The organism is Postechiella marina, from assembly GCF_039538365.1.
GTDB classification, from domain to species: domain Bacteria; phylum Bacteroidota; class Bacteroidia; order Flavobacteriales; family Flavobacteriaceae; genus Postechiella; species Postechiella marina.
Genome location: NZ_BAABCA010000001.1, coordinates 57,672 through 115,342 on the forward strand (window position 1 = coordinate 57,672; position 57,671 = coordinate 115,342).

The 57,671-nt window shown below is 31.4% G+C and carries 55 protein-coding genes and 1 tRNA gene (2 of these 56 cut by a window edge); 28 read left to right on the forward strand and 28 right to left on the reverse strand.

The features are described 5' to 3' along the window. From ABD715_RS00150 to ABD715_RS00165, 4 genes are all read left to right on the forward strand, one after another. A protein-coding gene (locus ABD715_RS00150) for a hypothetical protein (RefSeq protein ID WP_344785733.1) crosses the window boundary here: on the forward strand, window positions 1-643 show its 3' portion. The gene continues 68 nt to the left of window position 1, outside the view; the window shows 643 of its 711 coding nt (coding positions 69-711); its start codon lies off the left edge, out of view; it ends in the stop codon at window positions 641-643. A gap of 141 nt (window positions 644-784) precedes the next feature. After that, window positions 785-1,861: a peptide chain release factor 1 gene (gene prfA, locus ABD715_RS00155; protein WP_344785735.1), complete on the forward strand. Its 1,077-nt coding sequence runs from the start codon at window positions 785-787 to the stop codon at window positions 1,859-1,861. Window positions 1,862-1,898: 37 nt separating this feature from the next. After that, window positions 1,899-2,717, forward strand: a complete 819-nt coding sequence (gene pyrF, locus ABD715_RS00160) for an orotidine-5'-phosphate decarboxylase (protein ID WP_344785737.1) — start codon at window positions 1,899-1,901, stop codon at window positions 2,715-2,717. Between the two features lie 42 nt (window positions 2,718-2,759). Continuing rightward, on the forward strand, window positions 2,760-3,569 hold the full coding sequence (locus tag ABD715_RS00165; protein ID WP_344785739.1) for an ABC transporter substrate-binding protein: 810 nt from the start codon (window positions 2,760-2,762) through the stop codon (window positions 3,567-3,569). Window positions 3,570-3,751: 182 nt separating this feature from the next. Here ABD715_RS00165 and ABD715_RS00170 read toward each other — a convergent pair whose 3' ends face one another. Together ABD715_RS00170 and ABD715_RS00175 are read right to left on the reverse strand one after the other, a co-directional pair. Continuing rightward, window positions 3,752-3,949, reverse strand: a complete 198-nt coding sequence (locus ABD715_RS00170) for a Lacal_2735 family protein (RefSeq protein WP_344785741.1) — start codon at window positions 3,947-3,949, stop codon at window positions 3,752-3,754. A 139-nt stretch (window positions 3,950-4,088) separates the two neighbouring features. Continuing rightward, window positions 4,089-4,796 carry a DUF4197 domain-containing protein gene (locus tag ABD715_RS00175; RefSeq protein WP_344785743.1) on the reverse strand — a complete coding sequence of 236 codons (708 nt, stop codon included), beginning with the start codon at window positions 4,794-4,796 and terminating at the stop codon, window positions 4,089-4,091. Window positions 4,797-5,112: 316 nt separating this feature from the next. Between ABD715_RS00175 and ABD715_RS00180 the strand changes: the two genes are divergently transcribed. Continuing rightward, window positions 5,113-6,240 (forward strand): TlpA family protein disulfide reductase, encoded by a 1,128-nt coding sequence (locus tag ABD715_RS00180; RefSeq protein WP_344785745.1) that lies wholly within the window; start codon window positions 5,113-5,115, stop codon window positions 6,238-6,240. A gap of 483 nt (window positions 6,241-6,723) precedes the next feature. Here ABD715_RS00180 and ABD715_RS00185 read toward each other — a convergent pair whose 3' ends face one another. Further along, window positions 6,724-7,821: an OmpA family protein gene (locus ABD715_RS00185; protein ID WP_344785747.1), complete on the reverse strand. Its 1,098-nt coding sequence runs from the start codon at window positions 7,819-7,821 to the stop codon at window positions 6,724-6,726. 154 nt (window positions 7,822-7,975) lie between these two features. Next, window positions 7,976-8,830, reverse strand: a complete 855-nt coding sequence (gene purU, locus ABD715_RS00190; protein ID WP_344785749.1) for a formyltetrahydrofolate deformylase — start codon at window positions 8,828-8,830, stop codon at window positions 7,976-7,978. Window positions 8,831-8,977: 147 nt separating this feature from the next. Between purU and ABD715_RS00195 the strand changes: the two genes are divergently transcribed. Together ABD715_RS00195 and ABD715_RS00200 are read left to right on the forward strand one after the other, a co-directional pair. Further along, complete coding sequence (locus tag ABD715_RS00195; RefSeq protein WP_344785751.1) at window positions 8,978-12,418, forward strand: methylmalonyl-CoA mutase family protein; 3,441 nt, start codon at window positions 8,978-8,980, stop codon at window positions 12,416-12,418. 60 nt (window positions 12,419-12,478) lie between these two features. Next, entirely contained in the window at window positions 12,479-13,069 is a 591-nt protein-coding gene (locus ABD715_RS00200) for a Crp/Fnr family transcriptional regulator (RefSeq protein WP_344785753.1), read from the forward strand. A gap of 204 nt (window positions 13,070-13,273) precedes the next feature. On the opposite strand, the gene ABD715_RS00205 is transcribed toward ABD715_RS00200, so the two are convergent. Continuing rightward, window positions 13,274-13,669: a hypothetical protein gene (locus ABD715_RS00205; RefSeq protein WP_344785755.1), complete on the reverse strand. Its 396-nt coding sequence runs from the start codon at window positions 13,667-13,669 to the stop codon at window positions 13,274-13,276. Between the two features lie 123 nt (window positions 13,670-13,792). Between ABD715_RS00205 and ABD715_RS00210 the strand changes: the two genes are divergently transcribed. Further along, window positions 13,793-14,236 (forward strand): Lrp/AsnC family transcriptional regulator, encoded by a 444-nt coding sequence (locus ABD715_RS00210; protein ID WP_344785756.1) that lies wholly within the window; start codon window positions 13,793-13,795, stop codon window positions 14,234-14,236. A gap of 2 nt (window positions 14,237-14,238) precedes the next feature. On the opposite strand, the gene ABD715_RS00215 is transcribed toward ABD715_RS00210, so the two are convergent. Both ABD715_RS00215 and ABD715_RS00220 read right to left on the reverse strand, forming a co-directional pair. Continuing rightward, window positions 14,239-14,616: a VOC family protein gene (locus tag ABD715_RS00215; protein WP_344785758.1), complete on the reverse strand. Its 378-nt coding sequence runs from the start codon at window positions 14,614-14,616 to the stop codon at window positions 14,239-14,241. Beyond that, window positions 14,607-15,848 carry an MDR family MFS transporter gene (locus ABD715_RS00220; RefSeq protein WP_344785760.1) on the reverse strand — a complete coding sequence of 414 codons (1,242 nt, stop codon included), beginning with the start codon at window positions 15,846-15,848 and terminating at the stop codon, window positions 14,607-14,609. Before ABD715_RS00220 ends, ABD715_RS00215 begins: the two co-directional genes overlap by 10 nt. 290 nt (window positions 15,849-16,138) lie before the next feature. Here ABD715_RS00220 and ABD715_RS00225 point away from each other — a divergent pair, with 290 nt between their 5' ends. Both ABD715_RS00225 and ABD715_RS00230 read left to right on the forward strand, forming a co-directional pair. Beyond that, window positions 16,139-16,666 (forward strand): DUF4252 domain-containing protein, encoded by a 528-nt coding sequence (locus tag ABD715_RS00225; RefSeq protein ID WP_344785762.1) that lies wholly within the window; start codon window positions 16,139-16,141, stop codon window positions 16,664-16,666. Beyond that, window positions 16,666-17,271 carry a DUF1684 domain-containing protein gene (locus ABD715_RS00230; RefSeq protein ID WP_344785764.1) on the forward strand — a complete coding sequence of 202 codons (606 nt, stop codon included), beginning with the start codon at window positions 16,666-16,668 and terminating at the stop codon, window positions 17,269-17,271. Before ABD715_RS00225 ends, ABD715_RS00230 begins: the two co-directional genes overlap by 1 nt. Window positions 17,272-17,521: 250 nt before the next feature. Here the strand turns inward: ABD715_RS00230 and rho are convergent, their stop codons facing one another. Further along, window positions 17,522-19,180: a transcription termination factor Rho gene (gene rho / locus ABD715_RS00235; protein ID WP_344785766.1), complete on the reverse strand. Its 1,659-nt coding sequence runs from the start codon at window positions 19,178-19,180 to the stop codon at window positions 17,522-17,524. 188 nt (window positions 19,181-19,368) lie between these two features. Between rho and ABD715_RS00240 the strand changes: the two genes are divergently transcribed. After that, window positions 19,369-19,779, forward strand: a complete 411-nt coding sequence (locus ABD715_RS00240) for a DUF4293 domain-containing protein (protein ID WP_344785768.1) — start codon at window positions 19,369-19,371, stop codon at window positions 19,777-19,779. Between the two features lie 267 nt (window positions 19,780-20,046). On the opposite strand, the gene ABD715_RS00245 is transcribed toward ABD715_RS00240, so the two are convergent. Both ABD715_RS00245 and ABD715_RS00250 read right to left on the reverse strand, forming a co-directional pair. Then, complete coding sequence (locus tag ABD715_RS00245; RefSeq protein WP_344785770.1) at window positions 20,047-20,475, reverse strand: FKBP-type peptidyl-prolyl cis-trans isomerase; 429 nt, start codon at window positions 20,473-20,475, stop codon at window positions 20,047-20,049. A 94-nt stretch (window positions 20,476-20,569) separates the two neighbouring features. Next, window positions 20,570-21,076, reverse strand: coding sequence for a metallophosphoesterase family protein (locus ABD715_RS00250; protein ID WP_344785772.1), 507 nt, complete (start codon window positions 21,074-21,076; stop codon window positions 20,570-20,572). A 148-nt stretch (window positions 21,077-21,224) separates the two neighbouring features. Between ABD715_RS00250 and truA the strand changes: the two genes are divergently transcribed. Next, window positions 21,225-21,977: a tRNA pseudouridine(38-40) synthase TruA gene (gene truA / locus ABD715_RS00255; protein ID WP_344785774.1), complete on the forward strand. Its 753-nt coding sequence runs from the start codon at window positions 21,225-21,227 to the stop codon at window positions 21,975-21,977. Beyond that, window positions 21,970-23,736 carry an ABC transporter ATP-binding protein gene (locus ABD715_RS00260; protein WP_344785776.1) on the forward strand — a complete coding sequence of 589 codons (1,767 nt, stop codon included), beginning with the start codon at window positions 21,970-21,972 and terminating at the stop codon, window positions 23,734-23,736. Before truA ends, ABD715_RS00260 begins: the two co-directional genes overlap by 8 nt. On the opposite strand, the gene ABD715_RS00265 is transcribed toward ABD715_RS00260, so the two are convergent. Genes ABD715_RS00265 through folP form a run of 3 tightly spaced genes read right to left on the reverse strand, consistent with a single transcriptional unit; the run spans window position 23,733 to window position 26,083 of the window. Next, complete coding sequence (locus ABD715_RS00265; protein ID WP_344785778.1) at window positions 23,733-24,521, reverse strand: diadenylate cyclase; 789 nt, start codon at window positions 24,519-24,521, stop codon at window positions 23,733-23,735. The genes ABD715_RS00260 and ABD715_RS00265 overlap by 4 nt on opposite strands. A 35-nt stretch (window positions 24,522-24,556) precedes the next feature. After that, on the reverse strand, window positions 24,557-25,240 hold the full coding sequence (locus ABD715_RS00270) for a hypothetical protein (RefSeq protein ID WP_344785780.1): 684 nt from the start codon (window positions 25,238-25,240) through the stop codon (window positions 24,557-24,559). Between the two features lie 21 nt (window positions 25,241-25,261). Continuing rightward, on the reverse strand, window positions 25,262-26,083 hold the full coding sequence (gene folP, locus ABD715_RS00275) for a dihydropteroate synthase (RefSeq protein ID WP_344785782.1): 822 nt from the start codon (window positions 26,081-26,083) through the stop codon (window positions 25,262-25,264). Window positions 26,084-26,258: 175 nt separating this feature from the next. Here folP and ABD715_RS00280 point away from each other — a divergent pair, with 175 nt between their 5' ends. The 7 genes from ABD715_RS00280 (at window position 26,259) to ABD715_RS00310 (ending at window position 32,056) form a co-directional block, all read left to right on the forward strand. Further along, window positions 26,259-26,795: a DUF1599 domain-containing protein gene (locus tag ABD715_RS00280; RefSeq protein ID WP_344785784.1), complete on the forward strand. Its 537-nt coding sequence runs from the start codon at window positions 26,259-26,261 to the stop codon at window positions 26,793-26,795. Between the two features lie 34 nt (window positions 26,796-26,829). Continuing rightward, window positions 26,830-27,948 carry a BT_3928 family protein gene (locus tag ABD715_RS00285; RefSeq protein ID WP_344785786.1) on the forward strand — a complete coding sequence of 373 codons (1,119 nt, stop codon included), beginning with the start codon at window positions 26,830-26,832 and terminating at the stop codon, window positions 27,946-27,948. 250 nt (window positions 27,949-28,198) lie between these two features. Beyond that, window positions 28,199-29,275: an ABC transporter permease gene (locus ABD715_RS00290; protein WP_344786739.1), complete on the forward strand. Its 1,077-nt coding sequence runs from the start codon at window positions 28,199-28,201 to the stop codon at window positions 29,273-29,275. 48 nt (window positions 29,276-29,323) lie between these two features. Further along, on the forward strand, window positions 29,324-29,812 hold the full coding sequence (locus tag ABD715_RS00295) for a TlpA family protein disulfide reductase (protein ID WP_344785788.1): 489 nt from the start codon (window positions 29,324-29,326) through the stop codon (window positions 29,810-29,812). Window positions 29,813-29,892: 80 nt separating this feature from the next. Beyond that, entirely contained in the window at window positions 29,893-30,642 is a 750-nt protein-coding gene (gene tpiA, locus ABD715_RS00300; RefSeq protein ID WP_344785790.1) for a triose-phosphate isomerase, read from the forward strand. A 256-nt stretch (window positions 30,643-30,898) separates the two neighbouring features. Beyond that, on the forward strand, window positions 30,899-31,735 hold the full coding sequence (gene prmA, locus ABD715_RS00305) for a 50S ribosomal protein L11 methyltransferase (protein ID WP_344785792.1): 837 nt from the start codon (window positions 30,899-30,901) through the stop codon (window positions 31,733-31,735). A 45-nt stretch (window positions 31,736-31,780) separates the two neighbouring features. Next, complete coding sequence (locus ABD715_RS00310) at window positions 31,781-32,056, forward strand: ATP-dependent Clp protease adaptor ClpS (RefSeq protein ID WP_344785794.1); 276 nt, start codon at window positions 31,781-31,783, stop codon at window positions 32,054-32,056. A 105-nt stretch (window positions 32,057-32,161) separates the two neighbouring features. Here the strand turns inward: ABD715_RS00310 and ABD715_RS00315 are convergent, their stop codons facing one another. From ABD715_RS00315 to ABD715_RS00335, 5 genes are all read right to left on the reverse strand, one after another. After that, window positions 32,162-33,574, reverse strand: coding sequence for an MBL fold metallo-hydrolase (locus ABD715_RS00315; RefSeq protein ID WP_344785796.1), 1,413 nt, complete (start codon window positions 33,572-33,574; stop codon window positions 32,162-32,164). A 107-nt stretch (window positions 33,575-33,681) separates the two neighbouring features. Next, the gene (locus ABD715_RS00320) at window positions 33,682-34,473 is read right to left on the reverse strand and encodes a sulfite exporter TauE/SafE family protein (protein WP_344785798.1); all 792 of its coding nucleotides are present in this window, start codon (window positions 34,471-34,473) and stop codon (window positions 33,682-33,684) included. Further along, entirely contained in the window at window positions 34,474-34,887 is a 414-nt protein-coding gene (locus ABD715_RS00325) for a DUF6691 family protein (protein ID WP_344785800.1), read from the reverse strand. Window positions 34,888-34,891: 4 nt separating this feature from the next. Continuing rightward, window positions 34,892-35,449 carry a YeeE/YedE family protein gene (locus ABD715_RS00330; RefSeq protein ID WP_344785802.1) on the reverse strand — a complete coding sequence of 186 codons (558 nt, stop codon included), beginning with the start codon at window positions 35,447-35,449 and terminating at the stop codon, window positions 34,892-34,894. A gap of 203 nt (window positions 35,450-35,652) precedes the next feature. Beyond that, window positions 35,653-36,282 carry a Crp/Fnr family transcriptional regulator gene (locus ABD715_RS00335; RefSeq protein WP_344785804.1) on the reverse strand — a complete coding sequence of 210 codons (630 nt, stop codon included), beginning with the start codon at window positions 36,280-36,282 and terminating at the stop codon, window positions 35,653-35,655. A 48-nt stretch (window positions 36,283-36,330) separates the two neighbouring features. On the opposite strand from ABD715_RS00335, the gene ABD715_RS00340 reads away from it, so the two are divergent. Beyond that, window positions 36,331-37,329, forward strand: a complete 999-nt coding sequence (locus tag ABD715_RS00340) for a metal-dependent hydrolase (RefSeq protein WP_344785807.1) — start codon at window positions 36,331-36,333, stop codon at window positions 37,327-37,329. Here the strand turns inward: ABD715_RS00340 and ABD715_RS00345 are convergent. The 3 genes from ABD715_RS00345 to ABD715_RS00355 are packed head-to-tail and all read right to left on the reverse strand — an operon-like array spanning window position 37,326 to window position 40,055. Continuing rightward, window positions 37,326-37,625: a hypothetical protein gene (locus tag ABD715_RS00345; protein WP_344785809.1), complete on the reverse strand. Its 300-nt coding sequence runs from the start codon at window positions 37,623-37,625 to the stop codon at window positions 37,326-37,328. The two genes, ABD715_RS00340 and ABD715_RS00345, sit on opposite strands and share 4 nt — an antisense overlap. 16 nt (window positions 37,626-37,641) lie before the next feature. Then, on the reverse strand, window positions 37,642-38,718 hold the full coding sequence (gene cydB, locus ABD715_RS00350; RefSeq protein WP_344785811.1) for a cytochrome d ubiquinol oxidase subunit II: 1,077 nt from the start codon (window positions 38,716-38,718) through the stop codon (window positions 37,642-37,644). A gap of 2 nt (window positions 38,719-38,720) precedes the next feature. Beyond that, window positions 38,721-40,055 (reverse strand): cytochrome ubiquinol oxidase subunit I, encoded by a 1,335-nt coding sequence (locus ABD715_RS00355; RefSeq protein WP_344785813.1) that lies wholly within the window; start codon window positions 40,053-40,055, stop codon window positions 38,721-38,723. A 282-nt stretch (window positions 40,056-40,337) separates the two neighbouring features. Between ABD715_RS00355 and ABD715_RS00360 the strand changes: the two genes are divergently transcribed. The 7 genes from ABD715_RS00360 to ABD715_RS00390 all read left to right on the forward strand — a co-directional run bounded on the left by ABD715_RS00360 (window position 40,338) and on the right by ABD715_RS00390 (window position 44,440). Further along, window positions 40,338-40,411: transfer RNA gene (locus tag ABD715_RS00360), tRNA-Arg, on the forward strand. Between the two features lie 600 nt (window positions 40,412-41,011). After that, window positions 41,012-42,163, forward strand: a complete 1,152-nt coding sequence (locus ABD715_RS00365; protein ID WP_344785815.1) for a helix-turn-helix domain-containing protein — start codon at window positions 41,012-41,014, stop codon at window positions 42,161-42,163. A gap of 135 nt (window positions 42,164-42,298) precedes the next feature. Beyond that, the gene (locus ABD715_RS00370; protein ID WP_344785816.1) at window positions 42,299-43,381 is read left to right on the forward strand and encodes a serine hydrolase domain-containing protein; all 1,083 of its coding nucleotides are present in this window, start codon (window positions 42,299-42,301) and stop codon (window positions 43,379-43,381) included. 197 nt (window positions 43,382-43,578) lie between these two features. Beyond that, the gene (locus ABD715_RS00375; RefSeq protein ID WP_344785818.1) at window positions 43,579-43,782 is read left to right on the forward strand and encodes a hypothetical protein; all 204 of its coding nucleotides are present in this window, start codon (window positions 43,579-43,581) and stop codon (window positions 43,780-43,782) included. Next, window positions 43,737-43,877: a hypothetical protein gene (locus ABD715_RS00380; RefSeq protein ID WP_344786757.1), complete on the forward strand. Its 141-nt coding sequence runs from the start codon at window positions 43,737-43,739 to the stop codon at window positions 43,875-43,877. Before ABD715_RS00375 ends, ABD715_RS00380 begins: the two co-directional genes overlap by 46 nt. A 234-nt stretch (window positions 43,878-44,111) precedes the next feature. After that, on the forward strand, window positions 44,112-44,321 hold the full coding sequence (locus tag ABD715_RS00385; protein ID WP_344785820.1) for a TlpA family protein disulfide reductase: 210 nt from the start codon (window positions 44,112-44,114) through the stop codon (window positions 44,319-44,321). Further along, window positions 44,294-44,440, forward strand: coding sequence for a hypothetical protein (locus ABD715_RS00390; protein WP_344785822.1), 147 nt, complete (start codon window positions 44,294-44,296; stop codon window positions 44,438-44,440). Before ABD715_RS00385 ends, ABD715_RS00390 begins: the two co-directional genes overlap by 28 nt. A 329-nt stretch (window positions 44,441-44,769) precedes the next feature. Here the strand turns inward: ABD715_RS00390 and ABD715_RS00395 are convergent, their stop codons facing one another. From ABD715_RS00395 to ABD715_RS00425, 7 genes are all read right to left on the reverse strand, one after another. Continuing rightward, window positions 44,770-45,222 (reverse strand): hypothetical protein, encoded by a 453-nt coding sequence (locus tag ABD715_RS00395; RefSeq protein ID WP_344785824.1) that lies wholly within the window; start codon window positions 45,220-45,222, stop codon window positions 44,770-44,772. Window positions 45,223-45,226: 4 nt separating this feature from the next. After that, window positions 45,227-46,702, reverse strand: coding sequence for a PAS domain S-box protein (locus ABD715_RS00400; protein ID WP_344785826.1), 1,476 nt, complete (start codon window positions 46,700-46,702; stop codon window positions 45,227-45,229). Continuing rightward, complete coding sequence (locus ABD715_RS00405) at window positions 46,689-47,108, reverse strand: DUF7793 family protein (RefSeq protein ID WP_344785828.1); 420 nt, start codon at window positions 47,106-47,108, stop codon at window positions 46,689-46,691. The genes ABD715_RS00400 and ABD715_RS00405 overlap by 14 nt, the downstream gene beginning before the upstream one ends. Window positions 47,109-47,112: 4 nt before the next feature. Beyond that, window positions 47,113-47,526: a hypothetical protein gene (locus ABD715_RS00410; protein WP_344785830.1), complete on the reverse strand. Its 414-nt coding sequence runs from the start codon at window positions 47,524-47,526 to the stop codon at window positions 47,113-47,115. A gap of 173 nt (window positions 47,527-47,699) precedes the next feature. Then, the gene (locus tag ABD715_RS00415) at window positions 47,700-52,739 is read right to left on the reverse strand and encodes a PAS domain S-box protein (protein WP_344785832.1); all 5,040 of its coding nucleotides are present in this window, start codon (window positions 52,737-52,739) and stop codon (window positions 47,700-47,702) included. 1 nt (window position 52,740) lies between these two features. Beyond that, window positions 52,741-53,112, reverse strand: coding sequence for a response regulator (locus tag ABD715_RS00420; RefSeq protein ID WP_344785834.1), 372 nt, complete (start codon window positions 53,110-53,112; stop codon window positions 52,741-52,743). Between the two features lie 46 nt (window positions 53,113-53,158). Next, window positions 53,159-57,671, reverse strand: the 3' portion of a protein-coding gene (locus ABD715_RS00425; protein ID WP_344785836.1) for a PAS domain S-box protein. It continues 824 nt past the right edge of the window; the window shows 4,513 of its 5,337 coding nt (coding positions 825-5,337); its start codon lies off the right edge, out of view; it ends in the stop codon at window positions 53,159-53,161.

Below are 57,671 nucleotides of genomic sequence, written 5' to 3' on the forward strand. Positions count from 1 at the left end.
ATATTTTAATATTCAAGACGGTATTTTTAGCGTAAACCTTTTTGCAGAAATTTCGTTTTTTATAATTTTTATTAAATACAAAAAAATAAAAGCTTGGAGTATTTTTCTTTTTTGGCTGTTCTTTACGCTTTCGGGCTTGGCTATATTTATATATAGAGATATTGCCTATAGCGAGATTACAACAAGCCTTAAATTACTAGGGTATTTTATGCTTTTAATTTATGTGTTTCCAAAGCAGAAGAAAAATAAAATTAGCAAAAGCGACTTTTTAATTTACACACTTATTTTTATTATAAACTTATATGTTATTTACGAGGTTATTAATATGATATCTGATTTTGTTTCTGCCAAGCACATGATTACGTTGTTTACTATTTACGGATTTGTGCTTATATTTTTATATATGAGCGCTTTTAGATATAGATTATTACACAATTCTAGATCTAAATATTTCTTATTATTAGCTTCATTTTTAACTGTAGCAGAAATATTAGGGATTTTGGGCTATTTTTTAGAGTATACCTTTATGTTTTATTTAGAATTCTTTTTCTATTTATTTGGTTTATGTTGTGGTGTTATTAGTTTTATAGATGAAGACAAAGGCGATAGTTTACACAAATTAATAAAAACGGGTAACATTTAAAAACTTAACTATTTTATTGTTTTTGGTGTAAATATGTTAGCCTAACTACGGTTATTTTTAAAAGTTATACGAGTTCAATGCAATGTAGTTATTGTAAATACATAAATTATCGTATTTTTGGTTTCCAATTAAAAAAGGCAGATGTTAGAGAAATTACAGATAGTAAAACAACGTTTTGATGAGGTTAGTGATTTAATTATTCAACCAGATATTATTACAGATCAAAAAAGATACGTACAGCTTAATAGAGAATATAAAGATTTACGCATTTTAATGGACAAAAGAGAGGCGTATATAGAGTTTACGAATAATTTAGCTGAAGCAGAAGAGATTATAGCAGATGGAAGCGATGCCGAAATGGTAGATATGGCCAAAATGCAGTATGAAGAAGCTAAAGAAGGCATACCAAAGCTAGAAGAAGAAATAAAAGTTCTTTTAATACCAAAAGATCCAGAAGATTCTAAAAATGCAGTAGTAGAATTACGTGCTGGTACAGGTGGAGATGAAGCAAGTATTTTTGCTGGAGATTTATTTAGAATGTATACTAAATATTGCGAAGGTAAAGGTTGGAGCGTAAGTACTGTAGATTTTAGTGAAGGTACCAATGGTGGTTTTAAAGAAATTCAGTTTGAAGTAAATGGCGAAGATGTTTACGGTACATTAAAATTTGAAGCAGGAGTACATCGTGTACAACGTGTACCACAAACAGAAACTCAAGGGCGTGTACATACCAGTGCTGCTACAGTAATGGTTTTTCCAGAAGCCGAAGAGTTTGATGTAGAAATAAACCCAAAAGATGTAAGAATAGATTTTTTCTGTTCTTCTGGTCCTGGAGGGCAGTCTGTAAATACAACATACTCTGCAGTTCGATTAACACATATACCAACAGGATTGGTGGCGCAATGTCAAGATCAAAAATCTCAACATAAAAATAAAGAAAAGGCATTTAAAGTATTGCGTTCTCGTTTATACGAGCTTGAGTTAGCCAAAAAGAATGCAGAAGATGCAGAGAAACGTGGTAGTATGGTAAGCAGTGGAGATAGAAGTGCGAAAATTAGAACGTATAACTATCCGCAAGGTCGCGTTACAGACCATAGAATTGGCTTAACGCTTTACGATTTATCGAATATTGTAAACGGAGATATCCAGAAAATAATAGACGAATTAATGCTAGCTGAAAACACAGAAAAGTTAAAGGCAAACGATAATGTAATTTAAATTAACAAGCCTCTTTATAGAGGCTTTTTTTTATATCATGACAACACAAGAATTAATAGAGCAAATTAAAATAAAAAAATCCTTTTTATGTATAGGGTTGGATGTCGATTTAAATAAAATACCAAAACATCTTTTAAAAGAAGACGATCCTATTTTTGTATTTAATAAAGCAATTATAGATGCAACACATCATTTATGCGTAGCCTATAAACCCAATACAGCTTTTTATGAAGCTTACGGAATTAAAGGGTGGAAATCTTTAGAGAAAACTATTAATTATTTAAACGAAAATTATCCTGAAATCTTTACAGTTGCCGATGCTAAGCGTGGCGATATTGGTAATACAAGTACGATGTATGCCAAAGCATTTTTTGATGATTTAGCTTTCGATAGTGTTACTGTAGCACCATATATGGGAAAAGATTCTGTAGAACCTTTTTTAACTTTTAAAAATAAACACACTATTATGTTGGCATTAACATCAAATCAAGGTGCTTTCGATTTTCAAACAAAAACTGTTGATGGTAAAGAGCTGTATAAACAAGTTTTAGAAACATCAAAATCATGGAACAATTCAGAGAATTTAATGTACGTAGTAGGGGCAACTAAGGCAGAGTATTTTGCAGATATAAGAAAAATTATTCCAAATAGTTTCCTTTTAGTGCCAGGCGTAGGTGCGCAAGGCGGAAATTTGCAAGAGGTTTGTAAATATGGTATGAGTGATAATGTAGGGCTTTTAATAAATTCTTCTAGAGGAATTATTTATGCATCTTCCAATGCAGATTACGCACAAGCAGCAGCAGAAAAAGCACAAGAGCTTCAAAACGAAATGGAAATTATTATTAAAAATAAGTAATAACTCTTTTTAGTTTAATTTTTGTAAACCTAAAGGTTTGTTATGCAAGTAGTAGATCAAATAAACAGAAAGCTTTATTTCGAAAACACACCAAAACGCATAATTTCTTTAGTGCCAAGTCAAACCGAGTTATTATGCGATTTGGGATTAGAAAATAGTATTGTTGGTATTACTAAGTTTTGTGTACACCCTATAGATATAAAAGGAAAGACTACTATAGTTGGTGGTACAAAACAAATTCATATAAACAGAATAAAAGCGCTTAATCCAGATATTATTCTTTGCAATAAAGAAGAAAACACTAAAGATATTGTTGAGGCTTGTGAGTTAATTTGTTCTACTCATGTTTCAGATATTTTTAATATTGAAGACAGTTTAGAATTAATAAAACAATACGGTACCATTTTTAACGTAGAAAATAAAACAGCGTTATTAGTACATGATATTCTTAAAGAAGTCATTTCTTTTAAAGCTTTTATTACAAGTAAACCTACAATAAAAGTGGTTTATTTTATTTGGAAAAACCCTTGGATGGTGGCAGCTAATAATACTTTTATAAACTACTTATTAGATTTTAATAAGTTTATAAATATTTATAGCATAAAAAACCGTTACCCCGAAATAGAGCTTTCAGAATTTAACTCAAATAAAGAAGTAGAACTCGTTTTATTGTCATCAGAACCTTTTCCTTTCAATACTTCTCATATAAAAGAAATGCAATTGTATTACCCTAATGCAAAAGTAATTACAGTAGATGGAGAAATGTTTTCTTGGTATGGTTCAAGACTATTAAAAGCTTTTAAATACTTTAAAAACTTGCGTTTAAGCCTTCAGAATAATCTACCTTACTAGCATCGTCTACAAAATTTGAAATTTTACTTTCTAGCTCTTTTAGGCTTATTAGTTTGTTTAAATTAGGTTTAATTTTACCGACTTTGCAAAAATGTGTACTCATAGTTTTTCTTTTTTATATAAAGTACGGTATTTTCTAATTTTTGGATGTGAGAAAAAAGTTAAAGAATTAATAAATAAACTTAAACACTAATTTTGTTTTGATCTCTAGCTAAAAATTTTAATCTGTTTAGCTTATTTAAAAGTTTGATAGCTTTATACTCAGAAATATCGCTTAATGCAGAGTCGGTTTGTCTAAAATTATAAGCTTGTTCCATAAGTTGTTTATAGCGTTTACTAAGCTTATTTTGACTGTTTTTTATAGTATCTATTTTATTCATGCTATTAATTTATAAGGAACTTAAATATACATTTTAATTATTTAAAATGCAATTAACCTAATTGATTGTTAGATTTTTAGAAACAAAAAAAACGAATGTTTTTGGCATTCGTTTTCTTTGTATTAATAGCTTATATGTTTTAGTCTTGTAGAGCAAAAACTTTTTTTAGTAAATCTGTTGTCCTCGAAGAAAATTTAGTTCTAATATCTTTTTCTTCTACAGCAATCATTGTAAACACGCCTTTTAATGCTTCTTGTGTTACATAGTCTGTTAAATCTGGGTTAACTTTAGATGTAAAAGGTACGGTGTTGTATTTGTTTATTAGGTTACTCCAAATTTGATCTGCACCAACTTTACTAAAAGATTGTTTAATTACAGGATTAAATTTATCGTATAAAGCAGTTTGTGTTTTACTTGTTAAGTATTGTGTTGCAGCGTCGTCGCTACCCACCAAAATATTTTTAGCATCGGCAAACGTAATACTTTTAACAGCATCTATAAAAATAGGTGTTGCTTCTTTAACAGCATCTTCTGCAGCTCTGTTAAGCACTTTTAAGCCTTCGTCTGCTAGTTTGCTTAAGCCTATGTCTCTAAGTGTTTTATCTACTTTTTGAAGTTCTTCTGGTAATAAAATTTTAACTAAATCGTTTTTAAAAAAACCATCTGTTTGAGTTAGTTTTGTAACCTGTTTATCTATTCCAAAATCTAGGGCTTGGCGCAAACCAGATGCTATTTCTGTGTTTCCTATAGCGCCACCAGATTGTGGTAATTGGTTAACTACTTGTTGTAATTCTGCGCAGGCAGTAAAATTAAAAACTAGGGCAAATGCTAATAACTTACGTATCATAAATAATATGTGTTTCTATATATTAAGCAAATATAAATTTTAAGCTCTATAAATGCTTGAATATTATATTTGTTTTATGATTTTTGTTTTAATATTATTGTAAATTAGTATAAAATCAAGTACTATTTATTCGTTTAAACCAAAATAACCCTGAGTTAAACAATAAGCAAGTTGTAAATTAAGACTTTATTTTTGCATAATGTTTAATGATTTTTAATAGCTATAAGCAAAAGAATCATTAAATTAATTAAGTAAAATACTATTTTAGCACAATATTTGTTTATTAGTTAGTATTAATTAATTATAGGTTATTATAATGAAGTTTAAATTGTTATTTGCTATTGCTCTATTTCTTAGTCCGATGTTTTTCTGGGGGCAAGTAAAAATTTCTAACAATATTCAACCCTCTTCTTTAGCTAAGAGCGACGAAAATGCACTCTATTTTGTAGATTTTTGGGCTACTTGGTGTGGACCTTGTGTGCATGCTTCTAAATATTTAGAATCTTTACAAATGCAATTTCCTAACAACTTTTATATTGTTTCTTTAACACAAGAAAGTCCAGAAGTGGTTAAAAAATTTATGGCAAAGCATAATATGCGTCTAGCAGTTGCTATAGATTATGAAGGTGATACATTTTTAAAACACAACGTAAGAAGTTTACCATATGGTATATTATTTAATGCCGATGGAAAAAAGTTATGGGAAGGTCATGCTGCAGATTTAAAAAATTATAATGTAGGCGGATATTTAGCAAGAAATAAAAAAACGGTGTCTGTTTCTTCTTTTTTTAAACTTCAAGAATATAAAAAAGAAGTAGCTGTGCCAAAAGAGGAAGAAGAAGCTATAAAAAAGAACTTTGTTTTTAATGAAGATAAGGCGATTGAATTCGAATCTTCAGATGTCCAAGTTATAGATAAAGGCGATTTTGTTGAGTTTAGAGGTTCTTTACAAGATATTATTTCTTATAATTTAAAAAGTTATAAAGGCCAAGTTAAAATACCTGCAGAATTAAATAAGTATTACTCGATGCGTTTTAGAAAAGATACTAAGGTATTTTTTAATAAAGAAAAATACATTTTAAGGGCTCTAAAATTGAGAAAAAAAGATGAAGAGCACGAGGGAGATGTTATTGTTTTAACTGTAGATTCGCCTAAGTTTTGGGATACTAACCAAATAGATTGGGGAGTTAATAATCCGCAGTTTTTAATTGGAGATTCTGAGATTAAAGCAGATAATGTGTCTTTAAACGAGATAGTTTATAAATTATCTGGTTTATTAGAAACACCTATTATTTTTAATGAAAAGAGTAATGATGAAGATTTGCACGATTGGCATATACATTATAAGTATTTTGAGTTTATGTCTTCTAACCTTGACGATTATGGTATTAAGGTAGAAAAGAAAGTAGAAAAAATTCCGCAGTACGTTTACACTGCTCGATAAATACACTAAAATTTATATAGAATAGATGGCTCACAAATACTAACTTGTGAGCTTTTTTTTATTGTTAGTATAATGTAAGTTAGACTTATAGGTTTTGTGCTTAAATAGCAGCATAACTCTTTAATTACTTTTTTATTCGTAATTACTAGCATATTTTAAATGAGCTATTATTTATTGGATGAGTTGTTAATGGAGAATAATACGTAGCTAACAGTTGCTTATAAAGGGTTGGATAGTAGGTTAGACCTTAGTTACATATCCTACTAGCGTTAATTAATAAAGGTATGTTAAAGCTCTTTTAGTATTGTTGCATACATACAACATCCCAAAAGCAAATGGCAAAAAGTACGATTTTAGAAAAGCATCTTTGTTAAAATATGTTTTTAATGTTACTTATACTTGTTTTATTGGTATAAAAAAAAGACACCCGTTAAGGTGTCTTTTTATTAATATTATGTTTTAAAAAACGTTCTAATTAATCAATTAGTTGTTTAATACTCTAAATTCAGTACGTCTGTTCTTTTGGTGCTCACCTTCAGAACATTCAACACCATTAGAACAACGGTTTACTAATCTAGTTTCTCCGTACCCTTTACCAGATAATCTGCTTCTAGAAATACCTTTAGATACTAAGTAGTTAACTACAGAGTTAGCACGTTGTTGAGATAAAGACATGTTAAAATCGTCGTTACCTCTAGCATCTGTATGAGACATTAATTCAATACTAACTGGTTTGCTGTTTAATAATGGTAATAAAGTTTCGTCAATAATTTTCTTAGATGCAGGAGTAATACGAGCGCTTCCTAATTCGTAAAAAATTGGTAAAACGTTAGCGTCTAATAAACCACAATCAACTTCTTCCCAAGTAGTAATACCTCCTTTTTTAGCTAATACAGTTCTAGTTACAGTTTGAAATCTAGCAGGAACAGTTACACTTTTAGTTGTAGCTGCAGTAGCAACAACTTGACGCTTAATAGTAGAGTATTCTGCAGGAATTTCTACAGTATCCATTCTTGCAGGAGTTTTAATAACTCTCTTTTTGTAAGATGTTGGTATTTCGCTTACAGGAATACTTCCAGTAGTAGCATCTGTAGCTAAAGTAGTAAAGCTTACATCTCTAAATTGTGCAGGGTATTCAACGAAACAAGCAACAACACAATCTTCTTTGTTTGGAGAATCACATGCTGTTTCTTTGTATTGCCATCCTGAAGTTTTTGGGTAAGTTTCAAAAGTTCTTGAGCTAGTTCCAAAAGTAGCAGGGTTAATGCTTAAATCTGTTCTTCCTTCTTTTTTAACGTAAGGTACATCTACAGTTTCGTAAGTTGCAGGAACATAGATGAATTTTTTAGAAGCTTCTTTAATTAGTACACGATCTTCTACTGTTCTGTATGTTGCAGGAACAACCTCTAGCTTTGTGTAAGCAGGGTACACTTCAATAGTTTCTTCAATGTCTTTAAACTCATCTTTAGTAATACATTTTACGTAACATTTTCCTGGATCAGGATTTACAGGTAAATTTTGAGCTTGTGAGAATCCGATACCTAATAAAAAAGCTAGGCATAAAAATAAATTTGTTTTCATAAAAAATTAAATTTTAGTTAATGGTTACATTTTTTTTCCACTGTATGTATGACACTGTAAAAATAAAAAAGTCACAGTTAAAATTGCAATTAAATATGTAAATAAAATATTATTAATAAAATGTTAATGAATTAAAAACGGTAATGCCCTCATTTTAAGAGAAAATGACAGTCTTGTTATTAAAAACCATAACTTTTCTATTGGCATGTAGTTTTATAGCGTTAGCGAGTACTATTTTTTCAAGATCTCTTCCTTTGGCTATTAAGGCTTCTATAGTATAAGTGTGCGATATATGCGCTACGTCTTGCTCTATAATAGGCCCAGCATCAAGCTCTTCTGTTACATAGTGGCTAGTGGCGCCAATTATTTTAACCCCTCTTTTATAAGCCGAATGATATGGTTTTGCTCCCACAAAGGCAGGTAAAAAAGAATGATGAATGTTTATTATTTTATTGGGGTATTTGTTTATTAATTTACTAGATACTATTTGCATATAACGAGCTAATACAATAAAGTCTACATTATATGTCTTTAATAATTCTAATTGTTTGTCTTCTGCCTCTGCTTTTGTTGCTTTTGTAACTGGTATATGGAAAAACGGAATTTTAAAACTATCTGCTATAGGTTTTAAATCGATATGATTACTAATAATAAAGGGGATTTCTAAATTTAATTCGCCAGAGTTGTAGCGTCCTAATATATCGTATAAACAATGGTCGTATTTAGAAACAAATAAAGCCATTTTGGGTTTGTTGTGCGAAGAATAAATGCGCCATTTCATTTCAAATTTTTCGGCTAATGTTGTCTTAAATGCGCTTTTAAAAGCATCGGTAGAAAAATTATCTCCAATAAATTCACTTTCTAATCGCATAAAAAATATATCTTGCTCTCTGTCAACATGCTGGTCGAGGTAAATTATATTTCCGTTTTGCTCTACTATAAAATTCGTGACAGATGCGATTATACCAGATAAATCTTTACAGTGAATTAAAATGGTTATTTTGTTCATTACTTTTTGTTCTAAATTTGAGGTTAAAAGTAGCTTAAAAATCTAAAAATAAAGGGCGAGATGTTAATTTTAGATAATCAATAAAAAATAGTTGTAATTTTTGAATAATTCGTAAATTAGCATTAATAAAAATAACTTTTTTTAAGAATGACACAGTCAAATCCATATAAGCCAAAGAATAAAGTAAGAATTGTAACTGCAGCATCTTTATTTGATGGGCACGATGCTTCCATAAATATTATGAGACGAATTATTCAATCTACAGGAGTAGAGGTAATTCATTTAGGGCACGATAGAAGTGTAGAAGAGGTGGTAAATACAGCTATTCAAGAAGATGTTAATGCCATTTGTTTAACATCTTACCAAGGTGGACATATGGAGTATTTTAAGTATATGTTCGATTTATTAAAAGCAAACAACTCAGAACATATTAAAATATTTGGAGGCGGTGGCGGTGTAATTTTGCCAACAGAGATTAAAGAATTAATGGATTATGGTATTGCTCGTATTTATTCGCCCGATGATGGTAGAGAAATGGGATTACAAGGTATGATTAACGATTTGGTTGAACTATCTGATTTCGAGATTGGACATAGTTTAAATGTTGATATTAAGACGCTTGCAGATAAAAACTCGAAACATATTGCAAGAATAATATCTTCGGCCGAAAATTTTCCAGAAATAGCAAAAAGTACATTAGATAAAATACATTTAAAAAACCAAACTAATAACGTTCCGGTTTTAGGAATTACAGGAACAGGAGGAGCAGGTAAGTCTAGTTTGGTAGACGAGTTGGTTAGGCGTTTTTTACTCGATTTTCCAGAAAAAACTATAGGTATTATTTCTGTCGATCCTTCAAAAAGAAAAACTGGAGGTGCTTTATTAGGCGATCGTATAAGAATGAATGCTATTAATTCGCCACGCGTTTATATGCGTAGTTTGGCTACAAGGCAATCTAATTTGGCCTTATCAAAATATGTAAACGAAGCCATAGAGGTTTTAAAAGCAGCAGAGTTCGATTTAATTATACTAGAAACATCGGGTATTGGACAGTCTGATACAGAAATTATAGAGCATAGTGATGTATCTCTATATGTTATGACGCCAGAGTTTGGTGCAGCAACACAACTAGAGAAAATAGATATGCTAGACTTTGCAGATCTAGTTGCTATAAATAAATTTGATAAAAGAGGCGCTTTGGATGCTTTACGCGATGTTAAAAAACAATATATGCGTAATAATAATCTTTGGGATATGCCTCAAGAAGAGCTACCAGTTTATGGTACAATAGCCTCGCAGTTTAACGATCCAGGAATGAATACGCTTTATAAAGCAATTATTGATAATTTAGTTAATAAGGCAGAAGCTAATTTAAAATCTAATTTCGAAATTTCTAGCGAAATGAGCGAAAAGATTTTTGTTATTCCACCATCGCGAACAAGGTATTTGTCAGAAATAGCAGAAAATAACAGAGCCTACGATAAGAAGGCGATTGCTCAGGTAGATTGTGCCCAAAAGCTTTATGGTATCTATAAAACCATATGTTCTGTAGCAGATATTAATTTAAAAAAAGAGGCTTTGTTGCTTTTAAACAAGCATGGTTTAAACCAAGAATTAATTCTTGAACATGCTAAAAGTGAAAGTGAAACAACATTCTTGAAATTACTAATTTCAGAATTTGATAGAGTAAAACTAAATCTAGATCCTTTTAATTGGGAAATTTTATTGGAGTGGGGCGATAAGATAAATAAATATAAAAATCCTATTTATACCTTTAAAGTACGAGATAAAGAAATTAAGATAGAAACACAAACAGAATCTTTATCACATTTGCAGATACCAAAAGTAGCACTGCCAAAGTATAAAGCTTGGGGCGATGTACTAAAATGGTGTTTACAAGAAAATGTTCCTGGCGAGTTTCCTTTTACTTCTGGTTTGTATCCTTTTAAGCGCACAGGCGAAGATCCAGCTAGAATGTTTGCTGGAGAAGGTGGACCGGAGCGAACAAATAAGCGTTTTCATTATGTAAGTGCTGGGTTGCCAGCAAAACGACTTTCTACTGCTTTCGATAGTGTAACTTTATATGGTAGCGATCCTGATTTGCGCCCAGACATTTATGGTAAAATTGGCAACGCTGGTGTTTCTATTTGCTGTTTAGACGATGCAAAGAAACTCTATTCTGGGTTTAATTTAGCGGATGTTATGACATCTGTAAGTATGACTATTAATGGTCCAGCTCCTATTCTTTTAGGTTTTTTTATGAATGCTGCCATAGATCAGCAATGCGAAATATATATTAAAGAAAACGGATTAGAACAGGAGGTTGAGGCAAAAATAGAAAAATTGTATGCTAACCAAGAAAGACCTAAGTACAATGATGAGTTACCAGCAGGAAATAATGGGCTAGGTTTAATGTTGTTAGGTGTAACAGGTAATCAAGTTTTACCAGAACCTATATATGAAGAGATTAAAAAAAATACAATAGCACAAGTTAGAGGTACAGTACAAGCAGATATTTTAAAAGAAGATCAAGCGCAGAATACTTGTATCTTTTCAACAGAATTTGCATTGCGCTTAATGGGCGATGTCCAAGAATACTTTATAGAAAATAATGTACGTAATTTTTATTCGGTTTCCATATCTGGATATCATATTGCAGAAGCTGGAGCAAACCCTATTACCCAACTGGCGTTAACATTATCTAATGGTTTTACTTATGTAGAGTACTATTTAAGTCGCGGAATGGATATTAACAAGTTCGGACCTAATTTATCTTTTTTCTTTTCTAACGGAATCGATCCAGAATATGCAGTTATAGGTCGTGTAGCTCGTAAAATTTGGGCCAAAGCCATGAAACATAAATATGGTGCTAATGCTAGAGCACAAATGTTAAAATACCATATTCAAACCTCAGGAAGAAGTTTACATGCTCAAGAAATAGATTTTAACGATATACGCACATCTTTACAAGCACTTTATGCCATTTACGATAACTGCAACTCGTTACACACAAACGCTTATGATGAAGCTATAACCACACCAACAGAAGAGTCTGTACGTCGTGCTATGGCTATCCAACTTATTATTAATAAAGAATTAGGTTTGGCTAAAAACGAAAACCCTATTCAAGGCTCTTTTATAATTGAAGAATTAACAGATTTGGTAGAGGAGGCTGTACTTATGGAGTTTGATAGAATTACAGAGCGTGGTGGTGTTTTAGGAGCTATGGAAACCATGTATCAGCGTTCTAAAATTCAAGAAGAAAGTCTTTATTACGAAACTTTAAAGCATAACGGGCAGTTTCCTATTATAGGTGTAAATACATTTTTAAGCAGTAAAGGCTCGCCAACAGTTATACCAAAAGAAGTTATTCGTGCTACAGAAGACGAAAAACAATTTCAAATAAAAACATTGCAAAACCTTCATAACGCACATGATACTAAAGCACTGTTAAAAAGCCTACAAGACAAGGCTATTAATAACGAAAACATATTTGAGGCCTTAATGGAAGTATGTAAATTTTGCTCTTTAGGCAGTATTACATCGGCTTTATTTGAAGTTGGTGGACAATATCGACGAAATATGTAATTTATAGGAGAAATTATTAGTTAACCGCTTGAAGACCATATCTTTGTTTTATTTTAACTTATGCCAACGATTAAGTATAATAACCTATTTAGCATTGTATTGTTAAATTCTATTTCTCCATTATCTAGAGAGGTAAACAAATTTTTATCAAATAAATTGGTTTGCAAGCAATATAAAAAAGGTGATTTTTTAGTTAGAAATGGAGATATGTGCGATAGACTTCATGTAATTAGAAAAGGTTTAATACGTGGTTATTTTAATTATGAAGACAAGGAGGTTACTACATGGGTAAGTGTAGATAACGAATTTGTTACTTCAATTTCTGGCTATTTTAAAAAAGAACCAGCATTAGAAAACATTCAATGCTTAGAAGATACATTTACAGAAAGTATTAGTTATGACGATATGCGTTTTGCAATCGAAAATTTTAAAGAAATGTCTAAAATTCATAGAGTTTTGCTAGAAGAATATTATGTTCAAGCAGAACATCGCTCTTTTATTGCAAGAATACCTACAGCTATTGGGCGCTACGAGCACTTTTTAAAAATATCGAATTCACAGATTCTAGATCGTTTGCCAAAGAAATATCTAGCTTCTTTACTAAACATGCGACCAGAAACGCTTTCTAGATTGAATAAACAATTAGTTTAACAAAAATTTAATATAAAATTGACATATATCAATTGAAAAACAACTTTTTATACATTTTTACAAATGTATAATTTAAATTAGCACTGATTTCATATCTAAATTGCTAGTATCTGCTCTTTAAATTGAGTTGATTAATGAAGTCTCTCTAAAAACACATCTTTTTTAAGGTGTGTTTTTTTCTTGCCAAAAGTATTTTGATTAAAACTATAGTGTTAGTAACCAGCTTCTTTGAAGCTTCTTGAATTTTTTTAACTCACTTCTTAAAATAGGGAGGAAATCTTTTCCGTTACTGTTTGATCGCTCTAGCCTATAAGAACTTTTGTATAACATATTGGTTAAACGTTTAAGGGATGCAATATGTTTATGTTTGCGCTCAGAATAGCGCTCTAATTCTGCATTAACAATTTCTGGGGCTAATGATACCGATTGCTGAACAATATCACCAGAAAAATAAATATTTGTATCTTCTGTACCGTCAGGCTTTAAAGAAGACAAATCGTGATTTAAGTATATAGATATATTTTGCGAAAGCGCAAAAATATCTAATGCTTTTTGATAAATCGGTAATTCCGATAGGTTTGATGGGGTTTTGGGTGACATATTCTTTTCTTCTTAGCAATAATATCAAAATTACTCACAAGAAACAATATTTTACTTTCGATGTTAAAGTAAAAATGTATATTTGCTTTAAGTATTAATTATTTTTTTGTGTTTTGATTTAAAATGAGCTTAGATGTTCTTAATAGTAAGATTTTAAAGTGTTTACAGCAAAATGCTAGGCTTTCTAATGCCGAAATAGGGCGTAGGGTTGGTATTAGTTCTCCAGCGGTATCAGAGCGAATAAAGAAAATGGAAGATTTGGGCATTATTGAAGATTATAAAGCCATAGTATCTCCGTTTGAAATTGGTTATCAATTAAAAGCTATAATTACTTTGCGCGCTTTTATGGGAAAATTAAAACCATTTTTAGATAAGGTTAAAACTTATGATGAGGTGGTAAACTGTTATCGTATTACTGGCGATGAGAATATTGTAATGGAAGTGGTTTTAAAAAACCATAAGCATTTAGAGGTTTTTATAGATCAGCTTATTAGTTATGGCGAAACTAAAACTCAAATTGTATTATCTCGCGTTGTTAAACAAAAAGAGATTATACCCATAAAGTAAAATTAATTAATACGCCAAGGCGGGTGCTCTCTATTTTTTCCTGCCGAATATAAAATAATGCTATTACCATCAGGGTCTTGTAAATGTGCTTCGCGCCATAACCAAGGTTTGTCTTCTGGTAATTGATTAAAAACTATTCCGTTTTTTTTAAGTTCTAGAACCCAATCATCTAAATAATTACTTTCAAAATAAATAGAAATGCCAGCGCCTATAGGTAGCTCGTCTACTAAATGGATAGAAAATGTAGCATTACCGTCTGGGCATTTAAATCTTACATATCTTGGAAGCGCATTTACAATAAGATGCGCTCCCAAAATTTTGTAAAATTCAGTCGCTTTTTCAACATTTAAAGACGGAATAGTAATTTGGTTTAAATCCATAAAATTTCTTCTTCTTTAATATTTTTTTGTTGTTTCTTAGATTTTAAATAAAGCTTTAAAATAAATAAAAGAAAAACACAAAGAGCCGATAATATTGTAATAATATACCATGTGTTATTAAACCCTAAGTTATCAACCATACTCATTCCTGCTTTATGGCCAAAAATATGTGCTACAGAAAATGCTATAGAATATAATGCCATGTATTCGCCTTGGTTGCCTTGTTTTGCTCTGTCCATAGCAAAAGCATTAGAAAACGGAAAAGCTATCATTTCTCCAAAAGTCATTAATAACATACCTATTATTACAACGCCAGTCCAAGAACTCATATTTAAAATAATAAAGCTTAAACCTGTTAATATGGCACCAAAAAGAATTAAACCTGTTTTGGTAAACTTTGTAGTTTCTAACCATTTTATTAAAGGCATTTCTATGGCAAAAATTAAAAAACCATTCATACCTAAAAGTAAGCCTATGTCAAACTCTGTAAAATAATGTACATCTTTATAATACAATGGCATGGTAGAAAAGTATTGTAAAAAAGCAATGCCAAAAAGTACCATAGCTACCAAAAATATAATAAAAGCTTTGTCTTGATAAGCCGATTTTGGGTTTTCTGTTTTTACATTATCTAATGTTTTTGTGGTTTTTGGGTTTAATACGTTTATTAAAACTACAGTAGCTATAATGCATGTAACACCATCTACCCAAAATAAACCAGCATAACTTAATTTAGTAATTATAATACCGCCAATGGCAGGACCAGCAGAGAAGCCTAAGTTTATAGCAAGTCTAATTAGGGTTACAGATCGTGTTTTGTTTTCTGGTTTGCTATAAGCGCTTAAAGCAACAAACATAGCAGGCCTAAACATATCTGCAACAAGCATAACCATAAAAATACCTAGGCAAAAGGCAACAAAAGACGTTAGGAATTGCAAAGCAATAAAAAGTAGGCCTGTAAGCATTAAACTATATACCATGACTTTATAATAACCAATTTTGTCGGTTAGTTTACCACCTAGCCAAGAACCAATAACAGAGCCCAAACCAAAAGCGCTCATTACCCAACCTACATCGCTTAATGTAAAATTAAGACTCTTAATTAAGTATAACGATAAAAATGGAATAACCATTGTACCAGCTCTATTAATAAGTGTAATTAGAGCAAGCCACCATACTTCGTTAGACAATCCTTTAAATGTGTTTAGATAATTGTTAAATAGTTTTTGCATTAGTTCTAGGTGTTCAAGTTTCTGTTTTCAAATTTTTGGTTTTAGTTAAAAGTCTAGATTAGACTAAAAATAAAAAGTCCGACTGCGAAGTCGGACTTTTTAAATATTGTAATATTTTATAATTATATCACCACAATATGCAACAAGCCCATCTTCTTGTCTTTAAACAAGAGGTCCATTGTTTTCTATAAATAGTGACGTTATTACGCATTTTTGTTTTATTATATTAATACAAAGCTAAATAAAATAATTTGAAATTGTATTTTTGAAAAGAAATAAAATATTATAAAATGAAAAAAGTACTGCTATTACTGACTTTTTCTGCTTTAATTTTTTCTTGCGGAAGTAGTTTTCAAGGGTTTTATAATGCACATAAAACAGATTTAGGGGCAACATCGTTTCAGGTTCCTAATTTTATGAAGGCTGTTTTAAGTAACATTTCCCCTGATGTAAAAAGTGCTATTGGTAATATTACAGATGTTAAATATATTACTTTAAAAAACGTTAATAACTTTAAGCGTGAAGAGTTAATAGAGGAAATGAATGCGGTTACTAATAATGGTTATATCGATGTTTTTAGAAAAAACGAGATTGAGCAAGTTAGAATTGTATCTGTAAAAGAAATTGGTGTGGTTGTAACCGATGCTATTATATTTAACAGTAATAAAACAGAAACTACAGCCTATTATTTACAAGGAAATTTTGATCCGGAAAAAATTAAGGCTTTTGCAGACGAAAATACGTTTAACAACTTTTCTAGTAGTTTAAAGTCGTCTTACCAATTAAATACAAATCCATCTTTTAACCCAAATAACTAATGCGAATACTTTTTTTACTTTTTGTTATATCTATGTCAACACTAAGCTGTGCACAAGATAAACGCCCTTTAAAGGGTGATACCGAATTTCAGAAAGCTTTAAATGCAGAGTATAAAGATGCCTCTACATCGCCTTTAAAAAATAAAGATAGAAAAGATTTTGAAGGTTTAGAGTTTTTTAAATTCGATAGCACTTATGTGGTAAAAGCAAGTTTAGAACGTACACCAAACTCTAAGTGGTTTAATATGAAAACAACAACTAGCAGACTGTCTAAAGAGCGTGTTTATGGTGTTTTAACTTTTGAATTAAAGGGAAAACCATATAGATTGAATGTATATCAAGGCCAAGATACAATGCAACAAGAGGGGTTAGAAAATTATTTGTTTTTACCTTTTTTAGACGAGACTAATGGCGAAGAAACTTATGGTGGTGGTCGTTATATTGATGCTCGTATTCCAGAGGGTAACATAATGGAAATAGATTTTAATCAAGCTTATAATCCTTATTGTGCTTACAACGAAAAGTTTTCTTGTCCTGTTGTACCGCGTCAAAATTATTTAAGAACTCGTATTGAGGCTGGTGTAAAGGTTTTTAATAAACATTAGTCTTTATGTACTAATGCTGCTTTTGCGTTAGCGATAGAAATGGCATCCTTTTTAAAACTTAGGGAAACTTCTGTTTTTTAGCTAGGTAATAAACTAAATAGGTAGTTGTGTTTTTTATAATAATAAAAGACTGTTTTAAAAAGATATAATGGATAGCGCGACCCTTGTGGTAACGCCCTAAATAAAAAATTAGGCACAAAAAAAAGCCTTGAAAAAATCAAGGCTTAGCTTATGTATTATAGAGTTGTTTTTATCCGTTCATAGAAATTAAAAACTCTTCGTTACTTCTTGTTTGTTTAAAACGATCGTTAATAAACTCCATAGCTTCTACAGGGTTCATGTCTGCTAAATATTTGCGCATTACCCACATACGTTGTATGGTGTTTGCATCTAAAAGAATGTCGTCTCTACGTGTGCTTGAAGATGTAAGATCGATAGCTGGGAATATTCTACGGTTAGATATTTTTCTATCTAATTGTAACTCCATGTTACCAGTACCTTTAAATTCTTCGAAAATAACCTCGTCCATTTTAGAGCCAGTTTCTGTAAGTGCAGTAGCAATAATGGTTAAAGAGCCTCCATTTTCTATGTTTCTAGCAGCACCAAAAAAGCGTTTTGGTTTGTGTAAAGCATTAGCATCTACACCACCACTTAGTATTTTACCAGAGGCTGGTTGTACTGTATTGTAGGCTCTTGCTAAACGCGTTATAGAATCTAGAAGTATAACCACATCGTGGCCACACTCTACCAAGCGTTTTGCTTTTTCTAGTACAATATTAGCTATTTTTACGTGTTCGTGCGCTTCTTTATCAAAGGTAGAGGCTATTACTTCGCCACGTACATTACGTTGCATATCTGTTACCTCTTCTGGGCGTTCGTCTATAAGTAAAATCATTTGGTACACCTCAGGATGGTTGGCTGCAATAGCGTTTGCAACATCTTTTAGTAACATGGTTTTACCAGTTTTTGGTTGCGATACAATCATACCACGTTGCCCTTTACCAATAGGAGCAAACAAGTCCATAATTCTTGTAGAAATGGTAGCTTGTTTTTCTGCAAGGTTGAATTTTTCTTGAGGAAATAACGGGGTTAAATGCTCGAAAGCAACACGGTCTCTAACTACATTAGGGCTTTGTCCATTAATTTTACTAACCTTAATTAAAGGAAAATATTTTTCGCCTTCTTTTGGCGGACGTACATGACCTAAGACTGTATCTCCGGTTTTAAGACCAAATAAACGTATTTGAGATTGCGATACATAAATATCGTCTGGAGACGATAAATAGTTATAATCAGACGAGCGTAAAAAACCATAACCATCTTGCATAATGTCTAAAACACCTTCACTTTCTATAATGGCATCAAATTCAAAATCTGGTTCGCGGTATCTGTTGCGTCCGTCTTTATTACCAGCATCAACATTACCATTTTTTTGATTTTTGTTTTTATGCTGGTTATTGTTATCTCTTTTTTGTTGTGTTTTTTGATTGTCTCTAGGGTTTGGTTTTGGCCTAGGATTTGGTTTATTACGCGCAGGCTTTTTTTCTTGCGTATCTGGTGCTTTTGCTTTTTCTGGAGCAGGAGCAGTTGTTTCTTGTTTTTCTGGAGCAGGAGCAGCTTCTGTAGTAGGTGCTTTTTCTGCAACTGGTTTTGTTTCTCGCTTAACTGGTTGTTTTTGCACACGTTGTCTAGGTTTTCTAGGCGCAGGTGCTTTTGCTTCTTTAGTTTCTGCTTTATCTACAGGAGCAACAACATCTTTTACTGCGTTTGGATCTGCAGCTTGTTGATCTAATATTTGGTATACTAAATCTAATTTTTTTAAGGAACGATATTTAGGAACGTTCAGTTTTTTTGCGATTTCTTGTAAATCGGCGAGCTTTTTTGCTTTTAGTTGTGAAATTTCAAACATTGATGTTTTATGCTATTATTGGATATAAATATGTGTAATTCTGAAAAAAATAATTTTTATCTGAAGAATTAACAACCTGCAATAGTGGTTGTTGGGAATTATTAATGCAATTATACAACTTTATTTTAATTTTTTGGGGTAATTTTATAAAAGAAACTATTATTTTAGCACTCTAGTTTTATAAAAACATGTTACAACGCATACAAAGCATATACCTTTTACTAGCTGCAGGAGTCTCTGCAGGGCTCATTTTTGTACTACATTTATGGGTAAATAACGAGGGTGTACATATGTTTGCAAAAGATAATATGCTGTATTTAGGTCTGTTTTTAGGCTCTGCATTATTATCAGTAATTTCAATATTTATGTATAAAAACAGGAAGTCTCAATTTATGTTGGGACGTCTTAACATCATATTAAACTTTATTTTATTAGGCTTTTTTGTATATCAATCTCTAAATTTATCTGGAGAAACGGCGGTTTCAGAGAAAGGTATTGGCATGTTCATCCCTATTATTTCTATCGTATTGTTGGCTTTAGCTAATAAGGCCATTAAGAAGGATGAAGATCTTGTAAAATCTGTAGATAGATTACGATAAACACCTAACATCATTAATTAAGTGCGTTAGCCCAAGATGAAGATCTTGGGCTTTTTTTTGTTTTACTTTAAAAAAGATAGATTTGAATTATAAGAAATCGCTTTTATCCAGTATAACTGTAACAACGTAAAAGAGCTTAAACAAAGTTATAGATGTTTTAATTACTAGCGTAAATCTTGATAAACCTGACTTAAGCCTAAAGTTATTTAAAAACAAAAAAGTCTGGAATATATCCAGACTTTTTAAATTTTATGTAGTAATAATTACTTATTTAATTTCTACCACTTCTAAATCAAAAATTAATTCTTGACCAGCTAACGGGTGGTTAGCATCAACAACTATGTGGTTTTCGTGTACCTCTGCAACACGAAATTGTACTTCTCTGCCTTCTTGATCTTTCGATGCTAGGCCCATACCAACCTCAGGAGCCATATCTTGAGGTAATTGTTCTTTTTTTACATCGTATAATAAGTCTTCTCTAACCTCGCCATAAGCTTCAGTAACCGGAATATTTATTGTTTTCTTTTCATTCAATTTCATGTCAATAATACCTTTTTCAAAACCAGGAATTAAAGCTCCTTGACCTAAAGTTACCTCTAAAGGCTCTCTCTCTAATGAGCTATCAAAAACTTGACCGTTGTTTAGCTTGCCTGTGTAATGAACTTTTACCGTATCATTTTCTTTTACTTGACTCATAAATTTTAATTATCTTTTAAATTTAATTATGCATACAAAACTACAACTTATCATCTAATTACTTGGGGTGTATTGCCTATACTTTGTGATAGATTTAAGATTTTGGATATCTCTCTGGGAATTCAATAACTTCTAGATTATCAATTTTTTTACCATCAATAGTAAATCTAAGCATAGTTCTTGCTTTATGAAAGCCATGTTTGCCCGCAGCCCCAGGATTCATGTGTAGTAAATTTAATTTATTATCGGGCATAACTTTTAAAATATGCGAATGACCAGTAATAAAAAGTTTTGGCGGATTTGCTTTTATCTCTTCTCGCACTCTAATATTATAGGCTTTGGGGTAACCTCCAATATGTGTTATCCAAACATCAAGATCTTCGCACATAAACCGATTGTTTTCAGGAAATTCTAATCTAATTTCAGAATTATCAATATTACCATAAACACCCCGTAAAGGTTTTAATTCTTTAATAGCATCGGTAACTTTAAGATCTCCAATATCGCCTGCATGCCAAACCTCGTCGGCTTGTTTAACATACTTTAAAATATCGTTATCTATATAACTATGGGTATCAGAGAGTAATAATATTTTCTTCATTTATGCAACTTTTATTTCTTTATACTTTTAATAAAATACGTTGTGTTAATTATTTTAATATATAATTAAGATTACCCGTTTCGGCAGGACAACAAATCTATCTATCTTTGTTCTTTAAAAGTATTTAAAACAAAAGTATAGAAATAGCTTGCGATATTTTATAAAACTTTCATATAATGGTAGTGCATATCACGGTTGGCAAATTCAACCCGATGCTATATCGGTACAAGAAGTTATAGAAAAAGCCTTGTCTACACTTTTAAACAGGCCAATATCTATTATGGGAGCAGGGCGTACAGATACTGGTGTGCATGCTACAGAAATGTATGCACATTTTGATATAAATATAGATTTAAAGAATTGTAATTTAATTTATAAACTCAACTCCTTTTTACCAAAAGATATTGCTGTTCAAGACCTTTTTAGGGTAAATAGCGATGCACATACGCGTTTTGCAGCAACGAGTAGGGAATATTTATATAGAGTGTCTTTAGTAAAAAATGCTTTTACTTTCGATCATGTTTTTTTTGTTAAACAGCAATTGGATATTGATAAAATGAATGAAGCTGCTAAAATTTTATTTCAGTATAAAGATTTTCAATGCTTTTCGAAAACAAATACCGATGTAAAAACGTATAATTGTGATATTATGAAAGCCGAGTGGTTTGTTAAAAATAACGAACTCCATTTTGTAATAAAAGCCAATCGATTTTTAAGAAATATGGTTAGAGCCATTGTGGGTACTATGATTAATATAGGGATTGGTAAATTGGAGGTTGAAGACTTACATCGTATAATAAAATCTAAAAATAGGAGCGAAGCTGGTTTTTCTGTTCCAGCACACGCACTTTATTTAACAAAAATTGAATATCCAGAAGATATAAAAAATATAAATGAGTAATAAAAAAGAACAATTATTTGATATAGGCTTGTTTAAACGTCTTTTTCAATTTATAAAACCTTATAACCTTGTTTTTTCGGGGGTGTTTGGTTCTGTTATTTTAATAGCCATTTTAGGTGTGTCTACACCGTATTTATTACAACAGGCTATAGACACTAATTTAACAAATAGGGTAAGCGAAGGCTTTTTATTTTTTATTCTGTTAATGGTTGGGCTTTTGTTTGCAGAGTTTGTTTTTCAACTATTATTTATTTACTACTCGGGTTGGCTAGGGCAAAGTGTTGTAAAAGATATAAGGGTTAAATTATTTAACCATTTACTTCGTTTTAAAATGAAGTATTACGATAACTCGTCTGTTGGTGTGTTAATTACTCGCTCTGTTACAGATATGGAGCGCATTGCCGATATTTTTGGACAAGGTTTATTTATGATTTTTCGCGATTTTTTAACCATGATTGTTGTATCTATAGTTATGGTTATAATGAGCTGGAAATTAAGTTTAATAGTGTTTGCTATGTTACCAGTGGTTTTATACGCCACCAAGGTTTTTCAAAAATACATGAAAACTGCTTTTGAGGAAGTGAGAAACGAGGTATCTAACTTAAACTCTTTTGTGCAAGAGCGTATTACAGGCATGAAAATATTACAGTTGTTTGCACGAGAAGATGTTGAAAACGAAAACTTTAAAACTATTAACGGACGCCATAAAAAAGGGTGGTTAAAAACAATTTGGTATAACTCAATATTTTTTCCAATTCCAGATTTTTGTGCATCTGCAGTTACAGGGTTAGTGGTTTGGTATGGTGGTTTAGCATCGGTTGTAGATGGTACTGCTACACAAGGTGTTTTGTTTGCTTTTGTTATGTTTATTCCAAAATTATTTAGACCATTAAGGCAAATAGCCGATAAGTTTAATGCCTTGCAAATGGGTATGGTTGCTGCCAATAGAGTGTTTAAGGTAATAGATACAACATCGCAAATTGATGATACAGGAAAGCATATAGCCAAAAATTTTAAAGGAGATATAAATTTCGAGAATGTGTTTTTTAATTATGTTGAAGATGAAGCTGTTTTAAAAGGCATTTCTTTTAATGTTAAAGCAGGAGAAACTGTGGCTATTGTTGGAGCTACTGGAGCAGGAAAGTCTACAATTATTAACTTATTAAATCGTTTTTACGAAATTAAATCTGGTGTAATTTCTATTGATAATTTTGATATTAAAGAAGTTACCTTGCATTCTTTACGTAGCCAAATAGCAGTGGTATTACAAGATGTATTTTTATTTGCAGATACTATTTTAAATAATATAACTTTAAATAATCCAGAAATAACTGAGGCACAAGTAGAGCAAGCTGCTAGAGATATTGGTGTGCACGATTTTATATCGAGTTTGCCAAACGGTTACCACTATAATGTAAAAGAACGTGGTGTTATGTTGTCTTCAGGGCAACGTCAACTAATTTCTTTTTTAAGAGCTTATGTAACAAACCCAAGCATTTTAGTGTTAGATGAGGCAACATCTTCTGTCGATTCTTATTCAGAACAACTTATTCAAAATGCAACCGATAAAATTACAAAAGGTAGAACGTCTATAGTTATTGCACACCGTTTGGCTACCATAAAAAAGGCAGACAAAATTATAGTTATGGATGCTGGTAATATTATGGAGCAAGGTACGCATGAAGAGTTACTTCAAATAAAAAACGGATATTATAAGAATTTATACGAAGTTCAGTTTTTAAAAGAAGAGGTGGCTTAACCTAAATCTTTTTTAATCATATTTGTTAAATCTGTAGTGTCTTCGTAAACTACAAATTCACCATTTTTAAAATAAGAAATATGTCCGGTTTCTTCGCTAACAGCAAGCGCAACTGCATCTGTTTTTTCGGTAATGCCTATTGCTGCTCTATGACGCAAACCAAAGCGTTGCGGAATATTTTTTTCGTTGTTTACAGGTAAAATAATACGTGTTGCTTTTACAATATTATCGTCTACAATAATAGCGCCATCGTGTAACGGGCTATTTTTAAAAAAAATACTCTCTATAATAGGCTGGGTTACCTTTATGTTCATTTCGTCTCCAGACGATAAAAGGAAATCTAAATTGTTGTTTCGTTCTAACACAATTAAAGCACCAGTTTTAGACATAGACATTTTGTTACATGCCGAAATAATAGCTTCAATATCTGTATTATCTTCAACTGTATCTGTTTTTAAAAAGTTGAATTTTTGTAAAAAATCGCGTCGTCTATTAAAATTAGTAGAACCAACCATAAGCAGAAATTTTCTAATTTCTGGCTGGAAAACTACAATTAAAGCTATAATGCCCACCTTCATAAAACCACCAAAAATGCTAGTTAGCAGTTCCATGTTTAAAAATTCGGTAAGTTTCCAAACCAAATAAATAATAATAATACCAATAAAAATATTTATTGCTACTGTACCTTTTATTAGTTTATAAACATAGTAGAGTAGAAGTGCCACAAGAATAACATCTATATAGTCTATAAGATTTAAATCTATAATATTATCAAATATCTCCAATGGCTGTGGGTTTTGGTAAATTTAGTAAAATATGGTTAATAAATGTATTCGTTGTTTGATATTTCAATAGGACTAAAATCTAGTTTATTTAATGTAGATTTAAATGAAATATAATTTTGAAACGTAAGATTGGTATTAAAATATAAGTTCATTTTTAAATTATGGTTATCAATCTCATTTTTAGAAAAAAGGTCTTTTAAATAAGAGTCTAGATAATTTAGTGTTGTAATTTTTCGAGTTATAGAACTGTTTTTAGAGTTAACCGTTAAGGTAATGGAGTCTTTAGAGTAGAAGTTAAGCCAATATATTTCTTCTAGATTCAGTGCATTATTTGCATGAGTTAAAATATAGTCTTGTTTTGTAAATTCAACAAAACCTAAGCTCTTTTTTATGCTATTGTTACAAGTAAAAAAGTTTTTAACGTTTTCTTTTTTATGACTTGAATTGGCCTTTTTTTCTTGTAGATATTTTATATGTGGCATGGCTTGTTTTAATGTTAAGCGTTTATCTACGTTAACGAGCCAATTTGTTGTGCTAATTAAATTTTTTCGGTTTAATTCTACACTATCTTTTTTAGTTTCATCATAAAATAAATAGGCAGCAGATACATCTTGTATTTCAGATATTTTAGAATGATTTATTTCCGGAAGTAATATCACTTTGTCTTTTCCACAAGAAAATAAAACTATTAAAATAAAGCAGTATAATATGTTTTTCATAATTTATAAATAACCAATAAATTAATTTAAAGCCTCAAGCAGTTTAACACACTCTAAAGCTTCTTTAACATCGTGTACACGTAAAATTGAAGCTCCCTTTTGTAGAGCAACAGTGTTTAAAATCGATGTGCCATTAAGTGCTTCTTTAGCAGATATTTCTAGTTTTTTGTATATCATAGATTTTCTAGAAATACCAGCAAGAATTGGCTTGTCAAGCATTTTTAATAATTCTAACTCATTTAAAAGCTCGAAGTTTTGTTCTAATGTTTTTGCAAAACCAAAACCAGGATCAACAATCATATCTGCAATACCAAGTTTTTTGGCTTGAGCGATACGCTCAGAAAAGTAAAAAATAATGTCTTTAGTTAAATTATTGTAATTGGTTTGTTGTTGCATGGTTTGCGGTGTGCCTCGCATATGCATCATAATGTATGGCACATGTAAATTAGCAACAGTTTGTAGCATATCATTGTCTAATTTACCTGCAGAAATATCGTTAATTAAAGCAGCGCCAGCTTCAATAGTTTGTTTTGCTACTTGGCTTCTAAAAGTATCTACAGAAATTAAAGTTTCTGGAAAAGTTTTTAAAACCAAACTTATAATAGGTAAAATACGTTTTAACTCAACATCTTGGCTAACATGTGCTGCATTTGGGCGCGAGCTGTAAGCACCAATATCTATAAAAGTAGCACCTTCATTTAGCATTAAATCGACATGGTTTAGTATGTCTTTTTCATTTTTATGGGCACCACCATCGTAAAACGAATCTGGAGTAATATTTAAAATACCCATAACTTTTGGAGTCGATAAATCTATAAGTTTGCCTTTACAATTTATGGTCATATTTTTATTAAAATAAATAAAATTTAAAGTGAGTTAAAAAAGCTATTAAAGCCTATACAAAATTAATTATTTGTTTACGAGCAGCAACATTTATACATTAAATATTAAAGTTTATACAACAGGTTTTGCACTTTAAACAATTTAAGCGAAATTTACGCAAAATTCAATATAATTTATGCAAGATACTTCAAAACAATACGACGCTATTATAAACACTTGTAAAAACTTATTTACTAAAAAAATGTCTGATTATGGTAGTGCATGGCGCATATTACGTTTGCCATCTCTAACAGATCAAATTTTTATAAAAGCGCAACGTATTCGTGGTTTGCAAGAAAACGAGGTGAGAAAGGTTGATGAAGGCGAAGTAAGCGAATTTATAGGTATTATAAACTATGCTGTAATGGCTTTAATTCAGTTAGAAAAAGGTGTTGTAGAACAACCAGACTTATCTACAGAAGAGGCAACAGAGTTGTACGAAAAGCAAGTAGCAATAACCAAGCAATTAATGGAAGATAAAAACCATGATTATGGCGAAGCTTGGCGAGATATGCGTGTAAGTAGTTTAACCGATTTAATTTTACAAAAATTGTTGCGTGTTAAGCAAATAGAAGACAACAAAGGGAAAACTTTAGTTAGCGAAGGTATAGATGCTAATTATCAAGATATGATTAATTACGCTGTTTTTGCCATGATTCACTTAGGAGAATAGATTGCCGATTACCATTTTTAATTCAATATAATTTATGAAAATATTAGTAGCCTTAAGTAGAGTATTTGTTGGAGTTTTATTCATTATTTCTGGAATGATTAAGTTAAACGATCCTTTAGGGTTTTCGTACAAGCTTCAAGAATATTTTAGTGCAGATGTTTTAAATGTAGAATTTTTTATTCCGTATGCATTAATGATTTCTGTTTTAGTTGTTATTTTCGAAGTTGTTTTAGGTGTTTTCTTGCTTATTGGTTATAAACCTAAATTTACAATATGGAGCTTATTAGCTATGATTGTGTTTTTTACTTTCTTAACCTTTTACTCGGCTTATTTTGATAAAGTAAAAGATTGTGGATGCTTTGGCGATGCTTTAAAATTAACACCTTGGGAGAGTTTTACAAAAGATTTAATACTCTTATTTTTTATATTAATACTTGTTATTGGTTTAAAATACATAAAACCAGTTTTTGGCAAATTACAAACCACTATTTTAGCTTTACTTAGTTTTATTTTTAGTTTATGGTTTGGTTACCATGTGCTAATGCATTTACCAGCTAAAGATTTTAGAGCTTATAAAATAGGCGCTAACATTCAAGAAGGTATGAGTATTCCTGAAGATGCAGCAAAACCTGTTCAAGAATTTTATTGGAAATTTAATGTAAATGGCGAAGAAAAAACAATAACAACAGATGGTTCTTATCCAACAGTTAAAGGTGATTTTATAAGTGTAGATAGTAAGATGATTACAGAAGGTTACCAACCACCAATTTACGATTTTTCTATAGAAAGTAACGACGAAGATTTAACAACACAGTTTTTAAACGAAGACAATTTAGTAGTTGTTATATCTTATAATTTAGATAAAATAGAAACCCAAGGAGCTTTAAAACTTAAAGCATTACAAGACGAAGCCTTAAGGCAAGGCTATAAAATTATTGGTTTAACAGCATCTGGCGAAGAGGCAAAACAACGCATAAAGGAAGCTTATAAATTAGATTTCGAATTTTATTTATGCGACGAAAAAGCCTTAAAAACAATTGTTCGTGCAAATCCTGGTATTTTAGAAATGGATAAAGGCACTATAAAACAAAAAGTACATTATAACGATTTAAATTTATTAGAATTACCCAAAGTAGAAAGGAAGCCAGAGTAGTCTATTAAAGATTAAGAAACAGTTTATTCTATTAACAAAGAAATATTAACTCAAGAAAAAGCAGATAATTTGTTAAAAAGAAAACAAAAAAGAAGTATTTGTGTTTAAAGAAAGGATATAAAAGCAATATTCTAGATGCTATTAACAAAACCAATAATATCAATTATTCAAGTTTTGTTAATATTGTTCTAAAAGCCAAAGAATAAGCTATTAACTAGTATTAAACAAAACCTAATAATAACTAAAGCAACTGATAAACTATTTATTAAATAAAACAGGTTATGCACTACTCACTTTATTTGGAGTAGTAACGGTTATATTTTTATTATTTAATGTGCTTCCTGGCGATCCTGCAAAAATGATGTTAGGCCAAAACCAAACAGCAGAGCAGGTTAAAACAGTAAAACAAAAATACGGATTCGATAAACCTTTAAAAACACAGTATTTATATTACATAAACGATTTATTGCCAATCTCCTTTCATTCCAATAATAAAGAAGATTACACCTTTTTAAGAGTAAATAAATATAAGGCCATAAAACTTTTTACAATAGGCAATACAACAACCGTAATAAAGCCACCATATTTAAGAGAATCTTTTACAAAACAAGGTAAAAAGGTAAGTCAGGTTTTGGCAGAAACATTACCTAATACATTTGTTTTAGCTATATCTGCTATTGTAATAGCTATAATTCTAGGTGTTGCTTTAGGCATTGTATCTGCTCTATATAAAGATAAATGGTTAGATAAAACCATTCAAATATTTAGCACGTTAGGTATGAGTGTCCCATCCTTTTTTAGCGCCATTCTGTTTGCATGGTTATTTGGTTATGTATTACATAAATACACCAATTTAGAAATGACGGGTAGCCTATACGAGCTAGACGATTTTGGAGAATCTATGCATATAAAATGGAAAAACTTAATACTTCCAGCAGTAGTTTTAGGTATTCGTCCATTAGCGGTTGTTATTCAATTAATGCGTAATTCACTATTAGAAGTTTTTAATCAAGATTATATAAGAACCGCACGAGCAAAAGGTTTAAGCGAATTTCAAATAATTAAAAAACACGCCATTAAAAATGCATTAAACCCAGTAGTAACAGCAATTTCAGGTTGGTTTGCATCCATGTTGGCAGGCGCAGTATTTGTAGAGTATATTTTTGGGTGGAACGGTCTTGGCAAAGAAATAGTAAACGCCTTAAATACATTAGACTTACCCGTAATTATGGGTGCAGTTTTAGTAATAGCAACTCTTTTTGTAATTATAAATATTTTTGTCGACTTAATCTATGTTTGGTTAGATCCAAAAGTAAAACTAGAATAATTTAATTTCCGCGAAAGCGAAAACCTCATTATCGCAAAACTCAAAATCATGAACAAATTTAAATACATAATAATACTATTTCTAGGGCTTTTAAGCTGTAAAGAAGAGCCTAAAGCCTTTTCTACTAAAGCCTTAAACGATACATTTAAAAATATAGAAGGTAACACCATAACCCTTAAAAGCATATTAGAAAAACATAAAGGCAAAAATGTTGTAATAGATATTTGGGCATCTTGGTGTGGCGACTGTATTCAAGGTATGCCAAAAGTAAAAGCATTACAAACCCAATTTCCAGATGTAGCCTACGTATTTTTATCTTTAGATAGAGGAGAAGATGCCTGGAAAAGAGGCATAAAAAAATACGATGTAGTAGGCGATCACTATTATATGCCTAACGGAAAAGATTGTGACTTTGCAGATTTCGCAAAAATAAGCTGGATTCCTAGATATATGGTTATAAATAAGTCTAGCGAAATCGTTGTATTTAATGTTATTGAAGCTGATGACGATAAGTTGATAGAAGCATTAAAAAATTAACTATTTTTGTTTTTAAGAACAGAAAATATTAATCTAAAAATAAACAATCCTTCTCCATTTTGAAGGTTAGTACGACCATTATGAGAAAAAATATCGTAGCAGGAAACTGGAAAATGAATAATGATTTAGCACAAACAGAATCATTATTAAACGACTTAAAAAATCAAGAAGCAACATCAAACGCAGAGATTATGGTTGCGCCAACGTATACAAACTTATACCAAGCAAGCCAAGCTCTAAAAGAATCTAAAATAGAAGTTGTTGCACAAAACATGCACTTTGCAGAAAACGGGGCATACACAGGCGAAATTAGCGCAAGTATGTTACAAAGTATTGGTGTTAAAACTGTTATTTTAGGACACAGCGAGCGTCGTGAGTATTTTAATGAAACAGACGAGTTGTTAGCCAAAAAAGTAGATGCAGCTTTAGCAAAAGGAATGCGTGTTATTTTCTGTTTCGGAGAAGAATTAGCAGACAGAAAAGCAGGAAACGAAGAAACCGTAGTGGGTAATCAAATAAAAAATGCATTGTTTCATTTAGGCGCAGCAGCATTTCAAAATATAGTGTTAGCTTACGAGCCAGTTTGGGCTATTGGTACAGGCGAAACAGCAAGTCCAGAGCAAGCACAAGATATGCATGCATTTATAAGAAAAACATTAGCAGATAAATATGGTAACGATGTAGCCGATGGAGTTTCAATTCTTTACGGTGGTAGTGTTAAGCCAGCAAATGCAGAAGAAATTTTCTCTAAACCAGACGTAGACGGAGGCTTAATAGGAGGCGCATCTCTTAAAGCAGAAGATTTTTTTGCAATAGTAAACGCATTTTAAATTAACACGATTTATGGCGTTACCACAAGGGGCGGGCTTTCACGAGTCGCTCTCTGCGAGGAGCTCCAACAATCGTTCAATCCCTAACGCGGGCGTACTTGTACAGTACAGACATAAAATAAAAACCTGTAAAATTTAAAATCTTACAGGTTTTTTTGTACCCAAAAAGTAATAAACCCAACCCATACTTTTTAACATTTAGGTATAAAGAATCATAGTTTTTACCGTTATCTTTGTACTCGAAAAATAAATAAGCATGTCAAACATCATATATATAGGTTACGAGTTTAAAGTAAAACCATTACAACCCGGAGTAGAAATTTTAATAGCAGAATTAGGTTATGCAGGTTTCGAAAGTTTTGTAGAAACCGAGTATGGAGTTACAGCTTATATTCAAAAAGAAGAATGGAATGCTAATATTTTAGATAACATTCAAATTTTAGAATCCAACGAGTTTCAAATCTCTTATCAGTTTAACGAAATAGAGCAAACCAACTGGAATCAAGAATGGGAAAAAAACTTTAACCCTATTATTGTAGACAATGCCTGTTCTGTACGCGCACCTTTTCACGAAAAACCCAATACAAAATACGATATAGTAATAGAACCAAAAATGAGTTTTGGCACAGGGCACCACGAAACCACACACATGATGATTCAGCATATTTTAAAAAACGATTTAGAAGGTAAATCTGTTTTAGATATGGGATGTGGTACAGGCGTTTTAGCTATTCTTGCAGAAATAAAAGGCGCAAAACCATTAGATGCTGTAGATTATGATAATTGGTGTTACCTAAATAGTTTAGAAAACGTACAGCGCAACAACTCTAAACACATTACAGTTATAGAAGGCGATGCTAGTGTATTAAAAGATAAAAAGTACGATGTTATTATAGCAAATATTAACCGTAATATATTACTTCAAGACATGGAAACATACGTGTCTTGCCTTAATAAAAATGGGATGCTTTTTTTAAGCGGATTTTACAATACAGACATTCCTATTATTCAAGCAGAGTGCGAAAAGCATTTGTTAAAATTTGAAGAAAAATTAGAAAGAAACAATTGGGTATCATTAAAATTTTTAAATTAGTATAAAATTTGTTAGGTCTCCACCCCAATTTAGACAAATACAATTATGAGTACAAAAGAAAAAACATTAGAAGAATTATTATTGCAAGAAGAGGTGTTAACTCAAAACGAGATAGTATTACACAACGACGATGTAAATACCTTCGATCATGTTATAGAAACACTTATTTATGCTTGCGAACATACACCAGAACAAGCAGAGCAGTGCTCTATTATTGTGCACCATAATGGTAAATGTACTGTAAAAACAGGATTGCTAGACGATTTAAAACCGCGTTGTACCATGCTACTAGAAGCAGGTTTAAGTGCAGAAATTGTTTAAAAAAAGAACAGCCTTAAAACTTAAATAAACACTAAAGGTTACTTAATTTTTAAGGCAATTATATACTTAGAATAATTTACTATTAATTAATTCTACATTTATTTATTATAAAGTTGACGGACAAACATAGTTTGTAATAGGTAATTCTGTTTGCTTTATAGCAGCAAATCCACCAGCAATATCAATTAAGTTGTTAAAGCCTCGTGCTTTTAAAATAGATGCAGCAATTACCGATCGGTAACCACCAGCACAATGCACGTAATAGGTTTTGTCCTTATCAATGGCATTCATGTTTTCATTAATATAATCTAAAGCAAAATGTTGCACTTGTTCGCCTACAAGATGCTCAGAGGAGTATTCCCCATCTTTTCTAACATCTAAAACATTAATGGTTTTAGTATTAAACTCTTTATTAAAAGCATCAACAGAGATTGAAGTGATTGTTTCAATATCTTTTCCAGCATGTTTCCAAGCTTCAATGCCACCTTCAAGATAGCCTAAAGTATTATCGTAACCCACACGAGATAATCGTGTAACGGTTTCTTCTTCTCTACCTTTTGGACTAACCAAAAGAATAGGTTGCTTTAAATCGGTAATTAAAGCGCCAACCCAAGGAGCAAAACCCCCATTAATACCAATAAATATTGAATTTGGAATATGCGCTTTAACAAATTCATCCTGGGTTCTCACATCAAGCACTAAAGCATCTTCGTTGTTAGCAATAGCCTCAAATTGCTCTGGTGTTAAGGCGGTGTCGCCTTGCTTTAAAACCGTTTCAAAATCGTTGTATCCCGATTTATTCATCATCGCATTTTTTGCAAAATATTGCGGTGGTGGTGCAATACCATTCAGCACTTCTTTTACAAATTCAGCTTTGGTCATATTTGCTCTTAAAGCATAATTTGTTTTTTTCTGATCGCCTAAAACACCAACCGTTTCTTTACTTAAGTTTTTTCCGCAAGCAGAACCTGCGCCATGTGCAGGATAAACAATAACATCGTCTGGAAGTGTCATTATCTTTTCGCGTAGAGAATCATATAGCATTGCAGCCAAATCTTCTTTTGTTAAATCAGATTTAATAGCCAAATCAGGTCTTCCAACATCGCCTAAAAATAAAGTGTCGCCAGAGAATATAGCATGCTCTTTTCCGTTTTCGTCAAATAATAAAAACGTCGAAGATTCCAAAGTATGTCCAGGTGTGTGCAATACTTTTATAGTAATGTTTCCTAGTTTAAAGGTTTCGTTATCCTTGGCAGAATGAATATCATAAGTTGTTTCTGCTCCCGGACCATAAATAATAGTAGCACCAGTTTTTTTAGCTAAATCTACATGGCCAGAAACAAAATCTGCATGAAAATGCGTTTCAAAAATATATTTAATTTTTGCGTTTTCTTTATTAGCTTTATCTACATATTGTTGTGTTTCTCTAAGCGGATCGATAATAGCAACTTCTCCGTTAGATTCTACGTAATAAGCACCTTGTGCTAAACAGCCTGTATATATTTGTTCTATTCGCATAATATTGTTTTTATTTCCGCGAAGGCGAAAAATTTCTTTATCATAAATTAACTATTCAAAATTACGAAACCTTATTATTTTGGTTTGTAACTTATATTACCTTAAAACTATTTTAACTCTTTAAAAATGATGTAAACCGCCATTATTATTACAAAAAAACCAAAACTCTTTTTTAATTTTTTACCGCTTATATATTTAGATAGCCCACCACCAATTAAAATGCCTAAAATAGAAATTACGGTAAAGGTTAAAAGGAAGGTCCAATCAATATCTAAGGTTTGTACATCGCCTAAAAAACCGATTAAAGAGTTTATTGTTACTATAATTAAAGAAGTGCCAACTGCTTTTTTCATGGGTATTTTTGCCCATATTACTAAAGCAGGAACATATAAAAAACCACCACCTGCACCAATAATACCTGTTATGGTGCCAATAGTTAAGCCTTGTAAAAAGGTTTTGTAATAGGGCTGAGGTTCTGGGTCTATTTGTTTTTCTTTTCCATTTTTAATCATCGATATAGAAGCTAAAAACATGATAATTGCAAAAAACACCATGATGCCCATACCTTTCGAGAGGTGGAAGTCGCCAACAGAAAATAAGGTTTCTGGAATGCCAGGAACTAAAAAACGTCTTGACAAATACACAGCAAGAAACGAAGGAAATGAAAACGCTAAACCTGTTTTAAAATCGACTAAGCCTTTTTTAAATTTTTGGTACGTACCCACCATAGATGTTGTGCCCACAACAAATAATGAATAAGCTGTTGCTACAACCGGATTATAGCCTAAAAGGTAAACCAATAACGGTACAGTAAGAATGGAACCACCGCCACCAATAAGGCCTAAAACAAGACCAACAATTAAAGCGCCAACGTAGCCTATAATTTGAGTAGAATCCATTTAGTGAGGCAGTTTGCTTTTTAAAACACCGTAAAGGAAAGTGCCAGCAATAGCAGCGCCAATAACGATAAGCATGCTCCAAACTCCGGTTCCTAAAAGAATGTACATAGGTCCTGGGCAAGCACCAACAAGCGCCCAACCTAAACCGAAAATAATACCACCAATAATGTATCGTGTAACTCCATTATCTTTTTTAGGAACAAAAATATCTGCACCTTTTATGCTTTTTATATAGCCTTTTTTTGAAATTTGTAAAAATAGAATTCCAGAGGCAATTGCGGTTCCTATGATGCCATACATATGGAAAGATTGAAACCTAAACATTTCGTATATACGATACCATGATACAGCTTCGGATTTTACTAATACGATACCAAAAAAGATGCCTACTAAAAGAAATTTTATAGCTTTCATAATATTAAAAGATTAGGGGTAAAATAAAGTTAGTCATAATTAAACCGCCAATAAAAAAGCCAATTACAGCTATTAACGATGGTTTTTGTAAGCTGCTTAGTCCAGTAATAGCGTGTCCTGAGGTGCAACCACCAGCGTAACGCGTACCAAAACCAACTAATAAACCGCCAACAATTAAAAGTATCATTGCTTTAGGGGATACTAATATATCTGCGCTATACATTTCGGTGGGTACAAGTGTGGCTCCGGGTGTTTTAAAACCCATATTTTGCAGTTCGGTAATGGTTGTTGGGTTTAAGGTTGTTAGGCTATCGTTAGATAAAAACGTTACCGCTATAAATCCACCAATTATGGCTCCTAAAACGACTATTAAATTCCAGACTTGTTTTTTCCAATCGAACTTAAAAAAGTCGGCAAATTTGCCAGCGCCAGCAATACTACACATGGTGCGTAGGTTAGACGACATACCAAAAGTTTTACCAAAATAGAGTAGGAGCGCCATTACTAAGGCTATTAATGGGCCTGATATATACCATGGCCAAGGATTTAAAATGGATTCCATTTATTATAATTTTTGGTGCGAATTTAAACCTAACGGTTTTAAGTAACTGTAATAAATGTTACTTAAGTATAAAGAAGGTACTGGTTTTTGGGTGTGTTACTTGGTTGGCTCGCGTTAGGGATTGCAGTGGAAAGCCCACAGCGGAGGAACGGAGCGCGGACTTGTAGCGGAAAGCCCGACCCTTGGGTAACGCCCAAATGTTTTTAAAGAATTTCTATTTTATTGCGACCGAGTGAGATTTTGTTTTCGTTTTCTAGTTTTTTTAATAGTCTAGAAATGACAACGCGAGAGGTGTTTAAATCGCTAGCGATGTCTTGGTGTTTTATGGATATAATTTTAGAACTGTTTACCATTGCCATATTTTTTAGGTATTTGTGCAGGCGTTCGTCCATTTTCATAAAGGCAAGATTGTCTATGGCTTCGAGCATTTCGTCGAAACGGATTTGGTAACTTTCTAGGATGAAATTGCGCCAGCTGGCGTTGTTGTGAAACCAGGTTTGCATGTTTTGGACGGGGATGAGCACGAGTGTGGAATCTTTTTCGGCAACAGCTCTAATTTTACTTTTGGAGGTGCCCATGCAGCAGGTTAGCGACATGGTACAGGTTTCTCCAGCTTCGAGAAAATAAATAAGGAGTTCATTGCCATCTGGATCTTCGCGCATTATTTTTATATCGCCGATTAGTAGTAATGGAATGTATTGCAGGGTTTGGTTGATATCGATAATGATATCGTCCTTTTTGAAGGTTTTGAAAATGCCGTTTTTAGAGATTTCGGCGATTAAATCTGCATCGAGATTTTGAGCGAATTTTTGATTTAGCAGGTCCTTATTCATACTCAAAAATAAGAATTTAAAATGTAATAAGTTACTTTTGTAAGCACTATGGACTCGTTAACACAAATTGTTTTAGGTGCTGCAGTTGGAGAAGCTGTTTTGGGGAGAAAGGTTGGTAATAAAGCCATGCTTTACGGCGCTATTGCTGGAACCATCCCAGATTTTGATGTGTTTGCATCGCATTTTACAGATACGGTTAGTGCCTTGGCTATACATCGTGGTTTTACACATTCTGTTTTATTTTCGGTGCTTTTTGCGCCTCTTTTTGGTTGGCTGGTATCTAGATATGAGCATTTTAAAGATTTTAAAGGGTGGTCGTGGTTGTTTTTCTGGGCTTTTGTAACGCACCCTATTTTAGATGCGCATACCACTTGGGGCACGCAATTATTTTGGCCCATGGATTTACGATTGGCTTTTAAAACCATTTTTGTTATCGATCCGCTTTATACCTTGCCTTTTCTGGTGTTTTTAATTCTTGCGATGCTGCAAAGGCGAACCTCGAAAAAGCGTCGAGTTTATAACACCATTGGTTTGGTGGTGAGTTCGGTTTATTTGCTGTTAACCTTTCTTTTAAAATGGGTGGCTTTTAACGCTTTTGAGACTGCTTTAACCGACCAAAAAATATCGTATTTGCAATTAGATACGCGACCTGCGCCTCTAAATACCATACTTTGGAGTGCAAACGCGGAAACTGAAGATGCGTATTTGTTGGGGAATTATTCGTTTTTTGATAGCAAACCGATTGCTTTTGAAAGTTATCCTAAAAACCATGCGTTATTAGGAGATTTGGTTGAAAACGAAAAAGTAAAACGAATGATTGCTATTTCTGAAGGTTGGTATACCATTACTCAAGAAGCTGATACACTTTATTTTAACGATTTACGATTCGGACTTTTGAGTATGAAACCAAATTCTCAAAATTTTGTTTTTAAATATAGCATTACTGTTGATGCTACTGGCGAGGTTGTATTTACTGAAATGCCTAAAGGCAAACGGGATGCTAAAAAGCTACTTTCGGAATTATGGACGCGCTTAAAAGGAAATTAATCGGCATTTAATTTGTTGTAAATAGCTTTTGAAGCGATAAGGCCAAAGATGCTTCCTAAACTTGAAACCACACCATTTATTAGAAACAAAGAGGCGTGAAAGGTTGCGTTTTCCATAATGAACCACGGATCGAAGCCTAAGCGACCAAAGGTTTTTATGAGTAATATGCTCCCGAATACACCAATTAAAGTATTGCCTGTAAAACCAAAGGTATATTTTGGTTTAAAATAGGGAAATAGGTTTGACGCTATAATCCCTATAAAAATACTAATTAAGGAAATTAACGTACCTGTCATAACTTTAGATTTTTAGTTAATGTTCGCCATAACCAACATCATCCATTTTTCCTTTAAAGACTTTGTACTGTATAAAGGTATAAATGGCAACTAACACAGCTGCTACTGCAAACCAATACACGCCAACTGATAATCCGTATGCATCGGCAGCGACATTATACAACGTTAAATCCGGATTTATGCTATTTGTTGATGGTAACACTTTTGGGAAAATAGAGGCGACGGTTGTTGTTAAACCACCAAATAAAAATAGTGATGAAAATAAAAATCCTAAGCCATGTTTTTTGAACGTTTTTACTTTAAATAAACCAAATAAGCCTGTTAGGGTAATTATTGGAAATATCCATAGCCACGGGATGTTTAAGAAGTTATGAAAAGGTTTTGGTTCGATAACGTGCCAAACTAAAATGGAGGTTATCACCAAAATTAATAGTACGATGTTTAGGTTGAAAACTACCTTTTTAAGTTTTTCATTTAAGTCGGAATTGGTTTTAAAAATAATCCAATTGGCACCATGAATGGTTAAGGCAATAACACCAATAATACCTAATAAAAGGGTAAACCAATCAATAATTCCAAGTTGTTCGGCATGGGGACTAAAAGTAGGATTCCAAAGCGGTAAGAAGAAAAAATGAGCTTCGTGTGTAGATACGCCATTAACAACGTTTCCTAGGTTTACACCTCTAACTACGTTGCCTAATGCAATACCAAAAAATAAAGCAAGTAATAAGCTTGAAATTCCGAAAGCTTTGTCCCAGATAGATTCCCACATTTTGTTGTGAATCTGCCCTCGTAACTCTAAACCAATAGCTCTGAAAATGAGTAGCCATAAAATCATCATAAGTGGTAAATAGAAGCCACTAAAAGAAGAGGCGTATAAGGTTGGGAATGCAAAAAATAATACGCCTCCAGATGCGATGAGCCAAACCTCGTTAGCATCCCAAAACGGACCAATAGCGTTAGTAATTGCTTTTTTGTCTTTTTCTTTTTTAGCAAAGAATAAATGTATAATACCAGCACCAAAATCGTAACCATCTAAAACCACATAAATAGCTAACATTGTCATTAAAACGATATACCAAAATAATTCCATAATTAGTGTTGTTGATTTAGTTGTGGTCCATTGTTAATTATTTTGCCTGCTAGCATTAAAAAGAGTAAGCCTAAAAGTAAATACAAGCCAATAAAACCTAATAATGTAAATAAGGTGTTACCTGAAGATACGGTTGGTGAAGCACCATCGGCTGTTCTAAGCAGGTTGTAAACTAGCCATGGCTGTCTGCCTAATTCTGCAGTATACCAACCTGTTGTATTAGCGATATAAGGAAATGGCAGCATAAACATAATTGACCATAATATCCATTTGGTTTTGTAGAGTTTTTTTCGAAATAACTGTACCGCTGCTAGTAACATTAAACCAATAAATATAGTACCCAAGCCAACCATAATATGATACGCATAGTATAAACCAGGTATATTGGTTGGGTAAACTGCAGGATCAAACTCGTTTAAACCTTTAATTTCGGCATCCCATTTTTGATAGGTTAAAAAACTTAGTATGTTAGGAACAGCAATTTTATTATCTAATTTCTTTTCTAAAACGTTGGGTTGACCAATTAAAACTATTTCCGATCCGCCTTTTTCGGTTTCAAAAATGCCTTCCATTGCTGCAAAAGTTACGGGTTGGTATTTTACCACATTTTTGGCTGCTAAATCTCCTGTTGGAAACGCGACTAATAAACTAGAAATTAAGCCGAAAATAACACCTGTTTTTAAGAACAGTTTCCCGAATTCGTGATGTTTGTTGTTTAGTATGTAAAACGCACCTATGGCAGCGACTACAAATGATGATGTTACTAAGGATGCCGCTTGATTATGTAAATACGATGGCAACAACCAAGGGTTTGAAAATAAAGCGCCAAAGTTGTTCAAAACAAATTTTCCGTTTTCTAATATTTCGTAGCCAACAGGATATTGCATCCAGGAATGTGTCGCAATAATTAAATAGCCACTAGCCCAAGAGCCTAAAAAGACGAGAAATCCAGTAACGAAATGTAATTTATGACCTAGTAATTTTTCTCCAAATAAAAACAGTCCTAAAAAGGACGATTCTAAAAAGAATGAGAACATACCTTCCATGGCTAAGGTTTGTCCAATAATTCCGCCTGTTAGTTCTGAAAACTTAGCCCAATTGGTTCCAAATTGAAATTCCATAGGGATTCCGGTAACAACACCCATCGCAAAATTTAAAGCAAAAATTTTCATCCAGAATTTTGCAGCATCATTATACTTTTCGATATCTGTTCGTAGAAATTTCCATTTAAAATAAACTATCATTAAAGATAATCCCATGGTTAATTGCGGGAATAAGTAGTGAAAAGTAATAGTAAATGCAAATTGCATTCTATCGTAGAATAACATGTCTTCCATAGACTAAATTTTAGACTATAAAAATACGATACAGAAGCTTAATATTGTGTAACTTTTATTGCAAAAGATACCTTAAAATCCCATGTTTTTAAATTTTAACATTTTCAATTGTTTTTTAATAATCTAATAAATAATTTTTTTAATTATGGTATATCTTTTGTATTGCAACTAGAAAAAACAAGTTTATCTTAGTTTTTAATAAATGAAAAAAAAATCAAGATTATTTTAAATAAGATTTGGATGGAAGTTAAAAAATATTGTATATTTGCACCCACTTAAAAAGGCCTCGTGGCGCAACTGAATAGCGCACTTGATTACGGCTCAAGAGGTTATAGGTTTGAATCCTATCGAGGTCACAATTTTATTTAAAAAGCTTTAAACTAAATGTTTAAAGCTTTTTTATTTTATCTAAATTGTAAAAAAACATAAACACGCTCTTTTTCAATAAAGTAGATGTTTGAACTTTTATTTTCTCATATAATAAAATAGATTAGTAATATTACAATGATAAAAAAAACTATACTTAGGCATCTTAAATTATATTGAAATGTACCTCTGTTAATAGATATTCAGCAGTTGTATTTTTATTACCCTTTTACCGCTGCATTTTTTCTTTGAGTGATGAATCTGCTTTTATGACAGTTATGTCGCGCAAGCTCGCTTTCGCCAAAACGTAATTATTAATTTAAGAATGAGGAAGCTATTTGTAATGAGTGCATACATGGGGTTCAATATTTTTAAACCAGATAATAGTGATTAGGTTATGTTGATACTGAGATGAATTAATGAATCTTAAGGTCAAGGTCGTTAATCTGCAGGCTTCTTCAATTTAGAACATCTCAAATTCTATACATTTTTTTCTAAAATTTTAATATTCTGCAGGGAGAATTTATACTTGTGTTTTTTGAAAATCTTATTTTTTTATTTATTTCTTTGTGGACAATAAAAAATTACAAATGTTTAAATTAATTTTACTTAGCATATCAATTTTCCAAGGGACTTTGATCAGTTTAGTACTTCTGTTTTCGCCATTTTTTAAAAATAAAGCAAATAAATTTCTTGCTTTTGCACTTTTTTCTATTTCGTTTTCGCTACTTAAGGTTGCTTTGGATATTACTCAACTATTTGAAGCGTATCATTTTTTAAGAATTTTAGAAGTTATCGATTCTGAGGCGTTACTACCTGTATTCATTTTTTTATTTATTGCTAATCAGATTAATTATTCTAAACTAGAACGTAGAAAAGTATTGTGGCTGTTTATACCTTCACTTATTTCAACATTAGTCTTTGCATATTTAGAATTTGGTTTAAACAATAATATTAGTGAAGAGGTTAACCTGCATAGTATTATTAGTACGATTGTAATTGTAGTTGTTTTAGTTGTTCTTATTTTTTTCTATCCTTTTATTCTATTAAAAACATACAAACTCATTCAATTTTCAAAGCATAAGCAAGAGAAGAGCTGGTTGACTTGTTTGTGGTCTTTTGAAGTTTTTATTCTAGGCTCTTTGATGCTTCTAGTAATTTTAGCACCCTTTATTGCAAGTGAAATTTTAAACGCATTACAAATTCTAGCATTATTTTCTACTTTGCTTATATATTGGGTTGCATATACTGGCGTTTATAAGCTAAAACTAATTAACGACCGTAGTAAAATTAGAAAGTTAATAAGTAAACCGAAATCAAAAATTCAATCGAAACATACTGTTGAATCTTTAGAGAAGCCTCTAAAAACAAACGTAATTAAAGAGCAAATTTCAATATCAAAAGATAATAGTTATTATCAAACGTTAGAGAATCTTTGTTCTGTTCAAAAAATTTATAGAGATAGTAATCTAGATCGAAATTCTGTAGCCGAAATTTTGGGTATTAGTCCGAGTTATGTTTCTCAATTAGTTAATTCAATAACGGGCGAAAACTTTTCAACCTATATTAATCGATATCGTGTAGAGGAGATAAAACGCCTCATTTTAGATAAAGAATTTGAAAATTACAGTTTAGTAGCAATTGGTTTAGAATGTGGTTTTTCTTCAAAAACTACGTTTCATAATTCATTTAAAAAAATTACTGGTATGACGCCAAATGCCTATAGAAAAAAGCATCAATAGGTTCCAACTTGTTCAGTTTAGAGATATTGGAACTCCTAAATCACTACTTCTCAGTAGCTTTGCATTTAAATAAAATTAATAATGCAAAAAAATCAAGAACTAATGGGAAATACTTTTAAAGGAAAAATGTTATTATTGGTACTGTCAATTTGTTTCATTATAACAAGTTGTAGCAAAGATGATGACTCTTCACCTAGTGAATTATCCAACGATATCGAAAATCAAAACTATGTAAGAATTATTGAAGAAAACATAGCCAACCTCCCAATTAATACTCAAGTTGCTATCGCTCTAGTGTATAACGGAACTACAGAGTATATAGGAATAACTAACAATAATAATAATAAATTAAGAGGAGTAAATAATGCTGAATCGGTTTTTGAAATAGGCTCAATTACCAAAGCATTTACAGGTATTTGCTTCTCAAAAATGATTACAACAAAAGAAGCTTTATTATCTGAAACACTACAAGATCAGTTTAATTTTTTAATACCTACAGGAGGCAGTATTACACTTGAGCAATTAGCAAATCATACTTCAGGGTTGCCAAGGTTACCAACTAATATTGATGAGGTTGTTAACTTTGATATAGATAACCCTTATGCTAATTACAGTACAGAAAACTTAAAAAGTTACCTTCAAACTGACGTTAATCTCAATTCAGTAAGTGGTACTGAGTATCTATATTCCAATCTAGGTATGGGTATTTTAGGGTATACTTTGGCACAAAAGCGAAATACTAGTTATGAAGGATTGTTACAGGACATTATATTCAATCCATTAAATATGGAGAATTCTACTACTTTATTAGACAATGTTGATACGTCAAAACTAGTAGAACCAAGAGATATAAATGGAAATATCGTATCGCATTGGGATTTCTCGGAAACAACTTCTGCTGGTGGTTCCATAAAATCTTCAGTAACAGATATGTCTAAATTTATTCTTAAGAATTTTGAAGATAATACCGTCTTCAACTTGGCTCAATCAGAAACATTTGATATTGGAAATAATTTCTATATGGGCTTAGGCTGGAATATATTTAAAGCTGATGGCTACGAGTTACTCAATCATAATGGTGGTACAGGTGGTTTTTCTTCTATGCTTATGTTAGACAAAGAGACGCAAACAGGTGTAATTGTTTTATCTAATGTTGAAGATTATAATGATGCAATTGAGGAGTTGTGTAACTCTTTGTTCGTTGAAATAAATGAATAATTACATAAATTAATTAACTAAAATTATGCAGTCAGAAGCTTAAACTAGACTGGTTTTAACTTGTGATTAATTCTATTAAAAATATTTGATAAAAAAAATAGTATCATTATTACTTATTATTTTAATCTCTTGCAGCAAAAGTTCTGAAGTAGCCTTTTTCTTTAGATGGAGTTACAAATGGATTTGAAAATGGTATCTTGATATATTTAGATTATAATAATAGAGTACTAGACTCTACCATTGTAAAAGATAATACTTTTAAGTTTGAAACTAAATTGCCTGACACTATAATAAAGCTCTGGCTTCACAACAAAAGTTTTTTAATTACAGAGCATTTTGGGCAGAAAATAAACCAATGTCGTTTGATGCTACTAAAACTGATTTTAGAAATGCAAAAATAAGAGGTTCTGAATCCGAAAAGTTAAATTTCGATTTATATCAAAAAATAGCAGAACTACCTGAGAGTGAAAAAGAAAAAAATAGAGATGGAGTTTGAAAAAATAACCCTAATAGCGTTGTGAGCTCATCTATGCTTTCATTGTTCGCAACAACTTGGGGAAAACAAAATACAAAGGAACTCTTTAAAGCATTTTCAAAATAGAATAAAAACTCAAAATTTGGACAAGAAATCACAAAATATATTGAATTAAATAAGGAACCTAAAATAGGAGATCAGTTTGTTGACTTTGAATCTAAAAATTAAAATGGAGAACTACGGAAATTATCAAATTTGAAAGAGAAAATAGTCCTTCTCGAGTTTTGGGCTTCTTGGTGTGGTCCATGTTGTAAAGAAAATCCTAATCTAGTAGGTAATTATGAAATATTCGCAGTTTCTTTGGATACAGAGAAAGACGGTTGGCTAAAAGCAATAAAAGAAGATAGTTTAAATTGGGAACACGTAAGTGATTTAAAATGTCAAAAAAAAACGAAGCTTCACTAATTTATGGAGTTAATGAAATACCTGACAACTTCTTAATTGGCGAAAATGGATACATTATTGGAAAAAACTTAAGAGGTCAAGAATTAAATCATAAGTTAGAGGAGGTACTAAATAATTAAATTTTCTAATAAATCTATAATTTAGCAATTTTTTACTTTTTCTATTCTCTTTACTGTTACTTCTCTCAAGTTGGTTTTCTCAAGGAAGAATCTTCTTTTACTAAGGTTTACAAAAGCATAATTGATATGCTTTAAGACTTACAATTGTTAAATTTTTATTAGATACGATTTGCATAGTATCATAATAATATCCTCCTTCAAAAAGTTTGAACTCTGTTCGCTAAAGGGTACTAAAAAAAAACGCAACAACTTAATAGTAAGATTGTTGCGTTTTTTTTTTTATGTGTTAAATGGTCTGGTTTTAGTTTTATTTAAAGGACTCTGGAAAATTAATTTATATCCATATTTATATCACTTTCCATGTAGTCGTATTGAACAAGAAAAGGTTTGTAATTAGTTATAATTTTATCTATATGCTTGCTAGATAGTGGTTTGGTTATGTGCTTGAAACAGAATTCTTCTTTTTCCATACCTTGTACAAGTTTATAATCGCAAAGCATATATATACTAATACATTTGTTTTCTAGGTTTTTAAGTTTGTTAAATGCTTTTAAAAATGTGAGTTCGTGCTTTTCTGTTGTGTTTTTGTCTAATAATATTATATTAGGGACCTTTACAGATTGAAAGTTATTTGCGTTATTAATCTGTTTTAAAAAATTAAGAGCTGTTTTATTATTTACAAAGCTTTTTATACTGGTTTGGGCTCTCGATTTTTCTATAGTATCTCTTAAAACAAAAAGATTCGTTTTATCGTCTCCAACAAGCATAATAGTAACCTTCATAAAATTAAATTAAACTAGGTAGAGTTACTTTAAAGCATGTATCTTTATCTAGGTGGCTTTTTACAGTAATTTTGCCTTCAAGATTTTCTACAATACTCTTAACTATATATAGGCCTAGGCCATTGCCAGGTGTCTCTTCTTTATTTGCTCTATAGTATAAGTCGAATATTTTATCTATACAGCTACTTGTTATACCTTGACCATTATCGCAAACCTTAATTATAATTCTGTTTTGAAATGTTTTAACAGATATATTTATAAATGGTGTATGGTCTTTAGATTTTGGTTTAGAGTACTTTATAGCATTTTGTATTAAGTTTTGAAATATTGAACTTATCATTTCTGGATTAGAACTGAATACTCTAGTGTTAACTACTTCTGTATTAAAACGAATATGTTTAAAGTTTTCTAAACCAGAGAGCATTCTTAATACGTGGTCTATAATTTGTTCGAAATCAATAATCGAAATCTCATCGTTACTTGTAGATATTGATGATGCTTGAGAAAGGTTTTGAATGAGTCCTTTGCCTTCTTGTATTTTATTACTAAGCATATCTATTAATAGCTTTTTTTTAGAAGGAACATCTTCTTTTTTTAATAAGCTAATTAAACCTTCGGCAGACAAAAGCGGTGCTTTAAGGTCGTGTGCAGAGCGGTATAAAAATAATTCTAAATCTTTAGTTTTTTGTTTAAGCCTATTTTCTAGTTTTTTGCGCTTAGTTATGTCTAGCATAACTGCACAGTAAAAGCAATTATCGTCTACTGCAAGTGTGTTTAATGTAAACTCTACAGGAAACTGCTCTCCATTTTTACGTAAACAATACAGCTCTATAGTTTTTATATTTTGCTTTGCTTTAGTTTTATTTATAAGTTCTTTAAAATCTCCTTTTCGTACTTTTTTAGATGTTAGAAGTGTAATAGGCTTTCCTAATATTTCTAATTTAGTGTAACCAAAAGCAAATTGTGCGCCTTGATTCCATTCTGTAATATTGCCTTTTGAGTCTGCAACTACTATAATACTTGCGTTTATAGATTGGTAAATCGATCTGTATTTAGAATAGGCTAAATTGCTTTCGTGCAAATCAATTTTTTGAGACTGAGCTTTAGTTACATCATTATATATGGCAACATATTTTACTGTATTTTCTTCATCTATTCTAACAGGTATAATGGTTGTATTTAACCAAAACAATTTACCCTTGTGAGACCTATCGCTTAAAATGCCATTCCATTTTTGCCCCATTTTAATTGTTCTCCATAAGTTTTTATAGAGTTTTTCTGAGTGCAAATGAGATTTAAATAATTCATGGGTTTCTCCAATAAGGTTATTAGGATCTCTTTCTAAAATTTTACAGTAGTTTTTATTAGCAAATTCTAACCTTCCAAGCGCGTCTGTAATTGTTACTATAGAGGCTTCTTTAAGTAAAGTTTCAATGCTTTCGTTAAGGTTAGTTGATAAATAGTATTTAATTGCTTCCATAAAACTCGCTTTTAGTTTCTAAACTATACTTCTTAGCATCTACTAATTCATTAAACACACCAAAAGGAGTAATGGGGTTGTATATGCGTTTGTATGTAGTTATTAATAAATTTATACCTAAACTATTTGTAATAAAAGCTTCAGATATTCTTAATCGCAGTAGGTCTAAATTTTTTGCTAATAGCTTTGCTGCCGAAATAGAAAAAGTACCTCGAGTGTCTCTTACATCTATAAGAAAAGGCATGGCTTGTCCATTACATAATTTTGTTATAGCTCTTATATAAAGTTTTGCTCTTTTGTAATCTAGTTTGGAGTTGGTGTCTTTATTGTTGAATTTGCAGTAAAGTATTCCAGATCCATCAGTCCAAAACATAGCGTCTTCGTAAATTATAATTCCCTCTTTCATTATTTTACTTGTATGCGTTAAACTCTATATATTTTTTGTTAGAATATTGCAAAGCACCTGTGAGATTGGTGCTAATATTATTAGGCAATATTTTTGTGCTTATTAGTTTATATAGTTCTAAAAACAATTTTACTTTAAAAGACTTAACTATAAATGATTCTGAGAGTGCATAAGAATCTATTTTGGTGCTACTAGATAGTAATTTATATAAGTCAATTGCTTTTTTACTATCTAAACCTGTAAGGTCTATAAGTAGGGGCTTATATTTGCCATTTGAAAAAGCAGAGATTATAGTAATAAATAGGTTTTCAATTTCAGCTTTATGAAGCTTTTTATCGAATTTGCTGCTAAAATCGCAATGTATTACATTTCGGTCTATCCAAAACTTTACATTTTTTAAAAGTATTTTATTTTTCATCTTACAATTAATTATTACTTTTTGTAAGACAATTGGCATGCCACAAACTTAACCTGTTGCTTAGTTTGCTTGTTTTGTGGTGTTTACGTGTATGTGTTTCTTTGTAGAGGGCGCTTTATGTGACGGTATACCGTGACGGTATACCGTGATTATTTTACAGACACGGAATACCGCTACTTTGTATTGGGTTTTTTTATTCCTAATTTCTTCATTTTATCGCGTAAAGTGCTGGGCTTTAGGTTTAAAATATGAGAAGCGCCATTAGCTCCACTAATAACCCAATTAGATTGCTCTAAAATATTGATTATATGGTTGCGTTGTATTGTATCTAAAGATTGATCTTTCTCATTTATAGCTTGCTTTGCTTTTTGCTGTTGTAAATTAGACTCGTAACCAGGAATAATTAAAGTATCGCTATCTGATAAAATAGAAGCTCTTTCTATTAAGTTTTCAAGTTCTCTTACGTTGCCTGGCCAATTGTGGGCCTTGAGTTGAGACATAGAATCGTCTGTAACATATTTTATATTTTTATCGTAAGCTTTATTAAATTTATCTATAAAGTGTTCAACTAAAAGAGGGATATCGTCTTTACGCTTTCTTAGTGGAGGCACTTCTATAGGGAATACGTTTAACCTAAAATATAAATCTTCTCTAAACTGTTTTTTATTTATTTCTTCTAGTAAATCTCTGTTGGTTGCTGCTATTACTCTAACATCTAGCTTTTTTAAATGTGCACCACCTACTACTTCAATTTCGCCTTCTTGTAAAAAGCGTAATATTTTAGGTTGCATATCTAGAGGAAGTTCTCCAATTTCATCTAGAAATAAAGTGCCTCCATCAGCTAATTCAAATTTGCCTATTTTATCTCTAAAAGCTCCGGTAAACGATCCTTTTTTATGACCAAATAATTCACTTTCTATAAGTTCTCTTGGTATAGCAGAGCAGTTTACTTTAATTAAGGGTTTGTTGTTTCTAGTACTCGTGTTATGTAATGCTCTTGCAATTAATTCTTTCCCTGTACCAGATTCTCCCAAAAGTAATACGGTAGCATTAGTAGGAGCAACTTTTTCTACTTCAGATAGTACATTACTAAACTCTGTACTACCATAAACCATTTCTTCGTAGTTAAAAACCAAATCTAACTCGTTTCTTAGGTATACATTTTCCTGCTCTAATTGGTTTCTTAATTCTGTTAGTTCTGTGTTTGCTTTTATTAATAGTTGATTAGTTTTTACTATTCTACTTTCTGCTAAAGTTCTTTCTTTACTTTCTATCATTAGCGATACAATACTGGCTATAGATGTGGCAAAACTCTCTTCTTCGTCTGTAAAAATTCTTTTAGAGGTTGTGCTTTCAAAACTTATAATACCATAATAGTCATTTCTACCATAAATTAATACATCAATTCTAGATGTAACATTATTAGGAATAAAAAATTGTTTGGCAAATGCTTTTGTTATTGGGTTGTTAACTACATCGTCTATATTAATACTGTTTTTGGTTTTAAAAGCATTAAAGTAATTAGGGAATTTTTCTTTTTTTATAGTTAAGCCTTCGCTATCAAATGTATCGTTTATAGAATTATAAAATAGTTTGCTTAATAATTGCGTTTTGTTGTTTTGATATTCCCAAATGGTTACTAAATCTGCATTAAGGGCTTTAGCAGCTGTTGTTGATATTTTTTTTAATGAAGATCCAAACTCTTCGCCAATAAGGTTGGCTAGTTTAATAATAATGTTTTTTCGTTGGTTAGATATTTTAATGTTTTCTTTTAAAATATTTTCGGCCTTTACTCTGTAAGTTATATCTGTTATAGTTGTAAAGTAAGCTATAATGTAACCTTCTTTATCTTTTATTACAGAGTCTGATAAGGTAACAGGAAACCGCTCGCCATTTTTTCTCATTAAAATAGTTTCCTTATTAAGTCCCATACTTTTTATAGGGTTGTTAAAGGCTTTAAAAATATTATCATATTCTTCAGGGGGCCAATAAGGAAAAGGAGCTTTAATACCTATTAATTCTTTTTCTGTAAACCCTGTCATTTTACATAAGGCATCATTTACCCTAATATGTTCTCCTTTTAGGTTAACAACAGAAAGGCCTTCGTTTAAAGATGCTATCAGGTTTTCTGAGAATTCTTTTTGAGTTTTTAGCTCGTCTTCTGCGACTTGTCTTTCAGAGCTTTCAATCATTAAAGATACAATGCTGGCTATGGATGATGCAAATTCCTGATCTTCTGCAGTCCATTTTTTTAAAGGCATGCCTACATGTCCAAAAGAAACAACGCCATAATAACCGTTAGAGTCGTTAATACACACACCCATTAGAGATGTAATGTTGTTTGGTTTTAAATAGTTTTTTGTGAATTTTTTTGTGGAATTACTATTTTGAGCATCCTCAATAAGTATAGTTTCATTTTTATATAAAGCTTCAAAATACGCAGGGTTGTCTTTGTATTTTATTTTTATTCCGGTTTCAAAACTGTTTTTGCTAAGTTTATATAATCTTTCGCAAACTAATTCGCCTATATCATCATCAAGTTTCCAAACACTTACTCTTTCAATATTTAAGGTTTTAGCAGCTAATTTTGTTATTTTTTTTAAAGAGCTAGTTAGGTCTTCGCCAACAAGATTAGCTAATTCTAAAATAACTTTTTTCTTTAGGTTAGATTTTTTTGCGCTTTCTATTAGTATTTGTTTGGCTTTTTCTTCTTTAGAAATGTCTTTTACAGTGGTATATAAAGCTATAACCTCGTCTTTATCGTTTTTTATGGTGCCTGTAAAAAAAGAGGCTTTAATTTTTTCGCCATTTTTTTTAACTATGTCGTACGATACTTCTGTTGTTTTTTCGTTGGCTATTTCGTTATATTTGTTTAAAATACAGTTTAGGTCTTTTTGTTGCCAAAAAGGATAAGGGTGTTCTTGCTGCATAAGCTCTTCTAGGGCGTAACCAGTTATATTGCATAAAGATTTGTTTACCATTATAATTTTGGTGTTTAAATCTGTTATAAGCAAGCCTTCTTGCATAGACATTATAAGTTTATCTGTAAACTCTTTTGCAGCTTTTAAGGTGAGCTCTGCTTTTTTACGCTCTGTAATATCTTGTACAGTGCCTATTATTTTTATTGGCTTTTTTAGTTTATCTATAATAACTTCTCCTATGCCATGAATCCATATTTCTTTCTTGTCTTTTACTCTTATAAATCGATATTCTTTGTTGTATTTTGTTTGTAAATTAATACAGTTTTCTAGATGAGTATTAACAGATTCTAAATCGTCTGGATGTATATTTACATTCCAATTATCTACAGTTTTAATAAAAGATTTGTCAATGCCTATAATGTTTTCAAGAGTTTCAGAACATGCCCAAGTCATCGTTTTTAAATCTACAGATAAAGAGGCGATATTTGCTACTTTTTGTGACTGCTTTAAATTTTGTTCGCTTTCTAAAAGTTTTTTTTCTGCTTGTTTTCGTTCTGTAATATCTAGAACAGTGGAGAAATTTGATGTTTTAACCCCATTTTCGTCGTAAATGCTTGATATAGATACGTATACAGGAAATCGTTCTCCATTTTTACGCATATAAGTATTCTCGTATTCTCTTTTGTTTTTGTTTTGAATTAATAATTTATAGTTATTGTCGTTTTCCTTTTTTAATTCTGGAGGCGAATAGGGGTATGGGCGTTTTACACCAATAAGTTCTTTTTCTGTAAAACCAGTCATTTTACAAAAAGCAGGGTTTACACTAATTATTTCAGATTCTAAATTTATAACAACAAGACCTTCGTTCATGGCATTTAAGAGTCCAGAAGAAAATTCTCGAGCCTTTTTAATTTCTCGTAAATTGTTTTGCCATGCTGTAATATCTCTAGCAATGGCAAGTATTTTTCCGTCTTTTTGCTTTTTTGCAGATACTTCTACTTCAAATATAGAGCCATCTTTACGTGTAAATTTTCTAGGAAAAACTATAGATTTTCCATCAAGTAAATTTTGATGGTTTTGTTTGTTTTGAATAAAGTCTCCAATATTTATATCTTGAATTTTTAAATTTAAAAACTCGTTTTTTGTATAACCTAAGTTGGTATAAGCTGCTTTATTAAATTGGTGTATTGTTCCGTCTAAGGTATATGTAATAATAGAATCGTTAGCTTGATCTATTAATGCTTTGTACGATTCGTCTCTCTTTTTTATTTCTTCGGATGCTCTAAATTTCTCAATAGCTATATGCGCTAACTTTACAGCAAAATTAAGTTCTTGAATGTCGTCTATAGAAGGGTTGTTTACAGACTTGCTATAAATAGCAAAAGTGCCTAATATTTCTTTGTTTTTAGAAAATATTGGAAGCGACCAACATGAGTTTAAGTTATATTGCGCTGCGAGGTCTTTATAATTTATCCATAGTTTGTCTTTACTAATGTCAGAAACAATTATTGGCTTTTTTACAAACGCAGCTGTGCCGCAAGAGCCAACGTTTTTTCCTATAGCTATTTTTTTTATAGCTAAGCAATATGCCTTTGGTAGCGATGGGGCAGAGCTTAGGTTAAGGTGAATACCATCATTATCTAGCAAGCTAATAGAACCAAAATAGTTAGGATGAATAGATTCGTAATTTAAAAGAAGTTTGTCAAAAATTCTATTTAATGGGGTGTTTACAGCAATTAAATCTAATATTTCATTTTTTTGTATTAGTAACTGCTCTGCTTTTTTGCGCTCTAATACTTCGTTACCTAGATCTAGACTTTTTTGTTCTAGCTTTTTTATAAGGCGTTCGCTATAAAGTTTTAAAACCTCATCTTCTGCAATAACCTTATTTTTTTTAGTATTTGTACTTTTTTTAGTTCTGTTAAATATAGTATTAACAGTGTTAAGTACTTCCTCGTGGTCTATTGGTTTTCTTAAAAAATTTGAAGCACCTAATTTTAAGGCAAATTCTTCGTCTAGTTTCTCTGTGTATGTTGATGTGTAAAAAACGAATGGTATTTCTGATAATGCTTCTTCTTTTTTGCAAGCTTGGCAAAATAAATACCCGTCCATAATGGGCATTAAAATATCTGATATTATTAAATCTATTTGATGGTTTTCGTGCAGTATATTTAAACCTTCTTGACCGTTGTTGGCTTCAATAATAGAATAACCAGATTCTTCAAGAATAACTCTTAAAAGATATAGGTTTTCAAAAGTATCATCTACTATTAAAATAGTTTTATTTGTCATATTATTTTGCGTTAACAATACTTTCCATTTGATTAATAAATGTTTCTGGTGTTATGGGTTTTTCTAAATAACCATCAGCTCCAGCCTCTATTGCTTTTTCTCTATCTCCTCCCATAGCGTAAGATGTAACTGCAATTAATGTTGTAGATTTGCTAAGTCCGTTATGTCTTAGTTTATTACATATTTCGTAACCATCCATATCTGGTAGCTGAATGTCTATTAAAATAATTTCGGGTTTGTTTTCGTGAGCAATTTTTAAACCTTCTAAGCCATTGTAAGCTTTAAGAACATTGTATTTACTTTGAGTTAATAAGTATGATAGCATATACATATTTTGCTCATTGTCTTCAATTATTAAAATAGTAGCTTTCATAATTTTTAATTTTAAATTACAGAATTAATTTTATGTACCTTAATTATTAACTAGTTAGTTTTATAGGGAGTTTAAAGGTGAAATTACTTCCTTTTCCTTTTGTGCTTTCTACGCTAATAGAGCCTCCTAGTTTTTCAATTAAATTCTTGCTAATAGCTAATCCTAGTCCTGTACCTTCATGGCTTCTACTTAAGCCACTTTCTATCTGAATAAAAGGTTTAAATAAGTTTGCTAAGTCTTCTTTACTAATGCCAATGCCTTGATCTATTACTTGGGTAATAACAAAATTATCTTTTCTAAAGACATTTATATGTATGTTGCCTTTGTTTGAAAACTTTATGGCGTTTGATAGTAAATTGAGTAGAACTTGTTCTACACGTCTTTCGTCACTGTTTAATATTAGTTTTATTTCTCTTATTTCTGATGTAATAGAGAGTCCCTTTTTGGATGCTTGTGGTAATATAAAGTCTAGAGTTTTTTGTAATGTTGTTATGTAATTGAAGGGGTAAAGCGAAACTTTTAATTTGCCAGCTTCAATTTTAGAAATATCTAAAATGTCGTTTATTAAGCCTAATAAATGATTTCCACTGGTTTTAACCATGTTAAGTTGTTTTTTTTGCTCGTTATTTAAAGGACCTGCAAATTCTTTAAGCAATATGCTAGTAAAACCAATTATGGAGTTCATTGGTGTTCTTAATTCGTGAGACATGGTTGCTAAAAAAGCAGATTTCATTAAGTCTGCAGATTGTGCTTTTTGTTTTTCTTTTTCCAGCTCAGAAGTTCTTAATTTTACTAGTTTTTCTAAGTTACTTCTGTAATTTTCTAGTTCTAATTCTACTTTTACTTTATCAGAAATATCAATTACAGCAAATAGTGCATGTGTTTCTCCTGCAATTTCAAGAGGTTCAACAGAGACTAAAAGACTTAATCGTTTGCCACTTACCAGTGTTCTATGTACGGTTTCGTTACTTAAATAACCGTTTTTTAATAATTTACCTAATATTCTGTTTTTTTGTTCGTAATAGGCTTCATCATGAATTTCTATTTGGGCATCATCAAACGATTTTCCTATTAAATGCTCTCGGGTAGTTTCAAGCATTTTTGCCATGGTTTCGTTAACATCTACTCTAACTTGATTGCTATTAATAATAGAAAAACCAATAATATTAGATTGAAATATTTTTGATAATTTGTCTTCGCTTTCTTTTAGATTTTTTTCGTACTCGGTACGCTCGGTTATGTCTTGTACAAGAGAAAAAATTGTGTCTATTTCTCCATCTTTATTTCTTAATACAGAATTATGCCATTCGCAATAAATTAATTTTTTAGATTTTGTATTATTACGATTTATGCTTTTGTTACTATTTACTACTCCTTGTATTAGTTCGCTGCAAACCTTGATGGTTTGCCTTGCGTCTTCTTTGTAAACTAAGTTTATGTCTTTAAATTTTTTACCAATAACCTCTTGTACTTCCCACCCAAAAATATTTTCTGCTTGGCTAGACCAATTACGAATTATTAAATTTTCATCCCACTCAATTATTGCTACGGGAGAATTGTTTAAGTGTGTGGTAAGGCGTTGGTGCGCTCTTCTTATTTCTTCGCTAACTTGTTTTTGCTCTGTTATATCTCTAATTACACCAATAAGTAGTTTGTTACCTTCGCTGTCTATGAAACGTGTTTTTTTTGTAGAAAAAATTAAAGGAGTTTTGCCATTTAAAGTTAAAGTTTCTTCGTTAATGTTTTCTATGCCTGTACTTAAAACCTGTTTGTCTATTTTTAAAAAATGCTCTTGTTCTTTAGGGTTTATGGTTTTGTCTAGGTTTTTACCAATAATATCTAATCTGTTTAGATTAAATATTTTGCAAAAAGCATCGTTAGCTATTAATAGTTTACTTTGGTCGTCTTTTACAAAAATAGGATCTCCTATGTTGTTTAATATGTTGTTAAGGTATTTTTTGTTGTTAATTTCTGCTTCTGCTGCTTTTTTCTGGTTGGTAACATCAATAGTCATACCTATAATACCATTAAAATTGTTGTTAGCATCATAGGTTTTTATGGCTTTGTTAGAGAGCCATGAAACACTCCCGTTTTTATGCAAAGATCTAAACAGTATTTCAATATCTTCTTCTTCTTTGTTAAAAACAAAATGTAGCCATTCTTTTAAAGTTTTTTCTTTGTCTTCTGGAATTATAGCTTCTGCCCATCCAAAGTCCATAGACTCTTCAAAAGTTCGTCCGGTATATTTTATCCACTCTTTATTTACATAATTGCATGCGCCTTCTGTATCTGCTTGAAAAATGGCTACTGGTGCGCTAGAGGTTAAGCGTTTAAAAAGTTTTTCGCTATCTATTAAGTTTAATTCGGCAAGTTTTTTTTCTGTAATATCAATAACAGTACCTTGAAATTCTATGGCGTTACCAAACTCATCGTCTATAACTTCCATTTGTGCTCTTACATATCTTATGGTATTATCACGACGAAGTACTCTATACTCAAAAGAATCGGTGCTTTTGTTTGTAATTCTATCTTTTACTAACCTTTTATGAAAACTTTGGTCTTCGGGATGTACAGTGCTTAAAACGGTGCTGTATTTTAGGTCTGTACTTTTATCTACATCATACAGTTCGTATATAAGGTCAGACCAAAAAACTTTGTCTTTTAAAATATTCCAACTCCAATATCCTATTTTACCAATTCTTATAGCAGATTCAACCTTTCGTTGCATTTCTGCCATTTTTATTTCAGACTTTTTACGCTCTGTAATATCTCTTATAACACCTATTATAAATTTATTTCCAGTACTATCTATAAATCTTGTTTTTTTAGTTGATATAGTAATAGTATCTATTTTGTTTAAACAAACCGTTTCTTCGTTAACGGTTTCTATACCAGAGTTAATTATTTGCCTGTCATCGTTTAAAAATCGTTCCCTTTCTTCTGGAGGTACATTTTCGGCTAGTGTTTTTCCAAGAATTTCTGCTCTTGTACTATTAAAAATTGAGCAAAGCGCATCGTTAACTAACACCATTCTACTTTGGCTGTCTTTTACAAAAACGGGATCGCCAATATTATTTATTATGTTTTCAAGGTATTTTTCACTTTCTTTAAGTTGCTCTTCGGCTTCTTTACGTTGGGTAATATCTAAGCAAATGCCTATGTAGCCATATAATTCATTTTTAGCATTGATGTTTCCAACTGCTTTTACCGACATCCACTTAATTTGTCCAGTTTTATTTAAAAATCTAAATTCTGCATAAAATTCATCGCCAGAGGGTACTACTTGCATCCAAGAATTTAAAACTCTATTTCTGTCTTCTGGGTGTATAGCTTCTGCCCAGCCAAAGCCCATAGCATCTTTAAACGACATGTCTGCATATTCTACCCATTGTTCGTTTACATAATTGCAAGTGCCATCTATTTGCATTTTAAAAATTCCAACTGGCGCATTAGATGTTAGTTCTCTAAAAAGGAGTTCGCTATTTATTAATTTTTCTTCGGCATTTTTTCTTTCGGTGGTTTCTAATGCCATGCCAATATAACCGTATAAGTTATTTTGGGCATCGTAAGTGCCAACCGTTTTTACAGAAACCCAAGTAACATGGTTGTCTTTATGTAAAAATCTAAATTCGGTTTCTAATTCATTTTCATCAGCCAGCATGTATTCTTGCCACTCTTCAATTATTCTTTTTTCGTCATCAGGATGTAATGCTTTAGACCAACCCGTACCCATTGCTTCTTCGTAAGTTAAGCCTGCATACTTGAGCCATTGTGCGTTTACATAATTGCAATTACCTTGTGCGTCGGTTTGAAAAATTGCAGCAGGTGCTTTAGATGTTAATCGCTTAAATAATTTTTCGCTTTTTATTAATTTATCTTCGGCTTTTTTACGTTCTGTAATATCTGTTGCGACAATACCAAGGGCTATAGGTTTTTTTATAGAAGCATCTTTTATTAAAAAACCAGACATTTCTATAGGAATTAATTTTTTTGTTTTAGAGTGCTTAAAATTAACTTCGCCATTCCACTTACCCGTTTTAAAAATAGTAGGAATGTGTTCTTTTTCTATAGTTGTTTTGTAATTTTCTGGGAAAACATCTTTTATAGATTGTGGTAAAATGTCTTTTGGTTCAAGCCCAATTAGTTTTTTTCCATTTGAGTTTAAGTAAAGTGGTTTACCTTCTAAAGTAGATAAGCCTATAAAGCTATCGCTTGTTTCTATTAAAGATAAAAGCATTTGGTTATTAAGGTCTGCTTTTTTCTTTTCTGTTATATCTGTAAAATATATTGTTATTCCGTCTAGAGTGGGGTAAACCCTATTTTCAAACCACTTATCTAGAGGTTCGTAATACTCTTCAAAATATTGCATTTTTTGTGTTTCTGCAGCTTTGTAGTATGCGTTGTAAAAAGTAGAGCCTACACCTTCAGGAAATTCTTTCCAAATATGTTTTCCTATTAAGCTACTAGCAGGTCTGCCAATAAAATCGGCAGCTTTTTTATTTAAATAGGTGTAACGCCAATTGGTGTCAAGGTTTATAAAGCCATCACTAATATTGTCT

Excerpts from the sequence above, each read along its gene's own strand:
- prfA (WP_344785735.1), top strand. The coding sequence starts at position 785 with ATGTTAGAGAAATTACAGATAGTAAAACAACGTTTTGATGAGGTTAGT.
- pyrF (WP_344785737.1), top strand. The coding sequence starts at position 1,899 with ATGACAACACAAGAATTAATAGAGCAAATTAAAATAAAAAAATCCTTT.
- ABD715_RS00165 (WP_344785739.1), top strand. The coding sequence starts at position 2,760 with ATGCAAGTAGTAGATCAAATAAACAGAAAGCTTTATTTCGAAAACACA.
- ABD715_RS00170 (WP_344785741.1), bottom strand. The coding sequence starts at position 3,949 with ATGAATAAAATAGATACTATAAAAAACAGTCAAAATAAGCTTAGTAAA.
- ABD715_RS00175 (WP_344785743.1), bottom strand. The coding sequence starts at position 4,796 with ATGATACGTAAGTTATTAGCATTTGCCCTAGTTTTTAATTTTACTGCC.
- ABD715_RS00180 (WP_344785745.1), top strand. The coding sequence starts at position 5,113 with ATGAAGTTTAAATTGTTATTTGCTATTGCTCTATTTCTTAGTCCGATG.
- ABD715_RS00185 (WP_344785747.1), bottom strand. The coding sequence starts at position 7,821 with ATGAAAACAAATTTATTTTTATGCCTAGCTTTTTTATTAGGTATCGGA.
- purU (WP_344785749.1), bottom strand. The coding sequence starts at position 8,830 with ATGAACAAAATAACCATTTTAATTCACTGTAAAGATTTATCTGGTATA.
- ABD715_RS00195 (WP_344785751.1), top strand. The coding sequence starts at position 8,978 with ATGACACAGTCAAATCCATATAAGCCAAAGAATAAAGTAAGAATTGTA.
- ABD715_RS00200 (WP_344785753.1), top strand. The coding sequence starts at position 12,479 with ATGCCAACGATTAAGTATAATAACCTATTTAGCATTGTATTGTTAAAT.
- ABD715_RS00205 (WP_344785755.1), bottom strand. The coding sequence starts at position 13,669 with ATGTCACCCAAAACCCCATCAAACCTATCGGAATTACCGATTTATCAA.
- ABD715_RS00210 (WP_344785756.1), top strand. The coding sequence starts at position 13,793 with ATGAGCTTAGATGTTCTTAATAGTAAGATTTTAAAGTGTTTACAGCAA.
- ABD715_RS00215 (WP_344785758.1), bottom strand. The coding sequence starts at position 14,616 with ATGGATTTAAACCAAATTACTATTCCGTCTTTAAATGTTGAAAAAGCG.
- ABD715_RS00220 (WP_344785760.1), bottom strand. The coding sequence starts at position 15,848 with ATGCAAAAACTATTTAACAATTATCTAAACACATTTAAAGGATTGTCT.
- ABD715_RS00225 (WP_344785762.1), top strand. The coding sequence starts at position 16,139 with ATGAAAAAAGTACTGCTATTACTGACTTTTTCTGCTTTAATTTTTTCT.
- ABD715_RS00230 (WP_344785764.1), top strand. The coding sequence starts at position 16,666 with ATGCGAATACTTTTTTTACTTTTTGTTATATCTATGTCAACACTAAGC.
- rho (WP_344785766.1), bottom strand. The coding sequence starts at position 19,180 with ATGTTTGAAATTTCACAACTAAAAGCAAAAAAGCTCGCCGATTTACAA.
- ABD715_RS00240 (WP_344785768.1), top strand. The coding sequence starts at position 19,369 with ATGTTACAACGCATACAAAGCATATACCTTTTACTAGCTGCAGGAGTC.
- ABD715_RS00245 (WP_344785770.1), bottom strand. The coding sequence starts at position 20,475 with ATGAGTCAAGTAAAAGAAAATGATACGGTAAAAGTTCATTACACAGGC.
- ABD715_RS00250 (WP_344785772.1), bottom strand. The coding sequence starts at position 21,076 with ATGAAGAAAATATTATTACTCTCTGATACCCATAGTTATATAGATAAC.
- ABD715_RS00260 (WP_344785776.1), top strand. The coding sequence starts at position 21,970 with ATGAGTAATAAAAAAGAACAATTATTTGATATAGGCTTGTTTAAACGT.
- ABD715_RS00270 (WP_344785780.1), bottom strand. The coding sequence starts at position 25,240 with ATGAAAAACATATTATACTGCTTTATTTTAATAGTTTTATTTTCTTGT.
- folP (WP_344785782.1), bottom strand. The coding sequence starts at position 26,083 with ATGACCATAAATTGTAAAGGCAAACTTATAGATTTATCGACTCCAAAA.
- ABD715_RS00280 (WP_344785784.1), top strand. The coding sequence starts at position 26,259 with ATGCAAGATACTTCAAAACAATACGACGCTATTATAAACACTTGTAAA.
- ABD715_RS00285 (WP_344785786.1), top strand. The coding sequence starts at position 26,830 with ATGAAAATATTAGTAGCCTTAAGTAGAGTATTTGTTGGAGTTTTATTC.
- ABD715_RS00295 (WP_344785788.1), top strand. The coding sequence starts at position 29,324 with ATGAACAAATTTAAATACATAATAATACTATTTCTAGGGCTTTTAAGC.
- tpiA (WP_344785790.1), top strand. The coding sequence starts at position 29,893 with ATGAGAAAAAATATCGTAGCAGGAAACTGGAAAATGAATAATGATTTA.
- prmA (WP_344785792.1), top strand. The coding sequence starts at position 30,899 with ATGTCAAACATCATATATATAGGTTACGAGTTTAAAGTAAAACCATTA.
- ABD715_RS00310 (WP_344785794.1), top strand. The coding sequence starts at position 31,781 with ATGAGTACAAAAGAAAAAACATTAGAAGAATTATTATTGCAAGAAGAG.
- ABD715_RS00315 (WP_344785796.1), bottom strand. The coding sequence starts at position 33,574 with ATGCGAATAGAACAAATATATACAGGCTGTTTAGCACAAGGTGCTTAT.
- ABD715_RS00320 (WP_344785798.1), bottom strand. The coding sequence starts at position 34,473 with ATGGATTCTACTCAAATTATAGGCTACGTTGGCGCTTTAATTGTTGGT.
- ABD715_RS00325 (WP_344785800.1), bottom strand. The coding sequence starts at position 34,887 with ATGAAAGCTATAAAATTTCTTTTAGTAGGCATCTTTTTTGGTATCGTA.
- ABD715_RS00330 (WP_344785802.1), bottom strand. The coding sequence starts at position 35,449 with ATGGAATCCATTTTAAATCCTTGGCCATGGTATATATCAGGCCCATTA.
- ABD715_RS00335 (WP_344785804.1), bottom strand. The coding sequence starts at position 36,282 with ATGAATAAGGACCTGCTAAATCAAAAATTCGCTCAAAATCTCGATGCA.
- ABD715_RS00340 (WP_344785807.1), top strand. The coding sequence starts at position 36,331 with ATGGACTCGTTAACACAAATTGTTTTAGGTGCTGCAGTTGGAGAAGCT.
- ABD715_RS00345 (WP_344785809.1), bottom strand. The coding sequence starts at position 37,625 with ATGACAGGTACGTTAATTTCCTTAATTAGTATTTTTATAGGGATTATA.
- cydB (WP_344785811.1), bottom strand. The coding sequence starts at position 38,718 with ATGGAATTATTTTGGTATATCGTTTTAATGACAATGTTAGCTATTTAT.
- ABD715_RS00355 (WP_344785813.1), bottom strand. The coding sequence starts at position 40,055 with ATGGAAGACATGTTATTCTACGATAGAATGCAATTTGCATTTACTATT.
- ABD715_RS00365 (WP_344785815.1), top strand. The coding sequence starts at position 41,012 with ATGTTTAAATTAATTTTACTTAGCATATCAATTTTCCAAGGGACTTTG.
- ABD715_RS00380 (WP_344786757.1), top strand. The coding sequence starts at position 43,737 with ATGTCGTTTGATGCTACTAAAACTGATTTTAGAAATGCAAAAATAAGA.
- ABD715_RS00390 (WP_344785822.1), top strand. The coding sequence starts at position 44,294 with ATGTCAAAAAAAAACGAAGCTTCACTAATTTATGGAGTTAATGAAATA.
- ABD715_RS00395 (WP_344785824.1), bottom strand. The coding sequence starts at position 45,222 with ATGAAGGTTACTATTATGCTTGTTGGAGACGATAAAACGAATCTTTTT.
- ABD715_RS00400 (WP_344785826.1), bottom strand. The coding sequence starts at position 46,702 with ATGGAAGCAATTAAATACTATTTATCAACTAACCTTAACGAAAGCATT.
- ABD715_RS00405 (WP_344785828.1), bottom strand. The coding sequence starts at position 47,108 with ATGAAAGAGGGAATTATAATTTACGAAGACGCTATGTTTTGGACTGAT.
- ABD715_RS00410 (WP_344785830.1), bottom strand. The coding sequence starts at position 47,526 with ATGAAAAATAAAATACTTTTAAAAAATGTAAAGTTTTGGATAGACCGA.
- ABD715_RS00415 (WP_344785832.1), bottom strand. The coding sequence starts at position 52,739 with ATGACAAATAAAACTATTTTAATAGTAGATGATACTTTTGAAAACCTA.
- ABD715_RS00420 (WP_344785834.1), bottom strand. The coding sequence starts at position 53,112 with ATGAAAGCTACTATTTTAATAATTGAAGACAATGAGCAAAATATGTAT.